The 57,671-nt window shown below is 64.5% G+C and carries 44 protein-coding genes and 1 tRNA gene (2 of these 45 only partly in view); 19 read left to right on the top strand and 26 right to left on the bottom strand.

Annotation, left to right across the window (positions count from 1 at the left end; translation table 11 throughout):
* Positions 1-406, top strand: the final stretch of a protein-coding gene (locus C8J36_RS15420; RefSeq protein WP_132536327.1) for a serine hydrolase. The gene continues 683 nt to the left of window position 1, outside the view; 406 of the gene's 1,089 nt are visible here — the last part of the coding sequence; its start codon lies off the left edge, out of view; its stop codon occupies positions 404-406.
* 65 nt (positions 407-471) lie between these two features.
* On the opposite strand, the gene C8J36_RS15415 is transcribed toward C8J36_RS15420, so the two are convergent.
* The 4 genes from C8J36_RS15415 to C8J36_RS15400 all read right to left on the bottom strand — a co-directional run bounded on the left by C8J36_RS15415 (position 472) and on the right by C8J36_RS15400 (position 5,004).
* Positions 472-1,830, bottom strand: a complete 1,359-nt coding sequence (locus tag C8J36_RS15415) for a TIGR02594 family protein (protein WP_132536130.1) — start codon at positions 1,828-1,830, stop codon at positions 472-474.
* 105 nt (positions 1,831-1,935) lie between these two features.
* Positions 1,936-2,925 (bottom strand): WD40 repeat domain-containing protein, encoded by a 990-nt coding sequence (locus tag C8J36_RS15410; RefSeq protein WP_132536128.1) that lies wholly within the window; start codon positions 2,923-2,925, stop codon positions 1,936-1,938.
* Positions 2,925-4,058 carry a GTP-binding protein gene (locus tag C8J36_RS15405; protein WP_132536126.1) on the bottom strand — a complete coding sequence of 378 codons (1,134 nt, stop codon included), beginning with the start codon at positions 4,056-4,058 and terminating at the stop codon, positions 2,925-2,927. The genes C8J36_RS15410 and C8J36_RS15405 overlap by 1 nt, the downstream gene beginning before the upstream one ends.
* Before the next feature lie 136 nt (positions 4,059-4,194).
* Positions 4,195-5,004, bottom strand: coding sequence for a creatininase family protein (locus tag C8J36_RS15400; RefSeq protein ID WP_132536124.1), 810 nt, complete (start codon positions 5,002-5,004; stop codon positions 4,195-4,197).
* A 122-nt stretch (positions 5,005-5,126) separates the two neighbouring features.
* Here C8J36_RS15400 and C8J36_RS15395 point away from each other — a divergent pair, with 122 nt between their 5' ends.
* The 3 genes from C8J36_RS15395 to C8J36_RS15385 all read left to right on the top strand — a co-directional run bounded on the left by C8J36_RS15395 (position 5,127) and on the right by C8J36_RS15385 (position 7,949).
* Positions 5,127-5,654, top strand: a complete 528-nt coding sequence (locus C8J36_RS15395) for a MarR family winged helix-turn-helix transcriptional regulator (protein ID WP_132536122.1) — start codon at positions 5,127-5,129, stop codon at positions 5,652-5,654.
* Between the two features lie 124 nt (positions 5,655-5,778).
* Positions 5,779-6,807 carry a LacI family DNA-binding transcriptional regulator gene (locus tag C8J36_RS15390; RefSeq protein ID WP_092930444.1) on the top strand — a complete coding sequence of 343 codons (1,029 nt, stop codon included), beginning with the start codon at positions 5,779-5,781 and terminating at the stop codon, positions 6,805-6,807.
* Positions 6,808-6,977: 170 nt separating this feature from the next.
* The gene (locus C8J36_RS15385) at positions 6,978-7,949 is read left to right on the top strand and encodes a 2-hydroxyacid dehydrogenase (RefSeq protein WP_132536120.1); all 972 of its coding nucleotides are present in this window, start codon (positions 6,978-6,980) and stop codon (positions 7,947-7,949) included.
* Here the strand turns inward: C8J36_RS15385 and C8J36_RS15380 are convergent.
* Positions 7,930-8,715, bottom strand: coding sequence for a gamma-glutamyl-gamma-aminobutyrate hydrolase family protein (locus tag C8J36_RS15380; protein WP_132536118.1), 786 nt, complete (start codon positions 8,713-8,715; stop codon positions 7,930-7,932). The two genes, C8J36_RS15385 and C8J36_RS15380, sit on opposite strands and share 20 nt — an antisense overlap.
* A 167-nt stretch (positions 8,716-8,882) precedes the next feature.
* Here C8J36_RS15380 and C8J36_RS15375 point away from each other — a divergent pair, with 167 nt between their 5' ends.
* From C8J36_RS15375 to C8J36_RS15360, 4 genes are all read left to right on the top strand, one after another.
* Positions 8,883-9,107, top strand: coding sequence for an aa3-type cytochrome c oxidase subunit IV (locus tag C8J36_RS15375; RefSeq protein ID WP_062596017.1), 225 nt, complete (start codon positions 8,883-8,885; stop codon positions 9,105-9,107).
* Positions 9,108-9,188: 81 nt separating this feature from the next.
* On the top strand, positions 9,189-11,144 hold the full coding sequence (gene glgX, locus C8J36_RS15370) for a glycogen debranching protein GlgX (RefSeq protein WP_132536116.1): 1,956 nt from the start codon (positions 9,189-9,191) through the stop codon (positions 11,142-11,144).
* A 32-nt stretch (positions 11,145-11,176) separates the two neighbouring features.
* Positions 11,177-11,692 (top strand): MaoC family dehydratase, encoded by a 516-nt coding sequence (locus C8J36_RS15365; RefSeq protein ID WP_132536323.1) that lies wholly within the window; start codon positions 11,177-11,179, stop codon positions 11,690-11,692.
* Positions 11,685-12,758, top strand: coding sequence for a DUF2332 family protein (locus C8J36_RS15360; protein WP_132536325.1), 1,074 nt, complete (start codon positions 11,685-11,687; stop codon positions 12,756-12,758). The genes C8J36_RS15365 and C8J36_RS15360 overlap by 8 nt, the downstream gene beginning before the upstream one ends.
* Positions 12,759-12,803: 45 nt before the next feature.
* Here C8J36_RS15360 and C8J36_RS15355 read toward each other — a convergent pair whose 3' ends face one another.
* From C8J36_RS15355 to C8J36_RS15340, 4 genes are all read right to left on the bottom strand, one after another.
* Positions 12,804-13,352 (bottom strand): sarcosine oxidase subunit gamma, encoded by a 549-nt coding sequence (locus C8J36_RS15355; RefSeq protein ID WP_132536114.1) that lies wholly within the window; start codon positions 13,350-13,352, stop codon positions 12,804-12,806.
* Complete coding sequence (locus tag C8J36_RS15350; protein ID WP_132536321.1) at positions 13,345-16,341, bottom strand: sarcosine oxidase subunit alpha; 2,997 nt, start codon at positions 16,339-16,341, stop codon at positions 13,345-13,347. The genes C8J36_RS15355 and C8J36_RS15350 overlap by 8 nt, the downstream gene beginning before the upstream one ends.
* 32 nt (positions 16,342-16,373) lie before the next feature.
* The gene (locus C8J36_RS15345) at positions 16,374-16,718 is read right to left on the bottom strand and encodes a sarcosine oxidase subunit delta (protein WP_132536112.1); all 345 of its coding nucleotides are present in this window, start codon (positions 16,716-16,718) and stop codon (positions 16,374-16,376) included.
* 61 nt (positions 16,719-16,779) lie between these two features.
* Positions 16,780-18,033, bottom strand: a complete 1,254-nt coding sequence (locus C8J36_RS15340; protein WP_062595881.1) for a sarcosine oxidase subunit beta family protein — start codon at positions 18,031-18,033, stop codon at positions 16,780-16,782.
* A 447-nt stretch (positions 18,034-18,480) separates the two neighbouring features.
* Here C8J36_RS15340 and rpsU point away from each other — a divergent pair, with 447 nt between their 5' ends.
* Together rpsU and C8J36_RS15330 are read left to right on the top strand one after the other, a co-directional pair.
* Positions 18,481-18,729, top strand: coding sequence for a 30S ribosomal protein S21 (gene rpsU, locus C8J36_RS15335; protein WP_132536110.1), 249 nt, complete (start codon positions 18,481-18,483; stop codon positions 18,727-18,729).
* A gap of 372 nt (positions 18,730-19,101) precedes the next feature.
* On the top strand, positions 19,102-19,911 hold the full coding sequence (locus C8J36_RS15330) for a tetratricopeptide repeat protein (protein ID WP_244481253.1): 810 nt from the start codon (positions 19,102-19,104) through the stop codon (positions 19,909-19,911).
* Positions 19,912-20,033: 122 nt separating this feature from the next.
* Here the strand turns inward: C8J36_RS15330 and C8J36_RS15325 are convergent, their stop codons facing one another.
* The 10 genes from C8J36_RS15325 to ilvD form a co-directional block, all read right to left on the bottom strand.
* Complete coding sequence (locus C8J36_RS15325) at positions 20,034-21,662, bottom strand: alpha-D-glucose phosphate-specific phosphoglucomutase (protein ID WP_132536108.1); 1,629 nt, start codon at positions 21,660-21,662, stop codon at positions 20,034-20,036.
* 3 nt (positions 21,663-21,665) lie between these two features.
* A complete protein-coding gene (gene glgA / locus C8J36_RS15320; protein ID WP_132536106.1) occupies positions 21,666-23,105 on the bottom strand; it encodes a glycogen synthase GlgA in 1,440 nt (479 codons plus the stop codon).
* 5 nt (positions 23,106-23,110) lie between these two features.
* Entirely contained in the window at positions 23,111-24,373 is a 1,263-nt protein-coding gene (gene glgC / locus C8J36_RS15315) for a glucose-1-phosphate adenylyltransferase (RefSeq protein ID WP_062595876.1), read from the bottom strand.
* A gap of 102 nt (positions 24,374-24,475) precedes the next feature.
* Positions 24,476-26,677 (bottom strand): 1,4-alpha-glucan branching protein GlgB, encoded by a 2,202-nt coding sequence (glgB, locus tag C8J36_RS15310; protein ID WP_132536104.1) that lies wholly within the window; start codon positions 26,675-26,677, stop codon positions 24,476-24,478.
* Positions 26,674-29,139, bottom strand: coding sequence for a glycogen/starch/alpha-glucan phosphorylase (locus C8J36_RS15305; RefSeq protein WP_062595874.1), 2,466 nt, complete (start codon positions 29,137-29,139; stop codon positions 26,674-26,676). Before C8J36_RS15305 ends, glgB begins: the two co-directional genes overlap by 4 nt.
* 272 nt (positions 29,140-29,411) lie before the next feature.
* Positions 29,412-30,680 (bottom strand): pilus assembly protein, encoded by a 1,269-nt coding sequence (locus C8J36_RS15300; RefSeq protein WP_245506580.1) that lies wholly within the window; start codon positions 30,678-30,680, stop codon positions 29,412-29,414.
* 195 nt (positions 30,681-30,875) lie between these two features.
* A complete protein-coding gene (locus tag C8J36_RS15295; protein ID WP_062595872.1) occupies positions 30,876-31,754 on the bottom strand; it encodes a transglutaminase family protein in 879 nt (292 codons plus the stop codon).
* Positions 31,755-31,889: 135 nt separating this feature from the next.
* Entirely contained in the window at positions 31,890-34,352 is a 2,463-nt protein-coding gene (locus C8J36_RS15290; RefSeq protein WP_132536102.1) for a circularly permuted type 2 ATP-grasp protein, read from the bottom strand.
* Positions 34,353-34,358: 6 nt separating this feature from the next.
* Positions 34,359-37,727, bottom strand: a complete 3,369-nt coding sequence (locus tag C8J36_RS15285; RefSeq protein WP_132536100.1) for a transglutaminase family protein — start codon at positions 37,725-37,727, stop codon at positions 34,359-34,361.
* A 250-nt stretch (positions 37,728-37,977) separates the two neighbouring features.
* Positions 37,978-39,816, bottom strand: a complete 1,839-nt coding sequence (gene ilvD / locus C8J36_RS15280; protein WP_062595870.1) for a dihydroxy-acid dehydratase — start codon at positions 39,814-39,816, stop codon at positions 37,978-37,980.
* Between the two features lie 346 nt (positions 39,817-40,162).
* On the opposite strand from ilvD, the gene treY reads away from it, so the two are divergent.
* Together treY and C8J36_RS15270 are read left to right on the top strand one after the other, a co-directional pair.
* Positions 40,163-42,796: a malto-oligosyltrehalose synthase gene (treY, locus tag C8J36_RS15275; RefSeq protein ID WP_132536098.1), complete on the top strand. Its 2,634-nt coding sequence runs from the start codon at positions 40,163-40,165 to the stop codon at positions 42,794-42,796.
* A gap of 99 nt (positions 42,797-42,895) precedes the next feature.
* Positions 42,896-44,410, top strand: coding sequence for a phospholipase D-like domain-containing protein (locus tag C8J36_RS15270; protein ID WP_132536096.1), 1,515 nt, complete (start codon positions 42,896-42,898; stop codon positions 44,408-44,410).
* Between the two features lie 85 nt (positions 44,411-44,495).
* Here the strand turns inward: C8J36_RS15270 and C8J36_RS15265 are convergent, their stop codons facing one another.
* Entirely contained in the window at positions 44,496-45,467 is a 972-nt protein-coding gene (locus C8J36_RS15265; RefSeq protein WP_132536094.1) for a lysylphosphatidylglycerol synthase domain-containing protein, read from the bottom strand.
* 242 nt (positions 45,468-45,709) lie between these two features.
* Between C8J36_RS15265 and C8J36_RS15260 the strand changes: the two genes are divergently transcribed.
* Together C8J36_RS15260 and C8J36_RS15255 are read left to right on the top strand one after the other, a co-directional pair.
* Positions 45,710-46,525 (top strand): endonuclease/exonuclease/phosphatase family protein, encoded by an 816-nt coding sequence (locus tag C8J36_RS15260; RefSeq protein WP_132536092.1) that lies wholly within the window; start codon positions 45,710-45,712, stop codon positions 46,523-46,525.
* Between the two features lie 23 nt (positions 46,526-46,548).
* The gene (locus C8J36_RS15255) at positions 46,549-46,734 is read left to right on the top strand and encodes a hypothetical protein (RefSeq protein WP_132536090.1); all 186 of its coding nucleotides are present in this window, start codon (positions 46,549-46,551) and stop codon (positions 46,732-46,734) included.
* Positions 46,735-46,807: 73 nt separating this feature from the next.
* Here C8J36_RS15255 and C8J36_RS15250 read toward each other — a convergent pair whose 3' ends face one another.
* Together C8J36_RS15250 and C8J36_RS15245 are read right to left on the bottom strand one after the other, a co-directional pair.
* Positions 46,808-47,035, bottom strand: a complete 228-nt coding sequence (locus C8J36_RS15250) for a ribbon-helix-helix domain-containing protein (RefSeq protein WP_132536088.1) — start codon at positions 47,033-47,035, stop codon at positions 46,808-46,810.
* 150 nt (positions 47,036-47,185) lie between these two features.
* Positions 47,186-47,623: a plastocyanin/azurin family copper-binding protein gene (locus tag C8J36_RS15245; RefSeq protein WP_132536086.1), complete on the bottom strand. Its 438-nt coding sequence runs from the start codon at positions 47,621-47,623 to the stop codon at positions 47,186-47,188.
* Positions 47,624-47,901: 278 nt separating this feature from the next.
* On the opposite strand from C8J36_RS15245, the gene C8J36_RS15240 reads away from it, so the two are divergent.
* Positions 47,902-48,732 carry a DUF1206 domain-containing protein gene (locus C8J36_RS15240; RefSeq protein ID WP_132536084.1) on the top strand — a complete coding sequence of 277 codons (831 nt, stop codon included), beginning with the start codon at positions 47,902-47,904 and terminating at the stop codon, positions 48,730-48,732.
* A gap of 63 nt (positions 48,733-48,795) precedes the next feature.
* Here the strand turns inward: C8J36_RS15240 and C8J36_RS15235 are convergent.
* Positions 48,796-48,870 (bottom strand) — tRNA-Val (locus C8J36_RS15235).
* A 106-nt stretch (positions 48,871-48,976) separates the two neighbouring features.
* Complete coding sequence (gene cpdR1 / locus C8J36_RS15230; protein ID WP_018327941.1) at positions 48,977-49,339, bottom strand: response regulator CpdR1; 363 nt, start codon at positions 49,337-49,339, stop codon at positions 48,977-48,979.
* Positions 49,340-49,556: 217 nt separating this feature from the next.
* Between cpdR1 and C8J36_RS15225 the strand changes: the two genes are divergently transcribed.
* Together C8J36_RS15225 and hisN are read left to right on the top strand one after the other, a co-directional pair.
* Positions 49,557-50,441, top strand: a complete 885-nt coding sequence (locus C8J36_RS15225; protein WP_062595863.1) for an N-formylglutamate amidohydrolase — start codon at positions 49,557-49,559, stop codon at positions 50,439-50,441.
* 413 nt (positions 50,442-50,854) lie between these two features.
* Entirely contained in the window at positions 50,855-51,628 is a 774-nt protein-coding gene (gene hisN, locus C8J36_RS15220) for a histidinol-phosphatase (RefSeq protein WP_132536082.1), read from the top strand.
* Positions 51,629-51,642: 14 nt separating this feature from the next.
* On the opposite strand, the gene C8J36_RS15215 is transcribed toward hisN, so the two are convergent.
* Positions 51,643-52,755 (bottom strand): alpha/beta hydrolase, encoded by a 1,113-nt coding sequence (locus tag C8J36_RS15215; RefSeq protein ID WP_082477305.1) that lies wholly within the window; start codon positions 52,753-52,755, stop codon positions 51,643-51,645.
* A 617-nt stretch (positions 52,756-53,372) separates the two neighbouring features.
* On the opposite strand from C8J36_RS15215, the gene C8J36_RS15210 reads away from it, so the two are divergent.
* Positions 53,373-53,849 carry an Hsp20 family protein gene (locus C8J36_RS15210; RefSeq protein WP_132536080.1) on the top strand — a complete coding sequence of 159 codons (477 nt, stop codon included), beginning with the start codon at positions 53,373-53,375 and terminating at the stop codon, positions 53,847-53,849.
* Between the two features lie 77 nt (positions 53,850-53,926).
* Here the strand turns inward: C8J36_RS15210 and C8J36_RS15205 are convergent, their stop codons facing one another.
* Positions 53,927-54,982, bottom strand: coding sequence for a low specificity L-threonine aldolase (locus tag C8J36_RS15205; RefSeq protein WP_132536078.1), 1,056 nt, complete (start codon positions 54,980-54,982; stop codon positions 53,927-53,929).
* Between the two features lie 587 nt (positions 54,983-55,569).
* Between C8J36_RS15205 and gltB the strand changes: the two genes are divergently transcribed.
* On the top strand, positions 55,570-57,671 hold the start of the coding sequence (gene gltB / locus C8J36_RS15200; RefSeq protein ID WP_245506579.1) for a glutamate synthase large subunit. It continues 2,650 nt past the right edge of the window; the window shows 2,102 of its 4,752 coding nt (coding positions 1-2,102); the start codon lies at positions 55,570-55,572; its stop codon lies off the right edge, out of view.

Raw genomic sequence — 57,671 nt, 5'->3', positions numbered from 1 at the left:
CATCGGCGCCTGGGAGCGCGATCCCCAGGGCATCTATCTCGGTGGAAACCAGATGGCGATGAGCGCCCGTTCGCTGCTGGCATTCGGCGAGCTGTATCGCAATGGCGGCCGAACGCCCGAGGGGCGACAGGTGGTGCCGGAGAATTGGGTTGCCCAATCCTGGGCGGAGCGCACGCAGTCGCGCTTCTCCGGCGACGGCTACGGGTATGGGTGGTTCATGCGCGAGATCGGCGAGCACGACGTGCATTTCGCCTGGGGCTTCGGCGGGCAGATGCTCTATATCGTGCCCGACCTGAAGCTGACCGTCGCCATGACCTCCGACGAAGGCGCTCCCTCCGCCCGCACCGGTTACCGCGACGACCTCCACGATCTCCTTGCCCGGATCATCTCCACGGCGGGCGCGTGATTGCCTCCAGCGCTGCCGATGCCGCCTCACGAAACATCGGATCGCGACTGTCGTGACCGGAAGCTTCAGGCGCGGCGGATCGAGAGCAGTTTATAGCGGAAGGGGCCTTTCTTGCCGTCTTTCGGATAGGTCGAGATGCTGACGCGATCGCCCTGGTTGCCACCCAGGCAGGTGACCTCGGTCTCCGTCATCGACTGGAAGAATGCGACGTGCCCGCCTTCTTCTTTCTTTCCGACCCGGCTGAAGACCACGATATCGCCGACCGCGGGTTGCGCGATGACGTCATGGCCCCAGTGTTCGTCATGCCAGGACCGCGCCCATTTGCTGTCCGTGCCCTGTATTCCGGCCTGCTCGACGCAGTAGTTGACGAAAGAGGAGCACCAGGCGGTTTCGTCGGATGTCTTTCCGCCCTTGGTGGTCGCATGATACATGACGATCCGGGGGTTATGCTGCGAGCCGGGAAGTTCCTTGACGCCCAGTGCGAGTTCCGCCTTGGCGACGTCGATCGGCTTGATGGCAGCCTTTTCCTGTAAGACTGCGGGCAGGCCGCCGATCGTCGCTTCGAGGTAGGACCGGTGCATGTAACCGTCGGAGGCGCCGTCGCCCTGAATATCGACCTGGGTCCAGTCGCCGATCTGCTGCACGCCGCGCACGAGCGTTCCCAAGGGGTATTTCTGGATGACCCCGAAGGTTTCGCCGGGGCCGGCCCGCAGATTGAGGCCGCCACGGGCGGTCACCGTAAACGTGGCGGATGCCCCGACGCTGCGCGGCGTCTCGACGGATCCTTCGACCGCAAACTGACCGAAATCGGCCTTTGCGGAATTGAAGACGTTGCCGTCATAGTCGAGACCGCCAAAGGGTAGATCCTGCTCCATGTCCTTCTGAAACAGGGTCCAGAGCCCATCCTGCAACGCGCTCCGCGTGCCCGACCATCCCAGCGAACCGGAGAGCCAGATCAGATCCACGAGGCCGGCCTCGTGAAGTTTGCGGGCAACCAGACCCGATCCGTAGACACCGAGGACATAGCGTCCGCCCAGCTCGGCCTTTGCCTTTTTGAAGTAGCTCGCAATCTGGGCAAGATCGTCCGGGGCGACGTAGTCGTGATCGACGGCGAAGTAGATGCCGGAGCCGGTCGGCTGACCAAGCTCAGCGGCCAATTCCAGGGCGCGTTTCGCATCACGGGTGCCCTTGGCATCGGAAAGATCGCTCAGTTTTCCGTTCGCACCACCGCCGGCCTGAAAGACGACGGCCACGCTGAGGCCGGCCTGATGCAGAGATGTGAGCTCCGCCTTCGTCAAGCACTTCGACGGCAGGGTCGTGCTGTTCTGGATGTTGTAATACCGGATCACGGAGACCACCCCGAGATCGACGAGCTTCTGCGCATACGGCCCGACATTGTGGGCGACGTCGATGATCTGTTGCATGTCGATCCTCCGGTTGCCGGAAGGTTAGACATGCGGAATATTTAATTCAACGAAAAATAGGATCTGTCAGAAAATACGTCCTGTGCGTGCGCTGGGTTGCAAGCTTCACGCTGTCAGGTCGATGACCCCAGCTTCGCCCGCCTCCGTGCCGAACGCCAGCTGCTGGCCGGATTTCGACCAGGCGAAGGCGGAGATGGCGCCCTTGCCGGGGCGGCGGAGCAGGACTTCCTTGCTGTCGGCAAAGCGGACGGCCAGCACCATGCCGTCGGAATAGCCGATGGCCGCGACCTCTTCGGCAGGGTGGCAGGCGACCTGCGAGACCATGACGTCGGCGCGCGTGCCGAGTTCGAGCGGGGCTTTGCCCATGGGGCCGTCCTTGGCTTGGAAAGGCCAGACGATGGCGGCCGGCGCGCCGGAAGAGGCAAGCCATTTCCCACGGGCCGACCACGACCAGGACTTGACCTTAGCCGGGTAACCGCTCATGCGCATGTGGCGCGCCTCTGCTCCGGGTTTCGTATCAAGCTTCCAGCCGTGCAGCGCATTTTCCTGCATCATGGTCACGACGAAACGTCCGTCGGGGGAGAAGGTCACGCCGGTATGCGCGCCCTTCCAGTCGAGATCGATAGCCGGGCTCGATGTTGCCACCCAGTGGAGGGAAACGCCGTTGTACCGCGCGAGAGCGATGCGCAGACCCTTGGGCGCAAAGGCGATGCCTTCGACGGTTCGCTCTTCGGTGAAGGCGCGCGTCGTGCCGTCCGCCAGACGCACGGTGGCCGTCTTGCCGGTGGTGAACGCGACCGCGCCTTGCGGGCCGGCCGCGATCTTGGAGATCCATTTGCGCGGCTGGTGGGCAAGCTCCGTCACGGCGCCGTCGCGCGTGATGCGCAGCACCCGACCGTCCTCGCCGCCGGTGAGCAGCGTGTCGGTGGCGTCGTCCCGGAGCGCCACGAGCAATCCGTCATGCGCCGGCGTCACGGCGTGGCCGCCGTTCAGGCGATGCACGAAACCGGCGGCATCGGCAAACACGGGGACGTCGCCCAGATAGGCGACGCCGACGACATGGGCTTCGAGATCGAGCGGAGCGACGGTTGGCATCAGTTGGGCTTTGCCGCGCAGGCCTGGAAGGTGCGTTCCAGCTTTTCGCGGTCGAGATCGCGACCAATGAAAACGAGGCGGCTTTCGCGCGGCTCGCCGTCCTTCCACGGGCGCTGGTGATCGCCCTCGATGATCATGTGCACGCCCTGCACCACATAACGATCGGCGTCGCCGGCAAAGGCGATGATGCCCTTGAGGCGCAGGATGTTCGGGCCGTCGGTCTGGGTGATCTTCTGGATCCAGGGGAAGAACCGGTCGGGGTTCATCTCGCCGCCGCGCAGCGACACCGACTGAACGGTCACGTCATGGATGGCGGACGGTGCGTGCGCGTGATCATGTCCGTGATCATGACCATGATCGTGGTGATGGTCGTGTCCGTGATGATGGTGATCATGGCCGCAGTCGGGGCCGCAGGCGTGATCATGGTCGTGGTGATGATCGTCCGCCTTCAGGAAGTCCGGCTCGTTTTCCAGGGCACGTTCCAGGTTGAAGGCGCCCTGATCGAGGACCTTGGCGAGATCGATTTCCGAGCGCTGGGTGCGATGGATGCGGGCCGAGGGGTTGATGACGCGGATCGTCGCTTCGACCTTCGCCAGTTCTTCCGGGGTCACGAGGTCGGTCTTGTTGAGGAGCACGACATCGGCAAAGGCGATCTGGTCTTCGGCCTCGCGGCTGTCCTTCAGGCGCAGTGGCAGATGCTTGGCATCGACCAGCGCGATGACGGCATCGAGTTCGGTCTTGGCGCGAACGTCGTCGTCCATGAAGAAGGTCTGTGCGACCGGGACGGGATCGGCCAGGCCGGTCGTTTCCACGATGATCGCATCGAAGCGGCCGGGACGCTTCATCAGGCCTTCGACCACGCGGATCAGGTCGCCGCGCACCGTGCAGCAGACGCAGCCATTGTTCATCTCGTAGATTTCTTCGTCGGATTCGACGATCAGGTCGTTGTCGATGCCGATCTCGCCGAACTCGTTGACGATGACGGCATATTTGCGACCGTGATTTTCCGAGAGAATGCGGTTCAGCAGCGTCGTCTTGCCAGCACCGAGATAGCCGGTGAGGACGGTCACGGGGATGGGCTTCTGGACGGACGTTTCGGAAACGGGGGCTTCGGACGCAGGGGCTTCGGACATGGGAACCTCGGGGGCTGAGGAGGGATGCCCACCGGCGCGCCGTTGGGCGGTCGATGCGCGGGATCGTCGCGGTGATATAGGAGATGGCGCACGGCAGTGCAAATGCTCTCGCGCAGATAATCCAATCTTTATAACATTACATCGTTTCGGTCGTCCCGGCGTCGAACTGCGCGAGGTCGAATGCATCCACGTCCGATAGGAGAGCGAGGAGCCCGGAGACGGCGTGCTCAAGCAATTGCTCGCCGCGCTCGGCTGTCGCGGCAGCGGCATTTCCGGCCGCGCCTTTCGGATTGAGGTCGCGCATACGCCAGCCGAAGGCATGGGGGCCATAGGCGCGCAGATGCGAAAATCGCGCCTGCCACTCGGTCTGCCGTGAGGCAAATGCCTCGGCCCGTGCCCGATCGACCTTGTCGGGATGAAGGGCGAGCATGACCGAGGTTTCGATGTCGCCGCCGTGGATGTCGATGGATTTTGCCACCGGGTCGATCCAGCCGGCGGGTTGTCCGAACCGGGTCCAGCTGGTGGCGACCGCCAGCATGTCGTAGCGCACACGCGCTTCGGTCGCGACGATGGTCATGAGCGGAGAATTGCCGCCATGGGCGTTGAGCATGACGAACTTGCGGATGCCCTGCGCGTGAAGCCTGGCGGCGATGCCGAGCCAGCGTTCGACGGCTTCCTCGTAGCTCAGTGTCCGCGTCCCCGCCACGTCCATATGTTCGATCGAGTATCCCACGGGCTCGGTCGGGAGAAAGGTCACAGGCAATTCGTCGCGGGCTGCGATCGCTCGATCCACCACGCCGTCTGCGATCAGCGTGTCGGTCTCGAACGGCAGATGCGGGCCGTGCTGCTCGTGCGCGCCGAGCGGCAGAACGGCGATCCAGTCGGCACGGGCGGATGGGGCAAGAGCCGGATCGTTGTCCGCAAATCGGGCAGCGGGTCTCGTCATGCGTTTCTTCCTGGGCTTCATCCCGACATCCGGCCGTGCGCAAGCCCTTGCGGCCCGATTGTCATATGAGTCATACAAGCTCGACAAGGCGGTGCAAGCCGTCGGCAGGCAGGGGAGCGAGCATGGGCAAGAAAGACAAGTCCGAGAAGAAAGCCAAGCAGAAAAAGCTCAAGATCGACAAGATCGTCGATCCCGCTGCCATTGACGGAGAGGGTGGTCTCGAGGCCGCCGCACCGTTGCTTGCACCCTTGCTGGCACAGGCGGCGCGCTCCATGCGAACCGTGCTGTCGCGCAATCTTCTGGAAAGCGGGCTTTACGCCGGCCAGGACGGCGTGATGCTGGCGCTGGCGGAGACCGACGGCATGACGGCCGGGTCGCTGGCCGGTCATCTCGGCGTCAAGGCACCGACAATGACCCGGACCATCGGCCGCATGGAGGCGCAGGGCTTTCTGGAGCGCAAGCCGGATGCAGCGGATGCCCGGCTGACCAAGGTCTACCTCACGGCAAACGGTCGCGAGCGGCTGCAGGCGATCGAGGCGGCTGCCGACCTGTCCGAGGCAACGGCGCTGACGGGCATGACCGACAAGCAGATCCGGACGCTTGCCAAGCTTCTGAAGCTGGTCGACGCCAATCTTCAGGCTGTCGAGTAGGCCTCGACACGCGGTCTCGCGCAGGGATTGCAGTCTCGATTTAAACAGTTTAAGAGGATTTAAGGGCGTTTTCAGGCACTGCCGAAGGCGTTGAGGGAGATGGCCGGGCAGACCGGGAGGGCACGTGGCGCAGAAGATCAAGCTGTCGACGATCGCGGAAACACTGGGTGTCTCCACCGCGACCGTTTCCCTCGCTTTGCGGGACAGTCCTCTCGTCGCGTCGGTCACGCGGGACAAGATCAAGGATCAGGCGCGGGCGCTCGGCTATATCTACAATCGTCGCGCCGCCAGCCTGCGAACCTCTCGCTCCGGCATCATCGGCGTCGTCGTGCACGACATCATGAACCCCTTCTATGGCGAGATTCTGAAGGCCATCGAGGCGGAACTCGATCGCGACCGCCAGACCTTCATTCTCTCCAATCACTACGACTCGGTCGAAAAGCAGCGCGTCTTCATCGAAACCCTGCTGCAGCTCGGCGGTGACGGGGTGATCATGTCGCCGGCCATCGGCACGCCGCCGGAGGATATCAAGCTGGCCGAGGACAACGGCATGCCGGCGATCCTCGTGGCGCGGTCGATCGAAGGCGTCGATGTGCCGATTTTCCGGGGTGACGACGCCTATGGCATCTCGCTCGCCACCAACCATCTGATCAGTCTCGGCCACCGCTGCATCGCCATGGTTGGGGGAACCGACCTGACCTCGACCGGCCGCGACCGCTATCTCGGCTATGTTCAGGCATTGCGCAAAGCGAATATCGATGTCGATCCGGACCTGCGCATTCCCGGGCCGCGCTCCATGCAGGGCGGTTTCGAGGCGGCCGTGCATCTCCTGTCGCTGCCGCAGAAGCCAACGGCTGTCGTGTGCTGGAACGACCTCGTTGCCATCGGCATGATGAACGGCATTGCGCGCGCGGGCCTTGTGCCCGGCCGGGATGTTTCGGTCACCGGCTACGACGATCTGGAGGAAGCGGCCATCGCCACGCCGGCACTGACGACGGTCTGGAACGGGCAGTCGGACGTGGGCCGGAGCGCCGCCCGCGCCCTGCTCGACCGCCTCAATGGCAGCCATGAGCCGGATGGCATCCATCTGATCAAGCCGGAAATGCGGATCCGACAGTCGACCGGTCCCTTGCGGTTGCAGCAGGGCGATTGAGCGATCGGTCTTGTAGAGCCTGCTTTATGACAAGGCGCGCAGGGCAAAGGTAAACCTCAGGTTCAATTGACGCCGCAGATCCTTGCGGTAGTTTCCGCAGCGCTCACCGCGCTGCGACGACCCTCGTTGCGGCCTTTTTCCTCTTCGCCGACGTCTGAAAGGACCACGCCATGTCGCAAGATCGCCCGATCATTCTCATCCCCGGCAAGATGCACCCGCGCGCTCTGGAGCGCATGACGGCCCTCTTCGATGTGAGACAGGTGGACGGCGCGGATGCAGGCCTGATCACGCCGGACCTTGCTGCCGGCGTTGCGGGCATCGCGACGTTCAACAATGTCCCGGCGTCGCTGATGGATGCGCTGAAGATGCTGGAGATCGTCTCGAACTTCGGCGTCGGTTACGACGGCGTCGATGCGGGGCACGCCGCGCGCTCCGGCATCGTGGTCACGCACACGCCCGACGTCCTGAACGACGAGGTCGCGGATACGGCGATCGGGCTTCTGATCAACACGCTGCGCCGCCTGCCTGCCGCGGAGCAATGGTTGCGCGACGGGCGCTGGGTCAAGGATGGGCCCTTTCCGCTCAGCCCGTTGTCCCTGAGCGGCCGCAAGATCGGCATCTACGGGCTCGGTCGCATCGGACAGGCGATCGCGCGCCGCCTGGAGGGTTTTGACCTCGAGATCGCCTATCACACCCGCTCGCGCCGCGACGACGTGCCCTATGCCTATCACGAGACACTGCTCGGGCTTGCGCAGGCCGTGGATACGCTGATCGTCATCGTGCCCGGCAGCGCGGAAACCAAGCACACGGTCAATGCGGACATCCTGCAGGCGCTCGGGTCCGACGGGGTCGTCATCAATGTCGGGCGCGGCATCACCGTGGATGAGACCGCGCTGACCGCAGCGCTGGAACAGGGTGTGATCGCCGGGGCGGGGCTCGATGTCTTCGAGCGCGAGCCGCACGTGCCCGCGGGGCTGCTGGCGCTGCCGCAGGTGTCGCTGCTGCCCCATGTCGCCTCGGCCTCCGTCGGCACCCGCAACAAGATGGCCGACCTCGTGGTCGACAATCTGGTGTCGTGGTTTCAAAACGGCAAGGCGCTGACGCCCGTGACCGAGACGCCGTTTACGCGGCGGGCGAAGTAGCCGGCCGGCTGGCTGGCCGCTGTGCCTCGCTGTAGTCGCGGACCGCCGCGCCGAAGGCTGCGAACAGGTCGTTGGAGGTCTTGTCGCGGCCGACCCAGTATTCCGGATGCCACTGCACCCCGACGGCAAAGGCCTTTGCGCCGATGACGGACACGGCTTCGACCGTACCGTCGTCGGCCACCGCTTCCACGGCGAGATTCGGTGCCAGGTCTGAGATGGCCTGCCGGTGCAGGGAATTGACCTGTACCGCGCCGGCGCCGACCACGCCGGCAAGGCAGCTTCCCGGTTCCACCATGACCGTCTGGCGAATGCCATAGGCGATGTCGAGTTCCTGGACGTCCGGCTTGCGATGGTCCTGCCGACCCGGAAGATCCTGGATTTCGGAGGCGAGGGTGCCGCCGAGCGCAACGTTCAGTTCCTGGATGCCGCGGCAGATGGCAAGCACCGGGATGCCGCGGGCGAGCGCGCGGCGGATCAGCGGCAGGCTGGTGGCGTCGCGACCGGGATCGAACGGGCCATCTGTGTCCAACGCCTCCCGCCCATAGAGCGTCGGGTGGACGTTGGAGCGGGAACCGCTGACCAGAAGCCCGTCCACGCGGTCGAGAATCGCATCCGGCTCGTTGCCGGCTTCGAGCGCCGGAACCAGCAGCGACATGACACCCGAGCCGTTCAATGCGGCGCGCACATATTGATGCGGGGACGCGTGCCAGACATTGCCCTCGATCTCACGGAAATCTGCGGGTATGGCGATGATCGGCTTCGGCATGAGACGCTCCGTTGGCGTGGGCTTGGCCCACCGACTTGCCGGGAACCGGCCGCGCCGTCAATGCCTCCCGTGCTCTACGGGCCTTGACGTCGCGGAACAGTGCGGGCATGTCTTGAAACCAAGAGGTGCCGCATCTTGCGGCGTGGAAACTTGCGGGGAGAATGACAGTGGCCGAACATCAGATGGGACCTTCCGAAACCGGTGCGCCGATGGATTATCCCGAGCACGAGAAGACCTATCTTCATTTCCTGAGCGCGGCGAAGTTCCTGACCATCTTCTGCGTGGCGCTGTTGATCGCCATGGCTGCGGCCTTCTTCACGAGCGCCGGCTGGTTTACGGGTTTCGTGCTGTTCGTGCTCTTGAATATCGCCGGCGTCGTCCTTCTGCGCTGAGCCTACGGCCACGAAAGTCGTTGTATCTTTGCGTGATTTGCTCTTAGCTGGCCCGGTTGCCATGCAGCGAGAGGGATCAGCATGACGGAAACGACACGGCCGCTCGGCGCCACGATCACCGGCCGGTGGACCCGCTTTGCCGTGCGCTCGCAGACGGCTGACCGAATCGATCTCTGCCTGTTCCACGGCGATGGCGAGACCGAGCTGCGCCGGTTGCAGATGGGCCGAGAGGAGGGCGACGTCTTCGCCCTGACCCTGCCCGATGCGCCGATGGGAACACGCTACGGCTTCCGCGCCCACGGCACCTACGACCCCGATCGCGGTCTCTGGTTCGATCCGGCAAAGCTTCTCGTCGATCCTTACGCGCTGGAGCTCGACCGGCCGTTTCGGCATGATACCCGCCTGACGCAGTTCGGCGCGGAAACAGCCGATCTGGTGCCGAAGGCGGTTGTGACCAAGGTGCCGAAGGCGCGGGTTGCCGCCCCCCTCTTTTCCAAAGACGGGCTGATCTACGAGGTCGCGGTCCGGCCGTTCACCATGCTGCATCCGGACGTGCCGGACGAGCTGAGGGGGACCGTGGCGGCCCTGGCACACCCGGCCGTCATCGCCCACCTCAAGCGCATCGGCGTTTCCGCCGTCGAACTCATGCCCATCACCGCCTGGATCGACGAGCGCCATCTGCCGCCTCTCGGCCTCACCAATGGCTGGGGCTACAATCCCGTCGCCTTCATGGCGCTCGATCCACGGCTGGTGCCAGGGGGGCTGACCGAGCTCAGGGATACGGTTGCAGCGCTGCATCGCGACGGCATCGGCGTCATTCTCGATCTCGTCTTCAACCATTCCGGCGAGAGCGATCGGGAGGGTGCGACCCTCTCCATGCGCGGTCTCGACAATGCCGTCTATTACCGGCATGCCCAGCCGGGCGTGCTCGTGAACGACACGGGTTGCGGCAACACCATCGCCTGCGACCATCCGACGGTCCGGTCTCTCATCCTCGACACGCTGCGGCACTTCGTCGAGGCGGCGGGGATCGACGGTTTCCGCTTCGATCTCGGCACCATCCTCGGCCGCGATGCCGGGGGGTTTCGCCGGGATGCGACGCTTTTGACCGAGATGCTGGCCGATCCGCTTCTCAAAGATCGCGTGCTGATCGCCGAGCCGTGGGATATCGGACCGGGCGGCTATCAGCTCGGCCATTTCCCGGCCCCTTTCCTCGAATGGAACGACCGCGCGCGCGACGACCTGCGGCGGTTCTGGAAGGGTGACGGCTGGATGACCGGCTCGCTCGCGGGGGCGCTTGCCGGTTCGTCGGATATCTTCTCGCAGCGTGGTGGCACGCAGAGCCGCAGCGTGACCTTCATTGCCGCGCATGATGGGTTCACGCTCAGGGATCTCGTTTCCCACGATCGCAAGCACAATGAGGCCAACGGCGAGGACAATCGCGACGGCCACAACGAGAACCACTCCTGGAACAACGGTTCCGAAGGCGAAACGGACGACGGCACGATCGTTGCCGCCCGCAAGCGGGATGTGAAGGCGCTGCTCGCGACGCTCTTTGCCTCGCGCGGCGCGATCATGATCACGGCCGGCGACGAGTTCGGTCGGACGCAGCGGGGCAACAACAATGCCTATTGCCAGGACAATCCGATCACCTGGCTCGACTGGGCGGCGGCCGACGCGGACCTGATCGCGCAGTGCGCCGCACTCGCCGAACTCCGTCATCGTTTTGATGTGTTTGCGGGCGACCAATTCTTCACCGGCGCGGGCGATGTCGCCTGGATCCGGCTCGACGGCCGGCCGATGGAAGTCGCGGACTGGCAGGGCGAGCGCACCGACGGGCTCGCGATGATCCTTTCGACCGGCGATGCGGTGACGGCCAAGACCTGCCGGCTGGCCGTGGTCTTCAACCGCGCGCATGCGGCGGCGGCTCTGACGCTTCCGGGCGACGGCTGGCAGTCGCTGCTGCCGGAGGCGGGGACGCCGACGGAGCTTTCGGCCCGCTCGGTCGGCTGGTACGTGGCGCCCGACGCCGCCTGAAGGCTGCAGATGATGCAACGGGAATGAGCGAGATGGATGCGAACGGTGAGAAGACGACCCGCGTCACGGAGATCGCGCTTGGCGAGGTCAAGGATCTCGTCGGGCGCGAACTCGGAATTTCCGACTGGATAACCGTGTCGCAGGACATGATCGACCGCTTTGCCGATGCGACGGACGATCACCAGTTCATCCACACCGACCCTGTCCGGGCCGCGGCCGAGACGCCCTATGGCGGCACGATCGCGCATGGCTTCCTGTCGCTCTCGCTGCTTTCGGCCATGAACTACAATTGCCTGCCGACGGTGCGCGAACAGACGATGGCGATCAATTACGGTTTCGACAAGGTCCGGTTTCTGGCGCCCGTGCGGTCCGGTGGGCGTGTCCGCGGTCACTTCACGCTCACGGAAGCGCGGTTCCGCGGCGCCGGCATGCTCGCCGTCACCTATGAGGTCTCCGTCGAGGTGGAACAGGAGAGCCGGCCGGCCTTGACCGCGACCTGGCTGACGATCATCCAGTTCGACCCGAAGGATCGGCCGGATGATGCTTGACGCGGCAACACGCGACGCCGCCGTCCGCGCGGCTTTCCGCTCGCAGGCGGCGAGCTGCCGTGCGCTGGGCTCACCCTTCGTCGCCACGCTCTGCGACCTTGCCGCCGAGCGCCTGACGGATACGCATCCGGTCGGACGCCGTGTTCTCGGCTGGACGGGAAATCCGGCCTCCTCTGCCGATTCGGTTCCGCTGCGGCTTGCCGGCGCGCTGCATGCACTGGTTCTCGGCGGTGCCGATCCGGATCTCGCAGCCGTCTATCCGCCGCGCGCAACGGAACCCGCAACGTTATGGGAGGCGGTCGAGCGCGCCTGTCGCGATCACGCCGAGACGATCCTCGCGCGCCTCGATTCGCCGCCGCAGACGAACGAGGTGCGACGCTCGTCCGCGCTCCTGCCGGGCTTCCTCACCATCGCCAGGCGTTTCGGCAAACCGCTCTGCCTCTCGGAGGTCGGCGCAAGTGCCGGGCTGAACCTTCACTGGGACCGCTTTGCCTATCGTCTCGGAGATGTCGCCTGGGGCGATCCGCAATCGCCGGTGAGGCTGACGCCTGACTGGACAGGCGGTACGCCGCCCGAGGCGGCCCTCCGGGTTCAGGACCGGGCCGGCTGCGATCTCCGGCCTCTCGATCCCGCACGGTCGGAGGACGCGGAACGTCTCCTGTCGTATCTGTGGGCGGATCAGGCCGATCGGATCGCGCGGACGCGCGCCGCGATCGGTCTTGCGGCGTCGTCCGAGCGAAAGGTCGAGGCTGTCGATGCGGTATCGTGGCTGCAGCGCCGTCTGGCGGTCCCGCGCCCCGGCTGCGTGCATGTCGTCTATCACACGATCGCCTGGCAATATCTGTCCGGAGAGGACCGCGAGCGGGGTGAGGCGCTGATCGCGGACGCCGGCCGCGGCGCAACCGAGGCGGCACCGCTCGCGCGTCTATCGCTCGAGAACGACGGAACGGAGCCGGGGGCTGCTTTGACGCTGCAAATGTGGCCGACCGGCGAGCGCCATGAGATCGGCCGCGCAGATTTCCACGGCCGCTGGGTCGATTGGCGCGGCTGGCCCGGCACGTCCTGACGGTCCCGACGCCGTGTTCAGTGTTCAGTGTTCAGTGTTCAGTGTTCAGTGGCCGGCGTCCTGCGCCCCGGCTGCCAGCAGTCCCGAGACGTATGGCGCGAAGGAGCGCCAGCATTCGACGCGAAACGCCGTTTCGCCGGTGCGGTAGAGCACGACTTCCGCCTTGCCGAACACGGTGCGCGAGCAGGCGCCGACAGGGAAGGCCTTCAGCGACAGGTCCTGCGGGCAGCCGGCATTGATGGCGGCGGGGGCACCCGGGCCTTCGACAAGGATGGCCGTGTTGCGGTGGGAGATGTCGGTCGCAGACTGCAGCACGCCGGCGGAGGCCGCGATGCCCACAAGGTCTGTTTCCGTTTCGTCGATGACGAGCCATTCGTCGGGGCCGAGCCAGAGCGCGTGGCGGGTGCCGCTCGTGGCCGAGGTCTTCGGGCGTGTCGGCAACGACAGCTGAAGCGCGATCGCAAGCGCACCGACGGCATCCGGCTTGGCGCGGAGCGACAGGCGGCTCGCGGGGGCGGCCGGCGTCAGGCGAACGGTGGCGGAACCGCCGTGGAAGCCGCGAAGCGGCAGGGTCCGTGTTGCGAGATCAGCCATGGATGCGGCCACCTTCCTTGTCAAAGAACACCATGTCGCTCACCTCGACGGCGATCGTCCGATCGGCCATCGGCACATAGAGGGTCTGGCCGAGCCGCGCCTTGCCACCGGCCACCACCGCCATGGCGATGGAACGTCCGCAGTTTTCCGACCAATAGGACGAGGTGACATGGCCGAGCATGGTCATGGGCTTCGGCTGGTTGGGGTCGGCGACGATCTGCGCGCCTTCCTCCAGCACCATGTTCGGATCCTTCGTCAAAAGGCCGACAAGCTGCTTGCGGCCCTCGCGCACGAGGTCCGGGCGCTTCATGCCGCGAATGCCGACGAAGTCGGTCTTCTTCTTGCCGACCGCCCAGGAGAGGCTGGCATCGTCCGGCGTCAGCGTGCCGTCGGTGTCCTGTCCGACGATGATATAGCCCTTTTCGGCGCGCAGGATGTGCATGGTTTCCGTACCGTAGGCGCAGCCATCGACGGCTTCGACCCGTTCGCGGATGGCGTTCCAGACATCCGGGCCGAAGTCGGCGGGGACGTTGACCTCGAAGCCGAGTTCGCCGGTGAACGACATGCGGAAGAGCCGCGTCGGCACACCGCAGATCCGGCCCTCGGCCACGCTCATATGCGGGAAGGCCTCGTTGGAAATGTCGATGCCGTCGACCAGCGGCGCGATGATCTCGCGGGCCTTCGGCCCCTGCAGGGCGATGACGGCCCATTGTTCGGTGGCCGAGGTCAGCCAGACGTTCAGATGCGGGAACTCCGTCTGGAGGTAATCTTCCATGTGATGCATGACGCGGGCGGCACCGCCCGTCGTCGTGGTCACGTGGAAGCGATCTTCCGACATGCGGCCGACGACGCCGTCGTCATAGATGAAGCCGTCTTCGCGCAGCATGATGCCGTAGCGGCAGCGGCCCGGCTTCAGCGTGTCCCAGCTGTTGGTATAGATCAGGTTGAGGAAGGCGGCCGCGTCCGGGCCGACGACCTCGATCTTGCCGAGCGTGGATGCGTCGAACATGCCGACCGTCTCGCGCACCGTGCGGCACTCGCGGTTAACGGCGGCATGCATGTCCTCTCCGGCGCGCGGATAGTACCAGGCGCGCTTCCATTGCCCCACATCCTCGAAGGCAGCGCCCATGGCCTCTTCGGCCTGGTGCATCGCCGTCTTGCGGGTGGGATCGAACAGGTCGCCGCGCGAATGGCCGATCAGCGTGCCGAAGGTCACGGGCGTGTAGGGCGCGCGAAACGTGGTGAGGCCGACTTCGGGGATGCCGCGGCCAAGGGTTTCCGCCGCGATGGCGAGACCATGGATGTTGGACAGCTTGCCCTGGTCGGTGGCCATGCCGTTGGTGGTGAAGCGCTTGATATGCTCGATCGAGTGCATGCCCTCGCGCACGGCCAGGCGGATGTCCTTGGCGCAGACGTCGTTCTGGAAGTCGATGAAGGCCTTGACGTCGTCCTCGGGGCCGGCGCCATAGGCCGCGCCCGCCATGCCGCCCGTCCAGGCGAAGGCCTGCGTGCCGGTCAGGGCCAGGCGCGTGCCGCCCGGGAAACCGGCTGCCTGTGCGGCGAGTTCGCCGGCGTCGGCGGCTTCGCCAAGGGTTGCGGCGATGTCGGTGGTGCCGTTGCAGGCGCCGACGGAGACGCAGTCCTGCGCATAGATGCCGGGCAGGAAGCGCTGCGTTTCCGCGTCGAAGGCCACCTTGCCGCGCGACTGCGAGAACATGTGCACCGACGGCGTCCAGCCGGACGAGGTGATGAGCGCGTCGACCGAAATCGAGCGGGCGCTGCTGCCGCCGCTGACGCGACGGACGGAGATGGAGGAGATGCGCAGCTTGCCTTTGGTGTCGGTCACCGCATGGCCGGTCAGCACCTCGATGCCGAGAGACTGCGCCTCGGCCAGCACCGCCGCACCCGGCTGCTCGCGGCTATCGACGATCGCCGGAATGGCGATGCCGGCGCGGTGCAGGTCGAAGGCGGCTTCATAGGCACTGTCATGCGCGGTGTAGACGCCGACCTTGCGGCCGATGGCGACGCCGAAATGGTTGAGATAGGTGCGGGCCGCCGAGGCCAGCATGATGCCGGGACGGTCGTTGTTGGCAAACACCATGTGCCGCTCAATGGCACCGGTGGCGATGACGACGCGCTTGGCGCGCACCTGCCACAGCCGCTCGCGCGGAGCGGTGCGGGCCGGGCGGGAGACGTGGTCCGTGACGCGTTCGGCGAGCGCCACGAAGTTCTGGGCGTAGTAGCCGAAGGCGGTCGTGCGGGTCAGGAGCGTGACATTGTCCATGGCGGCAAGCCGGCGGGCGGCGTTCTGCGCCCAGGCATAGCCGCTCTGGCCGTCGATCGTCACCCCGGTATCGTGGTGCAGCGCGCCGCCCACTTCGGGCTGCTCGTCGCAGAGGATGACGCGCGCGCCGGTGGCAGCGGCGGCGAGCGCCGCGGTCAGGCCGGCGACGCCCGCGCCCATGACCAGCACGTCGCAATGGGCGTAGCGGCTGGCGTACTCGTCGGTGTCCTCCTCGGTCGGGGATACGCCGAGGCCGGCTGCGGCGCGGATGCGGGGCTCGTAGATGTTCTTCCAGGCCTGCTTCGGCCACATGAAGGTCTTGTAGTAGAAGCCGGCGGCAAAGAAGGGCGCGAGGATGTTGTTGATGCCGCCGACGTCGAAGGTGAGCGATGGGTAACGGTTCTGGGAGGCGACGGTCATGCCGTCGAAGACTTCCTGAACGGTCGCGCGCACGTTTGGCTGACGGCGGGCATTGTCGCGCATCACGTCGATCAGCGCGTTCGGCTCTTCCGGGCCGGCCGAGACGATGCCGCGCGGGCGGTGATACTTGAACGAACGGCCGACGAGGTGGACACCGTTGGCGATCAGCGCCGAGGCGACGGTGTCGCCCTGCAGGCCCTGATAGGTGCGGCCGTCGAACGTGAAGCGCGCGGTTCTCGCGGGCGTCAGGCGGCCCTTGCCGGCAATGCGGTTCGCTCCACCCATGCTGTCGGCTTTTGCAGTCCGATTGGCGCCGCTCATTCCGCGCGTCCTTCCGTGGCTTCATAGGTTTCGACGACGGTCTCGTCGGTCATGGCGGCGATCGGCAGCGACGGCTTCGGCTCGCCCGCCTTGTACGTCTTCAGGAATCGGTCGCTGACCGTGTCGCGCGCCGCGTTGAAGAAGCGGCCGCAGCCGGAAATGTGGCGCCAACGTTCGAAGATCAGGCCCTTCGGGTTATCCCGCAGGAAGAAGTATTCCTCGAATTCCGCGTCGGAGATGGCGGCGATGTTCTCGGGCCGGGCGATGTGGGCGTCGCCGACCGCGCGAAACTCGAGTTCGGAGCGCTCTTCCTCGCAATAGGGGCAGTGGATCAAAAGCATGGACGTGTTCCTGATGCGGGGAAGGACAGGCTGCGGATAAAGCGGGCCGGGACAGCCATGGTCAGTGCGCCACGGCCGCGGCTGCCGCCTCGTCGATCAGGCGTCCGGTGCGGAAGCGATCGAGCGTCAGACCCGCCGCCAGCCGATGCGGCTCGCCCTTGGCGATCAGATGGGCGAACAGGTTCGCCGAACCCGGCGTCGCCTTGAAGCCGCCCGTGCCCCAGCCGCAATTGACGAACAGGTTCGGTACGGGCGTCACGCCCTGGATGGCCGAGCGGTCCGGCGTGTTGTCGGTGATGCCGCCCCACTGGCGCATCATCTTGACGCGGCGGAAGATCGGAAACAGTTCGCAGATCGCATCCAGCGTGTGGGTGATGATCTGCAGGCCGCCGGTCTGGGAATAGGAATTGTACTGGTCGGTGCCGGCGCCGATGACAAGTTCGCCCTTGTCGGACTGCGAGATATAGGCGTGTACCGTGTTCGACATGACGACGCAGGGGAAAATCGGCTTCAGCGGCTCGGACACCAGCGCCTGCAGGGGCACCGAATGCAGCGGCACGCGCACGCCAGCCATCGCCATGATAACGGAGTTGTGGCCCGAGGCCGAGACGCCGATTTTCTTCGCGCCGATGAAGCCGCGATTGGTGTCGACGCCGGTGACGGCGCCGTCCGGCCCGCGGCGGATACCGGTGACCTCGCAGTTCTGGATGATGTGGACACCGCGGTCGGATGCGGCACGCGCGTAGCCCCAGGCGACAGCATCATGGCGGGCAGTGCCGCCGCGGCGCTGCAGGGCGGCACCGTTGATGGGGAAGCGGGCGGCAGCCGAAATGTCGAGCGGGGGACAGAAGTCCTTCGCCTGCTCGGGAGACAGCCACTCATTGTCGATGCCGTAGAGGCGGTTCGCATGAATGTGGCGCTTGAACACCTGCTGGTCGTGAATGCCGTGCGACAGCATCATCACGCCGCGCGGCGAATACATGACGTTGTAGTTGAGATCCTGCGACAGGTTTTCCCAGAGCTTCAGCGAGTGCTCATAGATGTCCATGCTCTCGTCATAGAGATAGTTGGACCGGATGATGGTAGTGTTGCGGCCGGTATTGCCGCCGCCGAGCCAGCCTTTTTCAAGCACGGCGACATTGGTGATGCCGTGCTCCTTGGCAAGATAATAGGCTGCGCCCAGGCCGTGCCCGCCGCCGCCGATGATGATCGCGTCATAGGCGGCCCGCGGCTCCGGAGAGACCCACTGCGCTTCCCAGCCCTTGTGCGCCCGCATGGCTTCGCGTGCCACGGCAAAAACCGAATATTTGCGCATTCGCCTGATCTCCTGTCCGGGACGCCCCGTCTCTTCAACACATCGCAAATCGGAGCGCGTCGCAACGTCCATTTTGCGACGTGGCACGCCCTCACTTTCGACACTGCGAAAATGACGGCGATTCGGTCTGCGCCGCGCCCGGTTCCCCGGCCGCAAGCCGGCCGATAAATGATCCAGGCGCGATTAGGCGCGGGTCGTGGCACGACTGAGGCAGGGTACCCCTTGAGATGTCGATTGCGCGTGCCAGATAGGTTTCATCGGCGTCCGTTTCGGGCGCGGGTGGACTTTAGGGCATTCATCTGCTACTTGCCGCCCACCCTCGCGGGGTTTCGGCCCTTGCGATCAACGAACCGCGCCGTTCGGCTCTGCTTCTAGCACAGCCTGGAGATCGGCCCACAGACAATAGCCTGAGCATGTCTCGGCTCGATATCAAGGAATGGTAAGCACGTGCAGGTACTCGTTCGCGACAACAATGTTGACCAGGCGCTTCGTGCGCTGAAGAAGAAGCTGCAGCGCGAAGGCGTCTTCCGCGAGATGTGCGCCCGCGAAGCCTATGAAAAGCCGTCGCAGCGCCGTGCGCGCGAAAAGGCCGAAGGCATCAGCCGCGTCCGCAAGCTCGCCCGCAAGCAGGCGCAGCGCGAAGGCTTGCTGCCCATGCCCAAGTCCGCCGCCAAGTTTGCGGCCAAGGCACGCTGAACGGCGGCACGCTTTGAGGATTTGGTGACGGCGGAGGCGATGCATGCGCCGCCGCCGTTTCCCTATGGCCGGCATGCCGGCCTCACGATCGCCTGATGGCGACGTGTTTCGCTTCGGCAAAGCTAGACGGCCTGTCTGCGACATGTCATCAAGGTTGGTATCCGCCGGCCGATGGTGTATTCGCGACGGATGACGCACTTGCCTGAACGAACCGCTCGTTGCGGCGTTACAGTGGCAGCCGGGGCGCAAGACCGCGGACATATGACGTGCCTGAGGCATTCTTGATTTGAGGGATCAATCTTGACATCGACTGTGACGACAGAGGGTTTTGCCGGCCGGGATGCGTCCCGCGGCACACGGCGTTCCAGCCGACTGGGCATTCTCGCAGCGCTCGGCGCCGCAGTGCTGTTGTCGGCCTGCCAGACGGATCCTTCCAATGACAGCACGCTCCAGGTCGAGCGCGCGCAGGGCTCCGAGCAGAACATCGCGTCGCTTTCGGGCGTCATCAACAATGATCCGAGCAATCCCGAAGGCTACAACGTTCGCGGCTCCGCCTATGGGCGTGCCGGCGAGTTCCGCCGTGCCGTTGCCGATTTCAACAAGGCGATCGAGCTTAATCCCCGGTTCTATCAAGCCTATGCGAACCGCGCGCTGGTCGAGCGCAACATGGGCGATCTCGCCGAAGCGCTGGCCGACTACAACACGGCCCTGCAGCTCAATCCGCGCTACGACGTCGCCTATATCGGCCGCGGCAATCTCTACCGCCAGAGCGGCCGGCTTGATCAGGCCTTTGCCGACTTCAACAAAGCGATCGAGAACGACACGACCGATCCCCGCGCCTATCACAATCGCGGCCTGATTTATCAGGCGCGCAACCAGCATGGTCAGGCGATCGAGGATTTCTCGACGGCCATCTCGCTGTCGCCGAGTTCGCCGGAGCCGTATAACGGTCGCGGCATCTCCTATGTCGCGCAGAACGACGACGACAACGCCTTTGCCGATTTCAACACGGCCATCAATCTGAACGGCAAGATTGCCGAATCCTGGGCCAACCAGGCGCTTGTCTATGAGCGCCGCGGTGAAAAGGCCAAGGCCCAGCGTTCCTACAGCCATGCCCTGCAGCTCGATCCGAAATACGAGCCCGCCCGGGCCGGCCTCGCCCGCGTGAAGGCGGCTTCCTGAGGCGCATCCATCTCCCGACATGAACAAAAAACGCCGCTTCGAAGCGGCGTTTTTTGTTTCTGGATTGACGCTGAGGTGTCCCCGGGCCTCCGCTCTTTACGGGAGGGAAGCCCGGTGAGGGATCAGGTAATGACGGTCGGCTCGGTGCGGCCGGTCCGTTCCTTGATGCCGGCCAGCGTGTCCGCGGCTTCGATCAGGTCGGCAAGGGCCACCTGTGTATTGACATCGTGCTTGGCGGCGTCGGGCTCGAAGCGTTCGATATAGACGCGCAGCGTGGCGCCGGATGTGCCGGTGCCCGACAGGCGAAAGACCACGCGGGAGCCGCCGACGAACAGGATGCGGATGCCCTGATTGTTGCTGACCGACTGATCGACCGGATCGTGGTAGGAAAAATCGTCCGCCGTCTCGATCACGAGATCGCCCAGCTTGCGGCCGGGAAGCGTGCCGAGCTGCGCGCGCAGCGCATCCATCAGGCCGTTCGCGGCCGCCGAATCCACCTCTTCATAGTCATGGCGCGAATAGTAGTTGCGGCCATAGGTGGTCCAGTGCTCGCGGGCGATATCGATGACGCTTTCCTTGCGGACGGCCAGGATGTTCAGCCAGAGTAGGACCGCCCAGAGACCGTCCTTTTCGCGCACGTGGCTGGAGCCGGTGCCGGCGCTCTCCTCGCCGCAGATCGTCGCAAGTCCGGCATCGAGCAGGTTGCCGAAGAATTTCCAGCCGGTCGGCGTCTCGTAGATGCCGATGCCGAGCTTTTCGGCCACGCGGTCGGCAGCACCCGAGGTGGGCATCGAGCGGGCGATGCCGGCGAGGCCCTTGGCATAGCCGGGCGCGAGCGTCGCGTTTGCGGCGAGCATGGCGAGGCTGTCGGACGGTGTGACGAAGATGCCCTTGCCGATGATCAGGTTGCGATCGCCGTCGCCGTCCGAGGCGGCACCGAAATCGGGCGCGTCGTCGCCCATCATTTCCTCGTAGAGCGCACGGGCGTGGACGAGGTTCGGATCCGGGTGATGGCCGCCGAAATCGGGCAGGGGCACGAAGTTGAGCACGGAACCCTTGGCGGCGCCGAGCCGGTTTTCGAGGATTTCCTTGGCATAGGGGCCGGTAACGGCGCTCATCGCGTCGAAGACGATGCGGAAGCCGCCAGCGAGGTGCGCGCGGATGGCCGGGAAGTCGAACAGGGTTTCCATCAGTTCGGCGTAGTCGGAAACCGGGTTGATGACCTGCACGGTCATGCCCGCGACGTCCTGCTCGCCTTCCGCATCGAGATTGACGTCCGCGACATCGGCGATCTTGTAGGTCGCGATGGTCTTGGTATGGGCGTAGATGGCATCGGTCACCTTTTCGGGTGCCGGGCCGCCATTGCCGATATTGTACTTGATGCCGAAATCTTCCGTCGGGCCACCGGGATTGTGGCTCGCCGAGAGCACGATGCCGCCGAAGGCTTCGTATTTGCGGATGACGTGGGAGGCGGCAGGTGTCGACAGGATGCCGCCGCGGCCGACGAGAACGCGGCCGAAGCCGTTGGCCGCTGCCATCTTGATGGCGATCTGGATGACTTCGCGGTTATAGAACCGGCCGTCGCCGCCGATGACCAGCGTCTTGCCCGCAAAGCCTTCGAGACTGTCGAAGATCGACTGGATGAAGTTCTCGGCATAGTTCTGCTGCTGGAACACCGGAACCTTCTTGCGAAGCCCGGAGGTTCCGGGCTTCTGGTCGGTATAGGGCGTCGTATTCACGGTTTTGGTCATGGTTCAACCTTTCGAAAGAAGACCGGCGTAGAGCGCGGCATATCGCGTTGCACTCATATCCCAGGAGACATCGGATTTCATGCCGCGTATCTGCAGGCGCGCCCATAGTTTCGGCTGGCGCCACAGCGAAAAGACACGGCGCAGCGCGAGCCGCAGGCTTTCCTCGGACACGGGGGAAAACAGGAAGCCGGTCGCGACATTGGCCGCCACGGCCGCCTCGTTGGCATCGATGATCGTATCGGCAAGGCCGCCCGTGCGCGCCACGACGGGCACGCAGCCATAGCGCAGGCCATAGAGCTGCGTCAGGCCGCAGGGCTCGAAACGTGACGGCACGAGAATGGCGTCGGCGCCGGCCTGCATCAGATGCGACAGCGGCTCATCATAGCCGGTGACGAGACCGACGCGGCCGGGGTGCACGGCGGCGGCGGTCCGGAACGCGGCCTCAAGCGCCGGATCGCCGGAGCCGAGGACGGCGAGCGTGCCGTCATTCTCGACGATCATGTCGATCACGCCGGCAAGCACGTCCATGCCCTTTTGGTCCGTCAGGCGGCTGACGACGCAGAAGAGCGGGCCATCCGTCGCCACGAGGCCGAAGCGTTCGCGCAGGGCATCCCGGTTTGTAGCCCGTTTCTTCAGGGTACCGGCGGCATAGAGAGAGGCGATGTGCGGATCGGCCTCGGGGTTCCACACGTCGGTGTCGATGCCGTTGACGATGCCGTGGAGATCGGCGATGCGGGTGGCGAGAACGCCCTGCAGCCCCATTCCGAATTCGGGGGTGAGGATTTCCTGGGCATAGGACGGGCTGACGGTGGTGATGGCGGTGGCCGTCATCAGCCCGCCCTTGAGGAAGGACACGTCGCCGTAATACTCGACGCCCTGAACCGAGAAGGCGTTCCAGGGCAAGGCGAGTTCCGGAAAGGTGCTGGCTGGAAACTGGCCGCGAAAGGCGATGTTGTGGATCGTCAGCACGGTCGGCACATGGGCGGCACCGCCATGCTTCATGTAGACCGGCGCCAGCGCCGCCTGCCAGTCATGGCAGTGGACGAGGTCCGGCGTCCAGTCGGGAAGGAGCCCCTGCGCGATTTCGGCGGCGGCCAGCGACAGGGCTGCAAAACGCCGGAAATTGTCGGGATGGTCGATCCCTTGCGGATCGAGATAGGGTCCGCCCGGGCGGTCGAAGAGGGCAGGGGCATCCAGGACCAGAAGATCCAGGCCGTCATGATCGGCGGCCAGGATCGCTGCGGGATGGCCGAACAGCGTGTCGAAACCGCCGATCCGCTTGGTCTGCCCGATCTTCGTCATCACGGCGGGATAGCCGGGCAGCAGCGTGCGCATGCGGATGCCGTGCGGCTTCAATGCCGCGGGCAAAGCGCCCGCGACATCGGCAAGGCCGCCTGTCTTGATCAGCGGAAAGACCTCGGAGGCGACCGAAAGGACGTTCATCGCCCTCACAGTCCCAGCTTGTCGATCATCGGCTGGGTGATCAGGCAGATGCCGTTTTCCGAGCGGCGGAACCGCTTCGCGTCGAGTTCGGGATCCTCGCCCACCACGAGGCCTTCGGGGATCACGACGCGGCTGTCGATGACGACGTTCTTGAGCTGCGCATGACGCCCGATCTTGACGCTCGGCAGGATCACGGCACCGTCGAGGCGGGAGAAGGAATTCACGCGGACGCCGGTGAACAGCATACTGCGATTGAGCGAGGCACCGGAGATGATGCAATCGCCCGACACCAGCGAGGAGGTCGCCGATCCGCGCCGGTTCTCGTCGTCGTGGACGAACTTCGCCGGCGGCTTGATCTCGGCGAAGGTCCAGATCGGCCAGGTGCTGTCGTAGATGTCGAGTTCGGGCGTCACATGGGTCAGGTCGATATTGGCCTGCCAGTAGGCGTCGATCGTGCCGACATCGCGCCAGTAGGCCTCGCGCTCGAAGTCCGAGCGGACGCAGGACTCGTTGAAACGGTGGGCGATCGCCTTCCCGTGGCTCACGATGTAGGGGATGATGTCCTTGCCGAAATCGCGGCTGGAGGTTGGGTCGGCCGCATCGCGGCGCAGGATGTCCATGAGGAATTTCGTGTGGAACACGTAGATGCCCATGGAGGCCAGCGCCATTTCCGGGTTGCCGGGAATGCCCGGCGGGTCGGCGGGCTTCTCGACGAAGGCGATGATGCGGTCCTTTTCATCGACATGCATGACGCCGAAACCGGTCGCTTCCATGCGCGGGACTTCGAGGCAGCCGATGGTGACGTCGGCGCCGCTGTCCACGTGCTGCTGAAGCATCAGCTCGTAGTCCATTTTATAGATATGGTCGCCCGCCAGGATGACCATGTATTCGACGCCGTGGTCCTCGATGATGTCGATATTCTGGTAGACGGCATCCGCCGTGCCTTCGTACCACTGCGTTTCCGACACGCGCTGGGAGGCCGGCAGGATGTCGAAGCTTTCGTTTCGTTCGGGCCGGAAGAAGTTCCAGCCGTTCTGAAGGTGGCGGATCAGCGAATGGGCCTTGTACTGCGTTGCGACGCCGATGCGGCGGATACCGGAGTTCATGGCGTTCGATAGGGCGAAATCGATGATGCGCGCCTTGCCGCCGAAATAGACGGCAGGCTTGGCGCGTCGGTCCGTCAGTTCCTTCAGTCGGCTTCCGCGGCCACCGGCCAGAACGTAGGCCATGGCGTCGCGGGCCAGCGGCTGTATGCGTTTTTCCATTATATCCTCCCGATTTTGCGGTCTCTTGGCCGGTCTGCCCGCCCTCTCAAACGGGCCGACCGGCTTTATGCTTTCCTCCCGGCCGGGTGTCCGGCCCGGTCGGTTTCAGTCCTGCTCCAGCATCAGCGTGGCCAGTGGCGGCAGTGTCAGGTCCGCGCGGATCTCGCCGGACGCGGTGCGCACGGCGTGAACGACGCCGCCATTGCCCTTGCCGCTGCCGCCATAGATCTCGGCATCGGTATTGACGATTTCGCGCCAGCGCCCCTCGGTCGGCAAGGGGATCGAGTAGACCTCGCGGTAGACCGGCGTGAAGTTCGAGATGACGGCCACGGCCTTCTGGCCCGGCGCCTTGCGCAGCCACGCAAAGACCGAATTGTCGCTGTCATCGGCGATCAGCCACTCGAAGCCCTCGCCCTCGCAGTCGCGCGCATGCAGGGCCTGCTTGTTGCGATAGGTGCCGTTGAGATCGCGGATCAGGCGGCGCATGCCCTGATGCAGCGGATATTCGAGCAGGTTCCAGTCCAGTCCGCGCTCCTCCGACCATTCCGCCCACTGGGCGAATTCCTGCCCCATGAACAGCAGCTTCTTGCCGGGATAGCCCCACATGAAGCCGTAATAGGCCCGCAGATTGGCGAACTTCTGCCAGTCGTCGCCCGGCATCTTGGCGACCAGCGAACCCTTGCCGTGCACCACTTCGTCATGGGACAGCGGCAGCACGAAATTCTCGCTGAAGGCGTAGATCAGGCCGAAGGTCAGGTCGTTGTGGTGATGCTTGCGATGGACCGCGTCACGGGCCAGATATTGCAGCGTGTCATGCATGAAGCCCATGTTCCACTTGAAGCCGAAGCCGAGGCCTCCGACATGGACCGGCGCCGAGACGCCCGGCCAGGAGGTGCTCTCCTCCGCGATCGTCAGGATGCCGGGATGGCTGCCGTAGACTTCCTTGTTCATCGTCTGCAGGAAGCGCACGGCATCGAGATTCTCGTTGCCGCCATATTCGTTCGGAACCCATTCGCCGTGCTTGCGCGAATAGTCGAGGTAGAGCATGGAGGCCACCGCATCGACGCGCAGCCCGTCGAGATGGAACTTCTCCGCCCAGTAGAGGGCATTGTTGACGAGATAGGCGAACACCTCGGCGCGGCCGAAATTGTAGATCGCCGTGTTCCAGTCGGGGTGGAAACCCTGGCGAGGGTCCTCATGTTCGTAGAGGGCGGTTCCATCGAAGGTGCGCAGGCCGTGGGCGTCGGTCGGAAAGTGCGCCGGAACCCAGTCGAGGATGACGCCGAGGCCGACCTTGTGGGCGCCGTTGACGAAGCGGGCAAACCCTTCCGGCTCGCCGAACCGGGCGGTCGGTGCGTAGAGACCCGTGGTCTGGTAACCCCAGGAGGGATCGTAGGGGAACTCGCTGACCGGCAGGAATTCGATATGGGTGAAGCCCATGTCGACGCAATAGGGAATGAGCCGGCTGGCCATCTCGTCCCAGCTGAGGAAGGCACCATTGTCCCCACGTTGCCAGGACCCTGCATGCACCTCGTAGATGGAAATCGGCTGGCGGCGGGCGTCGGCAGACGCCCAATGCGCACGGTGCGCCTCGTCTTCCCAGACCTGCGCGATTTCCGGCGTGGTGACCGAGGCCGTTTCCGGCCGCAGTTCGGAGCGGCGCGCAAACGGGTCGGCCTTCAACGGCTGCAATTGCCCGTCCGGCCCGACGATTTCGAACTTATAGGGCACGCCGGCATGAACGTCGGGAATGAAGATTTCCCAGATGCCCGTATCGAGGCGCAGCCGCATGACATGGCGACGCCCGTCCCAGGCATTGAAGGCACCGACGACCGAGACGCGCCGCGCGTTCGGAGCCCAGACGGCGAAGTGAAAGCCATCGACGCCCTCGTGGCGGACCGGATGGGCGCCCAGCTTGTCGAACAGGCGAAGATGGGAGCCCTCGCGGATATAGTAGTCGTCCATCGGCCCGAGAACGGGACCGAAACTGTAAGGGTCGGTGACGGTCCAGCGTCCGCCGGCATTTTCGGCCTTGTAGCGCAGCGGCTGTGCCTTGCGCAGGCTGACGATGCCCTCGAAGAACCCGGCATCATGGCGAAGCGCCAGAGTGCCGAGGTCCTTGCCGGCCAGCGTTTCGACCGAAACCTGGGTGGCGCCCGGCAGGAAGCAGCGGACCACGACATCCTTGCCGACCGCGTGCGGGCCGAGGCTCGCGAACGGATTGGTATGCGTTCCCTCGATGAATGCTGCTACCTCGTCATCCGACAGATGCGCCGGCGACGAGGCCTCTTTCAGCTCGGAGGTCATCCGGCTCTCCAAATCTCATTGGCATACTGCCGAATCGTCCTGTCGGAAGAGAACCAGCCCATCCGTGCGGTGTTGCGGATGGTTTTGCCGTACCACTGGCTGGTGTCGGTCCAGATCGCGTCGACCTCGCGCTGCGCCTTGGCATAGGCATCGAAGTCGGCGGCGACCATGAACCAGTCGTGGGAGTAGATGCCGTCGATCAGGCCGGCGAAGCGGCTGCGGTCGTCGGGCGAGAAGACGCCGGACGCGATCGCCTGGAGCGCCTGCGACAGCTCGCGCGACGCCTCGATGACGGCCCGGGGTTCGTGGCCGTCGCGACGCAGATTGGAAACCTCTTCAGCGGTCATCCCGAAAATCTTGATGTTCTCCTCGCCGACGCAATCGCGCATCTCAACATTGGCGCCATCCAGCGTGCCGATGGTCAGCGCACCATTCAACGCGAACTTCATGTTCCCGGTTCCGGAGGCTTCCATGCCGGCGGTCGAAATCTGTTCGGACAGATCGGCGGCCGGCACCATGATTTCGGCCAGCGAGACATTGTAGTTCGGAATGAAGACGACCTTCAGCAGGCCGCGCACGGCAGGGTCGTTGTTGATCACCCGGGCGACGTCGTTCGCCAGCTTGATGATCAGCTTGGCATTGTGATAGCTCGGCGCCGCCTTGCCAGCGAAAAGCTTGACGCGCGGCACCCAGTCCAGTTCGGGATGCGAGCGGATCTGGTCGTAGAGCGAGATCGCCTCGATGATGTTCAGCAGCTGGCGCTTGTACTCATGAATCCGCTTGATCTGGATGTCGAACATCGCCGACGGATCGATGCGGATGCCCATCCGGCTCTGGACGAGCTGGGCGAGACGCACCTTGTTGTCGCGCTTGATCGAAGAAAAGCGCTCCTGAAATACCGCGTTGTCAGCATGAGCGTCCAAGGCCTTCAGGGCTTCGGCATCGTCCATGAAATCGTCGCCGATCGTCTCGCGGATCAGCGAGAACAGCTCGGGATTACACTGCATCAGCCAGCGACGCGGCGTGATGCCGTTGGTCTTGTTGTTGATGCGCTTGGGGTAAAGCTTGTGCAGGTCGGCAAACACCGTGATCTTCATCAGATCCGTGTGAAGCGCCGAAACGCCGTTGATCGAGTGCGAGCCGACAAAGGCGAGGTTGCCCATGCGCACGCGGCGGTCGCCGCTTTCGTCGATCAGCGAGATGTTGCGCACCTGCTGGTCGCTGTAATCCGTCAGTTTGCGCGCCTCGAGCAGGATCTTCGCGTTGATCGCGTAGATGATCTGCATGTGCCGCGGCAGCAGGCGCTCGAACAGCGGTACCGGCCAGGTTTCCAGCGCTTCCGGCAGCAGCGTGTGGTTGGTGTAGGAGAAGGTGCGGCGGGCGAGATCCCAGGCCGTTTCGAAATCGACGCCGTGGACGTCCGTCAGCAGGCGAACCAGCTCGGCGACGGAGACCGCGGGATGCGTGTCGTTCAGCTGGATGGCGACCTTGTCCGGCAGGGAGGTGAAGTCGGGATATTGCTGGAGATGGCGGCGCAGGATGTCCTGCAGCGAGGCGGAGGAGAAGAAGAATTCCTGGCGCAGGCGCAGTTCCTGGCCGGCCGGCGTCGCGTCTGCCGGATAGAGAACGCGGGCGAGCGCCTCGGCCTTGTTGCTTTCGCGCAGCGCGCCGATGTGGTCGCCGGCATTGAAGGCATCGAGCAGGATCGGGTCGATCGGATGGGCGCTCCAGAGGCGCAACGTATTGGTGCGCTTGCCGCGCCAGCCGACGACCGGCGTGTCGCAGGCCGTGGCGATCACGCGCTCGGCCGGCTTCCAGACATAGCGGGTGAGTTCTTCATCGATGTTGACCGTCTCGACCGAGCCGCCGAAACCGATTTCGTACGAGCTTTCGCGGCGTTCGAACTCCCAGGGGTTGCCGTGCGCCAGCCAGGTTTCCGGCAGCTCGACCTGCCAGCCATCCGCCATCTGCTGGCGGAAAAGGCCGTGAACGTAGCGGATGCCGTAGCCGTAGGCGGGGATATCGACGCTCGCCATGCTTTCCATGAAACAGGCGGCAAGCCGGCCGAGGCCGCCATTGCCGAGTGCGGCATCCGGTTCCAGTTCGGCGATCACGTCGATATCGACACCGAAGGAGGCCAGAGCTTCCTTCAGCTCGTCCATCAGGCCGATATTGGTCACGGCATCGCGCATCAGGCGACCGATCAGGAACTCGAGCGACAGGTAATAGACGCGCTTGGAGTTGTCGGTATAGGCCTTGCGGGTGGATTCCATCCAGTTGTCGGTGATGCGGTCGCGCACGACCAGGATCGCGGCCGTCAGCCAGTCATGCGGCTTGGCAACCTTGGGGTCCTTGCCGATGCGGTAGGTCAGGCGCTCGATGATCTCCTGCGCCAGAATTTCGGCGCTCGACTCGCGGCGTGCGGCGTTCGGAATTTTCTCATTGGAGATACGGCTGACCATGGATTCGGGCTACCCTCTTGAACGTTGTTCCGACACCACCGATGGCGCATGCCGACGGAGAATTTCCGCAATGTATGCACCGATACGAAGCGCTTGCAATAAGTGTTTTCAAGAGGATGTAAAATGAACCCGGGCGGGCGGAGCAGGCATGCCGACCGCCGTCGGGCGCTCCCGGCCGAGATCGCCATGTGGTTTACCGGTAAGCCGCGACATGCGAAAACCCGCGCGAACGGATCGCGCGGGCTCTGGCCTGTCGATTGGCGGAACTCGGGCTACTGCGTCAGCCGGACCACAAGGCTGCTGGCCTTGTCACCGATGGCCTTGAAGGCTGCGACGAGATCTTCGCTCTTTTCGGCCTGGAAGTAGTAGCTGGCATCCGTCGCGCATCCCTGCAGCAACGTCTGGCCGCGTTTGGGAGCCTTGAAGGCGACGGTGAAGACCTTGATGCCGTCATCGCGGGCCTTGTCGCAATAGAACTTCGTCGAGTCGTCGGATCGCGCCGCCTGTGCGTCGCCGGTCTTGTTCTGGAAATAGTTGTTCTCGCCATCCGTCATGAACACGATGTATTTGGTCGGCACGGCCCCGCTTTTCTGGGCATGGGCCTGTGTCTCGCTGTTCTTGGACAGATCGCGATAGGCCGAGGTGAAGGCGTCGCTCGAGTCGGTGCCGCCCGTGGCGACGAGAGCATTCACATAGGTTTCCGTGCTTGCGGTTCCCCAGGCAAGCGTGCCGGCCGCATCCTGCGCATTGTTATAGGAGACGGCGGAGGTTCTTACATAGTCCCCGTTCGGATCGGCGGTCTTCAATTGCGTGAGGAGGCTTTTGACGGCCTTTTTCAGCGTGTCGATCTTGGAGACGTAGCAGGGCACGTTCCACTTGGCTTTCGGCCAGTAGGACTCTTCGTAGATGTAGCAGCCGCCGGTCGAGGGATCGGTCGTGTCGGTCTTCCAGGCCATCGAACCGGAGCGATCGAGCACCAGCACCATCGACAGAGCATTCTTGGTTTCCGAGACGCCCTCCGACTTGCCGGTGGCGGCGAGGTTGACGACGCCGCCTTCGAAGAGGTGCGTCAGGGCATTGAGTTCGACGGCAAGCGTGGCCCCGACGCTGATGTCGTAGGCCTTGGCGCCGCTTTGGAGCGTTTTGGGATTGATCGAGATCAGCGTGTTGTCGATCAGCGCCTGATCCGCCTTGGCCTGCTTTGCGCTCGCCTCCGCCGCACGGGCCGCACCGGCCGCACTGGTGGCGCCATCCGGAACGGCGCTCGAGGTGGAGGTCCGCATCGCCAGGACCAGATAGTCGCGCGCGGTCTTCTTGGCGTCGTCGATGCTCATATGCTTGTTGGCAAGCCCGGACGCGGCGGCAAGCGCGCCGCTGTCCACAGCGGCCTGCAGCCGGTTCTTCTGGAGGACGATATTGGTCGTGTCGATCGCGACCCCGGCACCGAAGAGAACGACGGGAAAGATCATGGCCGCCATCAGCGCGATGTTGCCGCCCCTGTCGTGCAGGCTGCGCTCGAACATGCCGAAAATGCCCGTCATCTCACTTCTCCCGCGCTCACGGTCCGTCTGACGATGGGCTCCATGTCCACCGTCGCACAGGCATACCAGCGCTTTGTTGGCAGTGACTTACGAGAGAAATTAAACTTTTACGGGCATCGAGAAAATTGGCCGCCAACCTGTCCCGGATTGCGGACAGTTGGCGCGGAACGGCACAGCCGGGAGGTCAGGACGCTGTCAGTGCACCGGGATAACGTCGACCGCCTGATCCGTCTTGTGGCTGCCATAGCTCTTCAGAACGCCGATGACCGGTGCGACATCGGAATAGTCGCGTCCATGACCGACGACGATGTGATCGGTGCCGGCAGGCACGTTGTTGGTCGGGTCGAGCTCCACCCAGCCCAGCATCTTCCCGCACCAGACGCGCACCCAGGCATGCATGGCGTCGGCGCCTTCCAGGCGCTCCTTGCCCGGAGGCGGCAGCGTGCGCAGGAAGCCGCTGACATAGCCTGCGGGAATGCCGAGGGAGCGCAGCGCGACGATCATGATATGCGCGAAGTCCTGGCAGACGCCTTTCTTCAACCGGAAGGCCTCGATCGGGGTGCTGTCGACGGAGGTCGCCTTGGGATCGTATTTGAAGTCCTTGTAGATCCGCTCGCACAGGAGCCCGGCGATCTGCCGGACCGTCATACCGGGCTTGACGATCCCGCGGGCATAGGCTGCGATCGTCGGGTCCTCGGCAAGCCGGGGGCTTGGTGCGAGGAAATGGTGCGGCGAGCCGGGTTCGAGCGACCAGACGGCGCCGATTTCGGCAGGAAAGGCGGCAAGGTCCGGCGAGAAGTCGGCGGTGGGCATTGCCGTTTCCAGCTGCACCCGCGCCTTCATGTGGATGACCAGCTCGTCATGCAGTTTTCGAAACAGAATGGATGTTGCCGGATTCTGGAAGAAGTCGAACATATCGGTTCGCTCCTCGGGCACGGGGGAGCAGGTGACGGTGCCTGCCACCAGCCGCTGGCGCGCGGGCAGGGAGAGCGGCAGGACGCGCACGATATGGCGACCGCCGGACACCGGGATCTCGTAGCTGTAGGTGATCTTGAGGCTGATATCGTAGAACATGGATCCGCCGCGCCTGTCGTCCCGCTCTTGCCGTGTGGCAGGGCCGTTCACCCACCTCTATGCCCTGTTTGGCCCCCCGGCGCATTAGAAAAGCAGCGACATGGCAGAAGCGTGCGAAGCGGGTGGGCGTGCCGGTCAGCTCAGATAGGTCTGGGCGAGAATGTCGGAGAAACGCTCCATTTCCTTCTCGAGATGGTCGTAGACCTCGCCGGTCATGCCCTCCGGCGTCATCACTGCCAGACCCGAGTGCAGCCGCACCGCCTCGCGGTAGAAAGGCGACATCTGGCCGTTCGGATAGGCGTTCGGCAGTTGCTCGACTTCGGCGCGGATCTCGTTCAGCTGGTAGAGGATCGAGCGCGGATTGAGCGGATCGAGCGCCAGGAGGTCGGTGACCGTCAAGGGCGCCGTATTGACGTTGTAGCGGCGCCGGTGGGTCATGACGCTGTCGCCGATTTCCAGCAGCATGTCGAGCGCGCCATCCGGCGCGTCCCGGCCGGACATGTGGCCGAGCAGGCGGGTCATGTGCATGCCGCGCTCCAGATAGCGCCCGATCGACAGGAAGCGCCAGCCGGTGAAGCGGTACATGTTTTCGTGCACGAGACCGGCAAAACCTGCGAGCTTGCGTAGGAGAATGGTCATGGCATGCGTCGCGTCGTCGCCGGCCTCCACCGTCGCGCGGAACTTGCGCACCGTCTTCGACAGGTCGTTAAGGGCCAGCCAGCCATCGGCGGAGAAGCGGTCGCGGATGTTGCTTGCGGAATAAAGCGCGCTGTCGATGTTGGCGACGAGGCTGTCGGGCACCGGCTGCGCACTGTCGATGTCGAGAACCTTCAGATATTCGGACACGTTCTTCAGCAGCGGCATTTCACTGTTGGCGTTTTCGGCGAAGCGTCCGTGCCAGGCGCGCAGAATGCGCAGGGCGCCTTCCGAGCGCTCGATATAGCGGCCGAGCCAGAAGAGATTGTCCGCCGCCCGGCTCGGCAGGCTGCCGGGCATGGTTCGGATGAAGGTCTCGTCGGAGGTCAGCAGCGTGGTGCGCTCGACCGGGCGGTCGCTGACGATCCAGACGTCGGCTGCGGAACCGCCGGCCTGCATGGCGATGGCCGCGGCATCCGCGCCGCTCGAAATCCGGGCAAAGCCGCCGGGCATGACCTGCCAGCCATTTCGCGTGCGGGCGAGATAGACGCGCAGGCTCATCGGACGCGGTGTGAGCTTGCCATCCACCCAGGCGGGCGTGGTCGAGAGGGTCACGACCTCCTGGCCGACCAGTTTCTGGCCGTCGTTCTCCAGCCAGTCGCGGATCGACAGCTTGGCGTTCTCGCGCATCGAGGAGCCGAGCACCGACAGGCCGTTGTCGTCGAAGAAGGGGCGCGTGGAATAGGCCGGGCCGATGACCATCTTCTCGATGTGGCGGGCCACCTGCTCGCGCTCCGGCTTCTGCCCGCACCACCAGGTGGCGATGCTCGGGAGCAGCAGGTCCTCGCCGAGCATATGATGACAGATGGTCGGCATGAAGGCGAGGAGGGCGCGTGTTTCGAGGATGCCCGAGCCGAGCGCATTGACGATTGACACGGTGCCGGCGCGCAGTGCCGCCAGCAGGCCGGGCGTGCCGATATGGGAGCGCTGGTTGAGTTCCAGCGGGTCGGCGAAAGACGAGTCCAGACGGCGCCAGAGAATCCCTATCGGTTTCAGGCCGGCGACGGTGCGCACCATCACGCGCCCGTCCACCACGGTCAGGTCCTCGCCTTCGAGCAGCATGAAGCCGAGATAGCGGGCGATATAGGCGTGTTCGAAATAGGTCTCGTTGGCAAGACCCGGCGTCAGAACGGCGATGCGGTCGTCCGGCGAACGCTTGCGCATCTGCAGGGCGTCGCGGAAGGCGACGAAGAAGCGGGCGAGACGATGGACGTGGGTCTCGGCATAGATGTCGGAAAAGGCGCGTGTCGTCGCCACCCGGTTTTCCAGCGCGAAGCCGGCGCCGGACGGGGCTTCCGTCCGATCGGCGAGCACCCACCAGTTTCCGTCCGGACCACGGCCGATCTCGAAGGACACGAAGTGCAGGAAATTGCCGTCTGCCGGCTGCACGCCGACCATGGGGCGCAGGAACTCGGAATTGCCGGCGACCAGCGCCGGCGGCAGAAAACCTTCGTTGACGAGGGTGTTCGGCCCGTAGATGTCAGCCGCGATCCGTTCCAGGAGATCGGCCCGCTGGATGAGGCCGCGCGACAGCTCTTCCCATTCGCGCTCGGCAATCAGCACCGGGATATGCGACAGGGGCCAGCTTCGCTCGGAATTCTCCTTCGTGCCATAGGCGCGATAGAAGACGCCGGCATCGCGCAGATAGCGATCGGCGCGGGCGAAACGGTTGGCAAGCTCCGCTGCATCCATCCGGCCGATGGCGGAGACGAGATTCTGCCAGACGGGACGCACCTTGCCGTCGGCATCCACCATCTCGTCGGCGATGCCGGGCAAAGCGCGATAATCCGCGACCGGGTTGCCGGCCCGCTTCGGGTTCCCTGCGCCCGGGCCGGCGCCCGAGCTGCCGCTTGCGCCACCCTCTCTCGCCTTGATGGCCTCTGCCGTCGGCTTCTGTGTCATGTCGCTTTACAGTCCCGCAGGCCGGCGCAGGTCCAGGGTGAAGGGGAATTCCGGCGACGGTGTTTCCGGCGTCAGCGCATAGCCGCCGGCCGTGTGGCCCCAGGGCTCGAACCGCGCCAGGCGCCGCGCCTCCGCCTCGTTGCCGTTGACCGGGAACGTGTCGTAGTTGCGGCCGCCGGGATGGGCGACGTGGTAGATGCAGCCGCCGATCGAGCGCCGCGACCAGGTATCGTAGACGTCGAAGGTCAGCGGCGTATTGACCGGCAGGACCGGGTGCAGCCCCGCGGCCGGTTGCCACGCCTTGTAGCGCACGCCGGCCACCGAGACGCCGTTGACGCCTGTCGGGTTGAGCGGCACGGGGCGTCCGTTGCAGGCGACCGTATAGCGGCCGGGATTTGCGGTTTCGAAGCGGACCTGCAGACGTTCGACCGAGCTGTCGACATAGCGCACGGTGCCGCCGATCGCGCCCTGTTCGCCCATGACGTTCCACGGTTCCAGCGCCTGCCGCAGTTCGAGCTTGGCACCCTCATAGGTCACCTCGCCGCAGAAGGGGAAGCGGAACTCCAGCTGTGCCTCGAACCATTCCGGGCGGAAATCGAAGCCGTTGGCGCGCAGATCTGCGAGCACGTCGAGGAAGTCGGCCCAGACATGGTGCGGCAGCATGAAGCGGTCGTGCAGGGTCGTGCCCCAGCGGACCAGCCGGCCATCGGCCGGGTTCTGCCAGAAGCGGGCAATGAGCGCGCGCACCAGAAGCTGCTGGGCAAGCGACATGCGGGCATTCGGCGGCATTTCGAAGCCGCGGAACTCGACGAGGCCGAGGCGACCGGTCGGGCCGTCCGGGGAGAAGAGCTTGTCGATGCAGATTTCAGAGCGGTGCGTGTTGCCGGTCACGTCCGTCAGAAGGTTGCGGAACAGGCGGTCGGTCAGCCACGGAAGTGGCGGTACACCCTGACTGGGCAGCGGCACCTGCGCCATGGCGGTCTCGAGCTCATAGAGGCTGTCGTGACGGGCCTCGTCGATGCGCGGCGCCTGGCTGGTCGGGCCGATGAACATGCCCGAGAACAGGTAGGAGAGCGACGGGTGGCGCTGCCAGTGGAGCACGAGGCTCTTCAAAAGGTCCGGGCGGCGCAGGAAGGGGCTGTCGTTGGGATTGCGCCCGCCGACCACCACATGGTTGCCGCCGCCGGTGCCGGTGTGGCGACCGTCGATCATGAACTTGTCGGCCCCCAGCCGCGACTGGCGCGCTTCCTCGTAGATCACCGAGGTGATGTCGACGCATTCCTGCCAGCTCGCCGCCGGGTGCACGTTGACCTCGATGACGCCGGGGTCGGGCGCCACGCGCATGACGTTGATGCGCTCGTCATGCGGCGGCGCATAGCCTTCGATATGGACGGCAAGGCCGAGGTCGCTGGCGGCGGTTTCGGCCGCGGCGATCAGGTCGAGATAGTCCTCGACCCGCTCGACCGGGGGCATGAAGATGCAGAGGCGACCGTTCTGGGGCTCGACCGTGATCGCGGTGCGCACGGCGCCACCGATTTCGGCGAGCACCTGCTCGTTGCGGTCCTGCTGGGCTTCGGCGGCCTGGAAAGAGGCCTCCGCCATCGCCCGGTCCGGTTTTTTGGCATCGGCAGCACGATCCGGGCCGACGGGAAAGTCCGGCAGAGGGGTGCGCGGGATCGAGGGGTCGGCCTCGTGGATGTAGGGAAACTGCGACGGCGGGATGTAGGGCAGGGCGCCGAGCGGGATGCGGTAGCCGACGGGGCTGTCGCCGGGCACGAGGAAGATCTTGCCGCGCCGCGTGCGCCAGCGCTCGCTCATCCAGCGGCGACCGGCCGCCTGCCCGCCGGAGGCCTGCGCGTTCCAGGCCTGCACGGGCAGGACGAAGCCGGTGGGCACCGTCAGGCCGCGCTCGAAGACGCGGGCGATGCGGCTGCGTTCCTCGGCATCCTTCAGCTTGGAATTGGACGGATCGACGTTCTCGGGCAGGCTGCCTTCCTTGATGATCCATTCCGCCGGATCCTCGTAGGCCGGCAGGACCATGTCGGGCTCGATGCCGAGCGCCACGGCGATGCCCGTCAGGAGCTTTTCGGCCTCGTCCGGTCCGGCCTTGGTATCGACGTCCTCGCGCGCGACGAGATCCGGATTGCGCCAGATCGGCACGCCGTCGCGGCGCCAGTAGAGCGAGAAGGTCCAGCGCGGCAGGCTTTCGCCCGGATACCATTTGCCCTGGCCGTAATGGAGGAAGCCACCGGGCGCGAAGCGCTCGCGCAGCCGCCGGATCAGGTCGTCGGCCTTGGCGCGCTTCGTGGGGCCGACGGCATCCGTATTCCATTCGCCGGATTCGAAGTCGTCGATGGATACGAACGTCGGCTCTCCACCCATGGTCAGGCGGACGTCGCTTTCGGTCAGCGCGGCATCGACCTCATGGCCGAGCGCATTCAGCGCATCCCAGCTTTCGTCGGAAAACGGCTTGGTGATGCGCGGATGTTCGGCGACGCGATCGACCCGCATCTCGAAGGCGAATTCGGTCTTCGTGTCGGGATCGCCGGAAAAACCGCCGGCGATCGGCGCGGCATTGCGATAGTGCGGCGTGGCCGACAGCGGGATATGGCTCTCGCCGGTCAGGAGCCCCGAGGTCGGATCGAGGCCGACCCAGCCGGCGCCGGGCAAATAGACCTCGCACCAGGCATGCAGGTCGGTGAAATCGACGTCTGTGCCGGAGGGGCCGTCGAGCGCCTTGAGGTCGGGCGCCAGCTGGATGAGATAGCCGGATACGAAGCGCGCGGCGAGACCGAGATGGCGCATGATCTGGACGAGAAGCCAGCTGGAGTCGCGACAGGAGCCGAGCGCCTGCGTCAGCGTTTCCTCGGGCGTCTGCACGCCGGGCTCCATGCGGATGACGTAGTTGACGGCCTGCTGCAGGCGCATGTTGATGCCGACGACGAAGTCCACCGTGTTCATCGGCGTGCGGTCGAGACCGTCGAGATAGGCCTGAAGTGCGGGGCCGGCCGGCTCGGGCTGGCTGTAGATGGCCAGGTCTTCGCGAATGTCCTCGGGATAGTCGAACGGCCAGGTCTCCGCGCTTTCCTCCACGAAGAAGTCGAACGGGTTGTAGACGGTCATGTCCGCGACGAGATCGACCTCGATCTTGAACTCGGTTACCGGATCGGGAAAGACGTAACGCGCGAGATAGCTGCCATAGGGGTCCTGCTGCAGCGTCACGAAATGATTGGCGGGCGTCACCTTCAGCGCGTGGCTCAGCACCTTCGTCTTGGAATGCGGGGCCGGCTTCAGGCGAATGACCTGCGGGCCGAGGCGGACCGGTCGGTCGTAGGTATAATGCGTCAGATGGTAGATGCTGGCTTTGATCGACATGCGGTCCCCTCGATGACGGATGGTGGCCATCATGCCCGGACTGTGTGCAATGCAACGAAATAAAGCAAGGCTGAAAAATCGGCAGGACATCCGCAGGGACGCGACCGGGACCATGCGCGGTCTCACCTGCCGCGGCGAGCCGTCGGGTCAGATGTAAGTCATAGATTTCGCAATCGCTCGCCACCGATGGCGGCCGGCGCGGGATGTCGGGTGCGGGGCCTGCGGTCGGCTGCAGGCCCGGCCGCGTCCGTTACTCGGGCAGGATGCGGACGGCGCCGCGGTCGGCCGAGGTTGCGAAGGCGGCGTAGGCCTTCAGCGCTGTCGTTACCTTACGCTTCCGTTCTTCCGTCGGCTTCCAGCCATTGGCGTCCTGCTCCGTGCGGCGCAGCGCCAGCTCGTCCTCGGAAACGCGCAGCGAGATCGTGCGGTTGGGAATGTCGATGTCGATCATGTCGCCTTCGCGCACGAGGCCGATCAGGCCGCCATTGGCCGCTTCCGGCGAGACGTGGCCGATGGAGAGGCCGGACGTGCCGCCTGAAAACCGCCCGTCGGTGACGAGCGCGCAGGCCTTGCCCAGGCCCTTCGACTTCAGGTAGCTCGTGGGGTAGAGCATCTCCTGCATGCCCGGGCCGCCCTTCGGGCCTTCGTAGCGGATGACGACGACATCGCCGGCGACGATCTGGTTGGAGAGGATCGCCTTGACGGAGGCATCCTGGCTTTCGAAAACGCGGGCGGGCCCGGAGAATTTCAGGATCGACTCGTCCACGCCGGCCGTCTTCACGATGCAGCCGTCGAGCGCGATATTGCCCTTCAGCACGGCGAGGCCGCCATCCTTGGAGAAGGGGTGCTGCGCGTCGCGGATGACGCCCTTTTCGCGGTCGAAATCGAGCTCCTTCCAGCGGGCGCTCTGGCTGAAGGCGACCTGCGTCGGCACGCCGCCGGGGGCTGCGGAAAAGAGTTCGAGCGCGGCGGGATTGTCGGTGACGGCGATATCCCACTGCGACAGCGCATCGCCGAGCGTCTTTGCATGCACGGTCGGCAGGTCGGCATTGATGAGGCCGGCGCGGTTCAGCTCGCCGAGGATCGCCATGATGCCGCCGGCGCGGTGCACGTCTTCCATGTGGACGTCGGCCTTGGCCGGGGCGACCTTGGAAAGGCAGGGCACCTTGCGCGACAGCCGGTCGATGTCGTCGAGGTCGAAGTCGATCTCGCCTTCGTAAGCGGCGGCCAGAATGTGCAGGACGGTGTTGGTCGAACCGCCCATGGCGATGTCGAGCGCCATGGCGTTCTCGAAGGCACCCTTGGAAGCGATCGTGCGCGGCAGCGCGGTTTCATCGTCCTGTTCGTAGTAGCGCTTGGTCAGGCCGACGATGCTGCGGCCGGCTTCCAGAAACAGTTTTTCGCGATCCGAATGCGTGGCGAGCGTCGAGCCGTTGCCGGGCAGGGACAGGCCGAGTGCTTCCGTCAGACAGTTCATCGAGTTTGCCGTGAACATGCCGGAGCAGGAGCCGCAGGTCGGGCAGGCCGACCGCTCGATGGTCTGCACGTCCTCGTCCGACATCTTGTCGTCGGCCGCAGCCACCATCGCGTCCACGAGGTCGAGCGCATGGATCTTGCCGTCGGACAGCAGCACCTTGCCGGCCTCCATCGGCCCGCCGGACACGAAGATGGTGGGGATGTTGAGGCGCAACGAGGCCATCAGCATGCCGGGGGTGATCTTGTCGCAGTTGGAAATGCAGACCATCGCGTCGGCGCAATGGGCGTTCACCATGTACTCGACGCTGTCGGCGATGATCTCGCGCGAGGGCAGCGAGTAGAGCATGCCGTCATGGCCCATGGCGATGCCGTCATCGACCGCGATCGTGTTGAATTCCTTGGCGACGCCGCCAGAGGCCTCGATCTCGCGGGCGACCAGCTGGCCGAGGTCCTTGAGGTGCACGTGGCCCGGCACGAACTGGGTGAAGGAATTGACCACGGCGATGATCGGCTTGCCGAAGTCGCTGTCCTTCATGCCGGTGGCGCGCCACAGGCCGCGGGCGCCGGCCATGTTGCGGCCGTGGGTGGTGGTTCTGGAGCGATAGGCTGGCATGGCGTTTCCTCGAGGCGTTTTGTGAGGATCGGGCGGGGCCTGATATTCGCTTGGGCGCGACGTCCGACGACAGTTTCGGGGCGTCCTAGCGCAAAACCGCCGTCTCGTCACGGTCTACATGCGGCAATCCGGTTCGCCGGCATCAAGTTTTCGCGCAATATTTTCTTCGCACCTGCAAAAGAGTTTGCTCACGCAGCGCGAATGGCGGGAACCAATGGGCGGGGATGCCTGTTGATGCAGCGCCCGCACGAGGCTCCGTCACCTTGGCGCCCGCTTTGGCGCCCACCTTGGCGTCAGGGTCTTTGTGCATTCCGTCCGCATCGCTCCAGAAGGCAGGTCCTCCACGATGACAGTTCCGATCGCCACCTATCGGCTCCAGTTCCGCAACGGCATGACCTTCGACAAGGCCATCACGCTGATCGACCACTGGAAGGCGCTCGGCATCAGCCACCTCTATGCCTCGCCGATCTTTTCCGCGACGGATGGGTCGACGCATGGCTACGACGTCACCGACCCCAACGCGTTCGACGCAGCCTTGGGTGGACGCGAGGGCTTCGATCGGCTGGCGGCGGCCCTGAAGGCGGCCGGCATCGGCCTGATCCTCGACATCGTGCCGAACCATATGGCGGCCTCGCTTGAAAACCGCTGGTGGCGGAGTGTGGTCGAGTGGGGCGAGCAGAGTCCCTATGCGCATTATTACGACATCGACTGGTCCCGGCCTTTGACGATCGCCGAGCTGGGCAAGAGCTTCGACGAGGCGCTTGACGATGCCGAGATCGAGATCCGGCTGGACGAGGCCGCCGGCAATCTCGCGCTCGGCTATTACGAGAGCAACATCCCGCTCCAGCCTTCAAGCTACAGTGCGGTGCTGGACGGAGCTCCGGGAACGCTCGGGGCGAAGATCGTCGCCCTTGCCGCGTCCGCCTCCGCACAGGAGGACGATGCCTTTCACCACACGATGCACACATTGATCGCCGGCAGCTCGGAGGCTGACCGGAAGGCGCTGGCATCCTTCCTCGCCGGCCTGCCGGTCGAACGGGTCAAGGCGGCGCATGAGGCGCAGGCCTTTCGGCTCGTGCACTGGAAGACGGCGGCGAGCGATCTCAGCTATCGCCGCTTCTTCGAGGTCGCGGGCCTTGCCGGTCTCCGCGTCGAGGCGCCGGATGTCTTCGAGGCGGCACATCGGCTGGTGCTCGACCTCGTCCGCGACGGCACGGTCGATGGGTTGCGCATCGACCATGTCGATGGTCTTGCCGATCCGGAAGGCTATCTGAAGACCCTGCGCGACGCGGTCGGTCCCGATGTCTATCTCGTGGTCGAAAAGATCATCGAGGAGGACGAGCGCGTGCCGGCAAGCTGGCCCATCGCAGGAACGACCGGCTACGAGTTCATCGCGGCTCTGGCGCATCTCTTCGTGGATTCGTCGCTGGCAAAAGCCTTGGACGCGGCCTATGCGGATTTTGCCGGGGGTCGGGACTACGCGTCGATCCTGAGGGACGCCAAACAGCTGATGCTCGACCGCAATTTCGAAGGCGAGATCAAGCGGCTCGCGGCGCTGGCGCGGTCTTCCGTCGGCAAGGCATATGAGGCCGAGACGCTGGAAAAGGCGCTGAAAGCGCTCATCACGGCGTTTCCGGTCTATAGAACCTATGGCACGCGGGAGGCTCTGGGCGCCGACGATCGCAAGATCCTCGACGGTGCGGCGGCGGAGGCGGCGGGCACGCTGTCCGGCGACAGCCGCAAGGCGCTCGATGCGATCGTCGCCGTGCTTTCCGGCGCGGCGGAAGGCGATGCGTTCGAGTTCCGCAGCCGGTTCCAGCAGGTGACCGGGCCGATCATGGCAAAGGCCATGGAGGATACGGCGTTCTACCGCTACCACCGGCTGCTCGCGCTCAACGAGGTTGGCGGCAATCCGGCCGAAGAGGAGATGTCGGTGGCGCGCTTCCATGCCGCCATGCAGCGCCGGGCAGCCGAGCAGCCGCAGGCGATAACCACCACCTCGACCCATGATACCAAGCGCGGCGAAGATGCGCGCGCCCGGCTTTATGCCCTCAGCGAGGCGCCCGGTGTCTGGGCGCAAGCCGTGTCGCGCTGGCACGGCTTGAATGCCGGCCTGATCACGACGCTCGACGATGGCCCGGCACCGGAGCCTGCGGTCGAATGGGCTCTCTACCAGGCGCTGGCCGGTGCCTTTGAAGAGACATCCGCGACACCTGACGCCGGAGCGATCGAGGCTCTCAAGGAGCGCTTTTCCGCCTATGTGGAGAAGATGCTGCGCGAGGCGAAGATGCGCAGCGACTGGTCCGACGTCAACGAGGACTATGAAGGTGCCGTGCAGGCCTTCGCCGCAGGACTTCTTTCGCCGGATAACAAGGCATTTCTGGATGATTTCGTTCAGACCCTGCAACCCTTCGCGCGCGCTGGCTTCGTCAACGGGCTGACCCAGACTCTGGTGAAGATGACGGCCCCCGGCGTGCCGGATGTCTATCAGGGATCGGAACGTGCCGATTTCAGCTTGGTCGATCCGGACAATCGTCGCATGCCGGATTATCCGGCAATGGCGGCACGTCTGGAACAAACGGGTGGCTTTCCGTTCGATGCCGAGGCGCGCGCGTCCGGTCAGGCGAAGATCGCCCTCACCGCCCGACTGATTTCGGCGCGCCGCGCTGCGCCGGGTCTGTTCGAGGATGGCGATTATCAGCCGCTGGAGATTTCCGGCGAAGCGTCCGGCAGCGTGGTGGCCTATGCGCGCCGCTCGGGCGATGCCGCCGCCATCATCGTTGCGCCGTGCAAAGTGCTCGGGATCCTGGAGAAGGGTGACATCGATCACGCGTTCGATGCGATCCAGGTGTCGTTGCCGGAGGATCTGGCGGGCCGTTCTTACCGCAATGTTCTGCAGGGCGGGGCGATCGACGTGGGACGAACACTGGATCTGCGGGACGTACAGGGTGCGCCGTATGTGCTCCTGATCACGGAATAGTTGTCGGGCTTGACGACGCCTTCTGGAACTTTTCGGCATTCGTGGCGTTTGGAAGCGCCACGAAGTTTGGCCTTGAAGAACCGGTCGGGGGATTTGCACGTGTATCATGTCGGCCAGGAGAATGACGGCGATCCTCGTAACGAGCATTCTTCCGGCGTCAGCGAGACGGCGATCATCCGGATCGGCGAGAATGCCTGGCGTCGTGAGATCGCCGACAAGATCGCCTTCATGATCGACGGCAAAGCCTATTTCCAGACGCTGGAACAGGCTTTGCGGCTCGCCTCCCGGCGGATCTGGATCATCGGCTGGGATTTCAGCCCCGACATTCGCCTGACGCCGGAAGATCCGGAGAGCCCGACGCTCGGCAATCTGCTTGTCTCCCTGGTCGAGGCGAAGCCGGAGCTTGAGATCCACATCCTCGTCTGGGCCATGGGGCCGATCTATTCCGGCAAGTCGCTGAAGCTCTTTCGCAAGAAGGGCTGGGCGAGCCATCCGCGCATTCATCTCAATTTCGACACCCATCATCCGCTGCGCGGCTCGCACCATCAGAAGATCGTCTGCATCGACGACACGATGGGCTTCATCGGCGGGATCGACCTCACAGCGCGGCGCTGGGACGATAGCGATCACAGGCCCGGCAACCCGCTGCGCGTGACGCCGGACGGCGAAGCCTATGAGCCGGTGCACGACATGCAGGCTGCCGTTTCCGGACCCGCCGCCCGCATGCTGGGCGATGTCTGCCGCGAGCGCTGGTTCTATGCGATGGACGAAACGATCGCGCCTGTCGAAGGGATGGCGACGGCCTGGCCGGAAGCGCTTGCGCCGGCTCTAACCGAGTGCCCGGTCGCGATTGCCCGGACGACACCGGCAACGATCGGCAACGAGGGCATTCACGAATCCATCCACATGCTGACCGATGCGCTGAAATCGGCGCAGCGGGTCGTCTATATCGAAGCACAATATCTTGCCGCCTTCGGCATTGCCGATATCCTGATCGAACGGCTGTCGCGGCCCGACGGGCCCGAAGTCCTGATCGTCGTGACGAGGATCTCGCATGGCTTCATCGAGAAGGTGATGATGGGCACCAATCGCGACCGCCTGATCCGCCGGCTGAAGCGCAACGACCCGCATGACCGGCTGCGCGTGATGTATGCCGTGGTGCCGAGCGACGATGAGGACGGGCAGCAGGAGGTTCTGGTTCACTCCAAGCTTGTCATCATCGACGATCGCTTTCTTCGGCTCGGTTCGTCGAACCTCAACAATCGCTCCGAAGGCATGGACACCGAAGCCGACATGGCGATCGAGGCCGTCAACGACGAGCAGCGTGCTGCTATCGCCGATGTTCGTTACCGACTGCTCGCCGAGCATCTCGACAGCACGCCGGATGCGGTGCGGGAGGCGATCCAGCGACTGAACTCGCTGCATGACGGGGTGGAGTCGCTGAACACCGCCCGACGGGGCCTCAGGCATTTCGATATCGATCTGGCGGAGGGCGAGGAAGATCCGCTGCCCGGCACCGATATCGTCGATCCCTCCGGGCCGATCCATCCGATCGATACGCTGCGCCGCGGTGCCAGCGCGATTGCCAGCCGCATTTTCGGCAGCACGACCTGATCGTCTTTTTCGCAGACCGATCTTTAAGGCACCGCACGTCTCGTGCGATGCGCCTTCATCAGCATCCTATGCAATGGAGACGTCGTCAGGCAGGCGAACCTGCGTGACGGCCGTCCAATTCGTCGCTCTCGTCCGCCGCGGCACGGGCGGACTTTTTCTTCGTCACGAGTTCGCTGATCAGCAGGGTCGGCAGTCCGATGGCGAGGGGGATGAAGTAGTAGATCACCCGAAAGGCGATGACGGCCGCAACGGATTCCGCGCCCGGCAGGATATGCGCGACCGTCGCTTCGAGAACGCCGATGCCGCCGGGGACATGGCTGATGATGGCGGCGACGTTTGCGATGATCGAGACGGAGGCGACCTTGAGGTAACCGGCCTCGGCGAAGGCCGAGAGCATCTGGTGAAGGCTGGCGGCCACGAAGGCGAAGTTGAGCGTGCCCACCACGACCTGCGCGGCAGCGATCGGCAGCTTCGGCAGGTCGAAGCTCCAGCTCCTGATCGTCAGCGGCTTGCGGACAAAGGCCGACAGCACGAGATAGACGACAGGTGCGATCAGCGAAGCGATGCCGATGGCGAAGACGGCGCTGCGGCTCAGCCCGGTCATGTCGGCCGCATCCTGCGGGCGCAGCAACAGGCTGGCGCCGCCGAGCGTCATGAGGCCGAGCGCGACCGTCACACCGCAGAAGAGCACGATCTTTGCAACATCCTCGGCGGTCAGGCCCCAGCGGGCGTAGTAACGATATCGGACCGCGCCGCTGCTGAGCGCGGCGACGCCGACATTATGGCCGATCGACAGGCTGACGAAGGAGGCCAAGGCCGTCTTGTAAAAGGGCAGGCGCTTGCCCGTGTAGCGCACGCCGAGCGCATCGAAGCAGGAGAGACAGGCATAGGACGCTGCGGCAAACGCGAGACCGAGCAGAAGATGCGAGATCGGAATGGCCCGCAATGCCGTCAGGATCTCATCCAGCGTGTACTGACGCAGCGTCTGGAACAGCAGATAGAAGGCGAAGAGAACGGCCGCGACGGCGACCACGCGGAAGATAAGGCGAAGGCTCATTCGATGGTCGCTCTCTCAAGAACTGCTGGCTGACGCTTGAACGGCAGGCATCGTGATGCTCCTGCACGTTCAACATCAGGACGCCGTCGCGACGACCGCGACGGCACTGTCGCACGGAACGAATTGGCCCCCCATCGGGTTCCCTCGCCATGTCCGAACATCCCGTCCCGTCTTCCACCCTCCCTTTCATTCCCAAGACCTCCCCCGGCGCCTACCCGTCAGGACGAGGTGACGAATCCCTCATGCAGCCGCCGAGCGTGCTGTCGATCCTGACCTATAATGTTCACAGCTGCATCGGCACGGACCGGCGGATGGATCCGGAACGCATCGCCGAGGTCATCGCGGCGGCGCGGCCGGACGTGATCGCGCTGCAGGAGCTCGATGTCGGCCGCGCCCGCACCGGCGGTATCGATCAAGCGGCGCGGATTGCCGACCTTTTGAAGGTGACGTCGCATTTCCACCCGGCGCTGCATGTGCGCGAAGAGCAGTATGGCGACGCCATCCTGACAGCACTGCCGTCGCGGCTGGTCAAGGCCGGTGCGATCCCGTCCGTGGGCGAGACGCGCGGTGCGCTCTGGGTGGAAGTGGAGGTGGACGGACGCCCCGTGCAGATCTTCAACACGCATTTCGGTCTGAGACGTGGCGAGCGCCGCCGCCAGGCCGAGGCCCTTCTGGGCGACGCGTGGATCGGCAACGACGCGTGCCGCGACCAGCCGGTCATCCTCACCGGAGATTTCAACGCCATCCCGTCCTCCGTGGCCTACGGGCTTCTGAAGCGTCGGCTTCCGCCTGTCCGGGTGCGTGACGATCAAGGGACATCGTCAGGGCAAAACACGCGGATCGGGCCGACCTTTCCCTCGCGCTTCCCGCTTCTGCGGCTCGACCATATCTTCGTCTCGCAGGGTATCGAGACCCTGTCAGTGGCGGCCGTGCGCACGCCGCTCTCCCGGATCGCCTCCGACCACCTGCCGCTGCAGGCAAGCCTGCGGATCGGCGGCTCCCGAAACTTCGAAACCACCCGTCGGAACCATCGCCAAGCCGGGCCGTTAATCTCGTGAACGCAATTGGAAAGGATGAGATCATGCCAAATCGTGACCCGCTTCCGACGCCCGAACCCGATACGCCGCGCGGACCGACCTCGACCCCCGGACTTCCGGATCGCGGTCAGGACAGCTCTCCGGTGCCGCCCGTGATCGCACCCGGCGACACGAAGAACCCGAACGATCCCGCCTTGTTGCCTATCGGGGACCCCGCCGGGATCGCGTGAGGCTCCAAGAGTATTCATAAGGGCCGTTCCAGAGATGGAGCGGCCCTATTTTTGTGTTGCGTGCCAGACCCTTTCAGAGGCTGCCATCGCCTTTGAAATAGCCGGGATACTGTACGAATTCCGGATCCGGCTTGCCGGGAGCGGGAGACGGCGGCGTTTCGTCCTCATCCGTCTCCGCGAGAAACCCATGGGTTCGCATCCACTCGCGAACGATGCGCCGGATGGCCTCGTCTCGGGAAATGTTCTGCTGTCGCGCGTGGGCCGAAAGAGCGGCTTCGAGATCATCGGGAAAATTTGTCATGGCGCACGCCTCGCTGGTCGGGTCGATGGCAAACAACGTCCGCCCGGTGCAAAACGTTCCGGCGGCGGATGGGTCGAACCCCGGAGGCGTGCGCACCGTCGAGGCAGCCTGTCCGGTGATCGTCGCCACCGGACAGGCTCGCGTCGGGCGTTACGGCGTGACCGTCAGCTTGGCCTGCATGCCGGCTTCGTAGTGACCCTTGATATTGCAGAACACCAGGTAGGTGCCGGCCTTCAGGCTCGTCTTCAGCTGGCCATCAGAACCCGGTTTCAGGTCTTCCACCTCGCCGAGGCTCTTCAGCTTGGCCTCGTCGACGCGGTGCTTGGCCGTGTTCAGTGGGATTTTCTGGTCGGGCGACTTCAGCCGCACGACGATCATTTCGTGCTCCTCGACGGCGGCCGCATTGTGCACGCTGAACACGGCAGTCCCTGCCGTGACGGTCGCAGGCTCCAGGCTCAGCCCCATCTCGCCGCCGCCTTCGCCGCTTTCCACGACTTTGATCGTGTTGGCGGCAAAGGCTGTCGTGCTGAGAAGGGCAAATCCGGCGGCTGTAACGAAAGAAAGCGCCGAGCGGGAATAAGAGGTCATGGAAGTATCCTTTATGACAAATCTCGCGCCGTGCGGGAACGAACATCGGCAGGAGGGCCGCGAAAGGCGATGTTGGCCGACAGAGCCTGTCGATCACCCGTCCGGGCGAGGCGAGGCTCCGGGCGGCCGTCCACACTTTGCACCGTCCCCGACTTTGCACAGTCATTGAAAATTCGCCCGGCCGGTCAATCTTCCCTGCGAAGAACAGACTGATCGCACGGCTGGGGGTTTTGCATCCTGCTGAACCGACAAGCGTGCGGCTCGGGATCGAGGCGACGATGACCAACAAGTTCGAATTTCTCGCCCGGTGGGGATATGCAGCCCGCGGCGTCGTTTACATCACGCTCGGTCTGATCGCCCTTATCGGGTCGTCTTCGGGAGAGGAGGCGAGCACGCACGGCGCGCTCTCCAATCTGCTCGGGCAGCCTTTCGGGCGCTTTCTCCTGGCAACCGTCGCCATCGGGCTGGTCGGGCATGTTCTCTGGCGCCTGGCGCAGGCGCTTCTCAATGCCGACAGTCAGGAGAACAGCCCGAAAGGCTATCTGGCGCGCGCTGGCAATCTCGCAAGCGGCGTCATCAACGCCACGTTGGCTCTGGCGGCCGCGCGGCTGGTCCTCGCGTCAGGAGACGCATCGGGTGGCGGAGGCAGCCCTGCGACCTGGCTGATGCAGCAGCCGTTCGGCCGGTTTCTCGTCGGCGCTCTTGGGCTCATCATCCTTGCGGCCGGCGCCGTTCAGGCCTGGCGCGGCATTTCGGGAAAATATCGCGAGCGTCTCTCGCTGCCGTCCGGCAAGAGCGATCTCCTTGGCGGCATCTCCGTCTTCGGCCTTGCCGCGCGCGGGCTCGTGCTGTCCATCACCGGCGGGTTTTTCGTGTTCGCAGCGATCATGGTCGATTCGGAACAGGCCGGCAGCGTGCCCGAGGCATTGGACTGGGTCCGCAACCTGCCATCGGGCACCGCGCTCTATGCTCTGGCGGCCGCCGGTCTGGTGGCGTTCGGCCTCTACAGCTTCATCGAGGCCCGGTATCGCCGCATCGATGCCCCGGAACAGGGCGACGTCAAGCGCGGCGTCGCCAAAGCCGCCTCCGCCGTCGACCGGCTGTCCTAAAGCGCCTCGCGACCAAACCCAAAAACGCAAAAAGCCCTGTCGAAACAGGGCTTTTGAAAAGGATGGTGGGCGTGACAGGGATTGAACCTGTGACCCCTACGATGTCAACGTAGTGCTCTCCCGCTGAGCTACACGCCCATCCGTGCCGCGCATAGACCACAAACCTTTTTGAGCGTCAACAGGCATCGTGATGCTTTTTTGACAAAAGGGAAGGGCCGGTGCGGGGCCTGACGCCGGCGCCTTGTCAGGCGGCCAGCATCTTGTTCACTTCGTCGACCAGGTCGCGAAGGTGGAAGGGCTTGGAGAGGACCTTGGCGTCCTTCGGGGCCTTGCTGTCGGGGTTCAGCGCCACGGCGGCGAAGCCGGTGATGAACATGACCTTGAGGTCGGGATCGAGTTCGGTCGCGCGACGCGCAAGTTCGATCCCGTCCATTTCCGGCATGACGATGTCGGTGAGGAGGAGCGAAAAGGGCTCTTCCCGCAGACGGTCATAGGCACTGGCGCCGTTGTCGAAGGAAAGGACCTTGTAACCGGCTTTTTCCAGCGCCTTCACCAGGAAACGGCGCATGTCGTTGTCGTCTTCTGCGAGGAGAATTTTGGGACTCATGGATTTCCAGCCGTTGCTGTCTAGGTCTTATTCTATGACGGGAAGGTGCGGTCGCCTCATGAAACCGCAATGGGGTAAATATCCCGTGAAGACCGGACGTCAAGACCGATCGACGCGCGTGCCCGCAACCGTCGTGAGGGGCGACTATGGACACAGATGCGGCCAACTGGCAACATGAACGAAGCGGCAAGATGATGACATGGTAAAAAGGATCGCGATGGAGGAGACGGTTCGGGAGCACGATCTGTTTTGCGTTCGCGAGCCGGACCATCAGAAAATCCCCTTTGTTTTCAACTCCCCGCATAGCGGCAGGCTCTATAGCGACGCGTTTCTCGCGCAGTCGCGGCTCGATGCGCGCGCCATCCGCCGCTCCGAGGATCATTATGTGGACGAGCTTTTCGGCCGTGCGGTCGGGCTCGGCGCACCGATGCTGGTGGCGCATTTCCCGCGGGCCTTTCTCGACGTCAATCGCGAACCCTATGAGCTCGATCCGCGCATGTTCGACGGCGCGCTGCCGCCGCATGCCAATATCAGTTCCATGCGGGTTGCCGGCGGGCTGGGCACCATCCCGCGCCTGGTGGCCGAGAATATGGAAATCTACCGCACCCGCATGCCGGTCGAGCATGCGCTGGAACGGGTCGAAACGATTTACAAGCCCTATCATGCGACGCTCCGGCGGCTGATCGCGCGCACGCATGTGCTGTTCGGGCGGGCGATCCTGATCGATTGCCATTCCATGCCCGGCAACGTTCGGGTGGCCGGCAGCGGCGTGCGGCCGGATATCATCATCGGCGATCGCTACGGCACCAGTGCCTCGGCCGATCTTTCCCGGATGGCGGTGACTCTGCTCGAAGATCTCGGCTTTACGGTGACGCGCAACAAGCCCTATGCCGGCGGCTTCATCACCGAACATTACGGCCGCCCGACCCGTGGCCTGCATGCCCTGCAGATCGAGATCAACCGTGCGCTCTACGTGGACGAGACGACGCTGGTGAAGAAGCCGGAATTCGATTGGCTGGCGCACCTGCTCGGCACGTTCTTCGCGGAGTTTGCAGCCCATGTCGAGGGCTCGACCGAGAGCCTGCCGCTCGCCGCGGAATAGATTTTCCCTGAGCGACGCCCGACCTGCCGATCCCTTGATCCGCGATGGCAACCGGCCAAAAAAAACCGCGCTCTTGGCGCGGTTAAGTCTAGGGAGGAAACACCCAAGGAGGGTATTTACAGCCACGAATGACTGTCAGAAGAGTTTGATATTGCGACGCACCATTGTCAAGGCCACATCCGATCCCATGACGAATCGGTGACATGCTAACAGTCGGCATTTGTTTGATAATTTTTGAAATTGCCCAATAATCGTGCGAAAAATCGGGTGAAGCATCGCCGTCTGCATATGGCGTGTGCGGCGCATGGCGAAACTGCTGAAAACTTGTTCTGCATTTTCTTTTGAAAATAAATTCGTCTAAGCATGCGCAACGTCATGTCGGGCCCCGTGCGGGTCGTTTCCAGGAGAGTGCCATGCTGCCGGACCGTCCGTTCTTCGATCGCCTGGCCGATGCAGCCAAGGCCGAGACCCTGCCGCGGTTTCGCACGGGTGTCGGCGTTGCCAACAAACTCGAGACCGGTTTCGATCCGGTGACGGAGGGCGACCAGGCGGCGGAGCGGGCCATTCGTGTGCTGATCGAGGAGACGTTTCCCGACCACGGTATTCTCGGCGAGGAATATGGCACGGTGGGTGCCGACCGCGATTACGTCTGGGTCATCGATCCGATCGACGGCACGCGCGCCTTCATTTCCGGCCTGCCGGTCTGGGGCACGCTGATCGGCCTCTACCACAAGGGCCGCGCCGTGATGGGTCTGATGGACCAGCCGTTCACCGGCGAGCGCTTCTTTGCGGCCGATGGCGTCACGCATTATCGGGGGCCCGAGGGCGCGCGGACGCTTTCCACGCGCGACTGCGGGGCGCTGTCCGAGGCGACGATGTTCACGACGTCGCCCTATCTCTATCACGGCGACATCAAGACGAAATTCGAGGCGGTGCAGGATAAAGTGCGGCTCGCCCGCTACGGCTGCGATTGCTACGCCTTCGCGCTGCTGGCGGCCGGGCATATCGACCTCGTCATCGAAGCCGGTCTGAAGCCTTATGACGTCGGTGGCCTCATTCCGCTGATCGAGCAGGCGGGCGGCATCGTGACCGACTGGAACGGGGGCCGGGCGGAAATGGGCGGCGAGGTGATCGCGGCCGGCAGTGCGGCGCTTCATGCCGAGGCTCTGGCCATCCTGCGGGGCTGACGCGCTTTCGGCGTTCAGAGCACCAGCATATCGTCGCCGCTCAGGCTTTCCGTGACGTCCGGGCCGGTGCTGCCGGGGATAAAGGCATCGATGGCGGCCATGGCCTGTGCGCGGTAGCGGTCGTCCTCCTGGAAAACCTCATGCCGGGCGCCGTCGATGGGGATGAGGGTGGCGGCGCGAAAGTTGCGGGCCAGGGACTCGATGGCCGCATAGGGCACCAGCCGGTCGCGGGTCGGGGCGAGCAGCAGCGTCGGCACGGTGATGCGCGTCAGGTGCTCGCGGCGCGTGACGCGGCGGATGGCGCGAAAGGTTTCGTGCAGCCAGCGTGCGCTGGGGGCTCCCAGCGCCAGTTCCGGATGGGCCTGCGCGATCGCGGCGTTGCGGGCGTAGCGCACGGGGTCCGTGGAAACGAGATTCTGCGGGAAGAGCATGGGCTGCTCCTTCGACAAGGCCAGAGCGCCGAGGCCGAAGAGGCTGACCACGGCCGAGAGCAGGCCGATCTTGCCATGGCTCATGCGCTGGTTGCCGAGCGCCACGAAGGGCGCATTCAGCACCATGCGGTCGATGCGCGTTGCCAGCCGCGGTGCCTGGGCCAGCGCCACGAGGGCACCCATGGAATGGGCGATCAGGAAAAACGGCAGGCGCGTATCCGGCAGCACGATCTTTTCGAGAAAGATCGACAGATCCTGCTCATAGTCGGAGAAGCGGCGCACATGGCCGCGGCGCAATTGCTTCAGCAGACGCTCCGATCCGGCCTGCCCACGCCAGTCGAAGGTCGCAACCCAGAGGCCGCGGGCCAGGAGGTCGCCGATCATCTCGAAATATTTCTCGATCGATTCGTTGCGCCCGTGAAGGAGGACGACCGTGCCCTTGGCGGCGGTGTCGCCGCTGCGGAACACGGCGTAGCGCAGGCGCCGCCCGCCGGTGCCGGTGAAGAAGCCGACGGTATGGCGTCGCGGATCTGCGGCGGCGGGCGGTATCGGATTGTCCGGCGTCGGAAACAGCCGCGGCGTCAACTGCGTCGTATCGTCGGCACGCGGACCGTCGGCCGGTCGCGTTGCGGTCGCGGCGACGGCACCGGTCGGCGTGGCGGGGTCAGGTCGTTGCGTCGCGGAGGTTTTCTGCATCAGGGGTCCGATCGGCGGTCTCGGCATGCGGCGGCAACGTCATCCTAGACGGTCGTCCTTTCACGCAGGTGAACGATGGACGATGCGGCGAGTGGTCGCGTCCGGGACGTCAGAAATATTCCAGGGACGACCGCCGGTCAAAGAGCGAGGCCATCTGGACGGACTGGTCTTGCCCGATGTTCCAAAAGAAAAAGGGGCCGGAGCGGCGGGGAGCCGCGTCCGGCCCGGAAGGGCGAAACAGAAGCGCAACGGGGACTGCAACCTTTCAGGGACGATCCGGCTGCGTGTCTTGCTCCTGTTCCGATGAATGCTGTTCTAGCCGAGCGCAGGTGAACCGAAACGGAACCGGCCGTTCATCCCCCGTTTATGTCACGCGAGACTGTCTCCCTTGGTCATCCCAATGCATAAAATCAAGGGTTTGCCAGCAGGGGAGGCGATGCGAAAAAATGTGACGATGCCGATAATTTTGTCGTTCAGACGCCTCTTGACGGCCGAAAAGGTCGTTCCCATCTCAGGATCACGGGCGCCGAAGAGGGCCCGGCCACCGGTCTTGCCATCGCCGCTTACGGGATGACGGGCCAGACATCGCAACTCGTTGCTCGTTTAGTGAGGACACCATGCGTCACGTTGATTTTTCTCCCCTCTACCGCTCCACCGTCGGCTTCGACCGGCTGTTCACCATGCTCGACAGTCTCGGCCAGCCCGACCAGTCGCAGAGCTATCCGCCCTACAATATCGAGCGGACCGGCGAAAACACCTACCGGATCACCATGGCGGTTGCCGGTTTCGATGAAAGCGAGCTTTCGATCGAAGCCAAGGAACATACGCTGACGGTCAAGGGCGAAAAGAGCGAGGAAGAAACGGCCGAAAACCAGTTCCTGTATCGCGGCATTGCCAAGCGCGCCTTCGAGCGCCGCTTCCAGCTGGCCGAATATGTGGAAATCCGCTCCGCTTCCCTGAAGAACGGCCTGCTGCACATCGATCTCCTGCGCGAGATCCCTGAAGCTGCCAAGCCGCGCCGCATCGAGATCTCGGCCGCCCAGAGCGCACCGAAGCAGATCGAAGCCAATCAGGTCGAAGCCAGCGTCAACTGATCGACGGCCTATCACTCTGAGTGGAAGAGACGGCGTCCCGTGAGGGGCGCCGTTTTTCGTTGCCGGGTCTCGACGTCTCAGGCGCTACGGCAACCTTCGAGGAAGGCGTCGACATCGCCCGGCTCCGTGGCGAAGCTGGTGACCAGGCGATAGAGCCCCTCGTCGGCGGCGAGCGTGCCCGCCAGCGCGTGCGGCACGGGCCAGGGATAGAACAGCGCGCCCTTCTCCTTCAGCGCCTCGGCATTCGACGTTTTCAGAATCACGAACAGCTCGTTGGCATTCGACGGCCAGGCGAGGCGGGCGCTGTTGCTGTCGGCGATGCCGTCGGCCATGCGCTTGGCCATGGCGTTTGCGTGCCGCGCGAGGTCGAGCCAGAGATCCTTGTCGAGATAGGCCTCGAGCTGGGCGGAAACGAAGCGGGTCTTGGAAAAGAGCTGAGCCGAGCGCTTGCGCAGATACGGCATATCGCCGGTCTTCGAGGGGTCGAACAGGATCAGCGCCTCCGCACACCAGCAACCGTTCTTGGTGCCGCCGAAGGAGAGAATGTCGACGCCGCGTTTCCAGGTCATTTCGGCCGGCGTCGCATCGAGCGCGACCAGCGCATTGGCAAAGCGCGCGCCGTCCATGTGCAGCGGCAGGCTGTAGCGCTGCGCGATCTCGGAAATCGCGGAAATCTCATCCAGCGTGTAGACCGTGCCGGCTTCGGTCGCCTGCGTCAGCGTCACGGCCATCGGCTGTCCGGCATGGACGAAGCCCGGGGGAAACCGCTTGATCTCCGCTTCGAGTCGCTCCGGGTCCATCTTGCCGAACGCGCCATCGACCGGCGCCATGCGTGCGCCGAGCGAGAAGAACTCCGGTGCACCGCATTCGTCCGAATTCACATGCGCCTCGCGGTGGCAGAACACGTGCCCGCCGGGCCGCGTGACGCTGGCAAAGGCGAGCGAATTTGCCGCCGTGCCCGTTCCGACGATGAAAACGGCGACCTCCCGTTCGAACACCTCGGCCAGCATCGCCTCGACCCTTCGGTCGAGCGGGCTCGTGCCATAGGCGGGGGCAAAGCCCGGAGCCGCCTTGACCAGGCTTTCCGCGATGAGGGGATGGGCGCCGGCCCAGTTGTCGGAGGAGAAGATCATGCAAGCTTCCGATGGTCGAGAGAAAAGGGCGGGCCCAAAGGCGCACGCGCCGAACCCTCGCGAGACCATAATCCGCCGGAGCCGGCAATCAATCCCGGCCGTCCCGATCAGGACAATTGCAGACCAGTTTGAAACCAAAGGAAAGTCTGCGCGCCGGTCACGCAACATTCTTTCGTCAATCTCGCGATGTCCGACATTTTTGGATCGATGACGCCGATTATTTGAAGGCGATCTCTTGCAGTGACCGGAGCTTTCTGGCATAGAGCCTGTGAAATAGGACAGGCTTGCTGTCCTATTTCGGTCTGAAGACCGAATGGCCCGAAGCGCACATCCAAGCGGCGCGGGGCCGGTGCAGGGAAACACTCTTCGCGCGGCGAGCCATCCGGCTTTTCTCTGCGCGTCCGGCGCGACGCCGGTGCTCCCTGTCAAATGGTCGCGGATCTTCTGACCCGACACCGCCAAGCTTCGTTTGCGAGCGGCACAGGATCATGCAACGATAGACCGGGCGTCACCGCGTGTTTGAAGCCGCGCGTGCGCCCCGACGACGGCAGGCCCGAGAGACGAGGGCCGCAACTGGAGGGAAGACGATGACGCAGATCACGCCATCACATGACGCCGCATCCCATCGCGTAGAGGCTGACGCCACCGCGACGACGACGGCCGTTTTCCCGAAAGCTTTCCCTGCGAATACCTACAAGGGTGGCCTGCCGGCCAAGCAGGGTCTCTACGATCCGCGCAACGAGCACGATGCCTGCGGCGTCGGGTTCGTCGCGCATATGAAGGGCGTCAAGTCGCACCAGATCGTGCGCGACGGCCTGTTCATCCTCGAAAACCTGACGCATCGCGGTGCCGTCGGTGCCGATCCGCTGATGGGCGATGGCGCCGGCATTCTGGTGCAGATTCCGGACCGTTTCTTCCGTGAGGAAATGGCCGCGCAGGGCGTGACGTTGCCGCGCGCCGGCGATTATGCCGTCGGCTACCTGTTCATGCCGCAGGACGAGGCGCAGATCGCGCATTTCAAGCAGGTCATCGCCGATGTCGTTGCCGAAGAGGGGCAGTCGCTGCTCGGCTTCCGCGACGTCCCGGTCGATAACGCCTCGCTGTCGAAGGCGCCGCATATCGCCGCCACCGAGCCGCGTCACGTGCAGGTGTTCATCGGCGCCGGCCGCGATGCCGCGACCAATGCCGAGTTCGAGCGGCGTCTGTTCACGCTGCGCAAGGTCATCTCCAACCGGATCTACGATGCCTATAAGGGTGCGGAAACCGGTTTCTATCCCGTGTCGCTGTCGTCGAAGACGATCATCTACAAGGGCATGTTCCTCGCCTATCAGGTCGCGGCCTATTTCAAGGATCTGGAAGACCCGCGGTTCGAGAGCGCGGTCGCGCTCGTGCACCAGCGCTTCTCCACCAACACCTTCCCGTCCTGGAAGCTCGCGCATCCCTATCGCATGGTCGCCCATAACGGCGAGATCAACACGCTGCGCTCCAACGTCAACTGGATGGCGGCGCGCCAGGCTTCCGTGTCCTCGCCGCTCTTCGGCGACGACATCTCCAAGCTCTGGCCGATCTCCTACGAGGGGCAGTCGGACACCGCCTGCTTCGACAACGCGCTCGAATTCCTCGTGCAGGGCGGCTATTCGCTGTCGCATGCGGTGATGATGCTGATCCCCGAAGCCTGGGCCGGCAACCAGCTGATGGGGGCCGAGCGCAAGGCCTTTTACGAGTACCATGCCGCCCTGATGGAGCCGTGGGACGGTCCGGCTGCGGTCTGTTTCACCGATGGCCGCCAGATCGGCGCGACGCTCGACCGCAACGGCCTGCGTCCGGCCCGCTACCTCGTCACCGACGACGACCGCGTCATCCTAGCATCCGAAGCCGGCACGCTGCCTGTGCCGGAGGAAAGCATCGTCAAGAAGTGGCGCCTCCAGCCGGGCAAGATGCTGCTGATCGACATGGAAGAGGGCCGCATCATTTCCGACGAGGAAGTGAAGTCCTCGCTCGCCGCCCAGCATCCCTATCGCAAGTGGCTCGACAACACGCAGTTGATCCTCGAAGAACTGAAGCCGGTGGAGCCGCGTGCGCTGCGCCGCGACGTGTCGCTGCTCGATCGCCAGCAGGCCTTCGGCTACACGCTCGAAGACACGAAGATCCTGATGTCGCCGATGGCGACGACCGGCCAGGAAGCGATCGGCTCGATGGGGACGGATACGCCGATCTCGGCCATGTCGTCGAAGTCGAAGCTGCTCTACACCTATTTCAAGCAGAACTTCGCGCAGGTCACCAACCCGCCCATCGATCCGATCCGCGAAGAGCTGGTGATGAGCCTCGTCTCCTTCATCGGGCCGCGGCCGAACATTCTCGACCATGTCGGGGCATCGCATGCCAAGCGGCTGGAAGTGCGCCAGCCGATCCTGACCAATGGCGATCTCGAAAAGATCCGCTCCATCGGCCACACGGAAGACCGTTTCGACACCAAGACGCTCGACTTCACCTATGACGTCGCGCGCGGCGCCGAAGGCATGCCGGAAATTCTCGACCGGCTCTGCGAACGGGCGGAAGCGGCGGTGAAGGGCGGCTACAACATCATCGTGCTGTCCGATCGCCAGGTCGGCCCGGATCGCATCGCCATTCCGGCGCTGCTCGCAACCGCGGCCGTCCACCATCACCTGATCCGCAAGGGACTTCGCAC

Source organism: Rhizobium sp. PP-F2F-G48 (assembly GCF_004342335.1).
Classification (GTDB): Bacteria; Pseudomonadota; Alphaproteobacteria; order Rhizobiales; family Rhizobiaceae; genus Ferranicluibacter.
Note: the sequence above shows the minus strand (reverse complement) of the source record. Positions and strands in the feature narration are given on the sequence as shown.

Excerpts from the sequence above, each read along its gene's own strand:
- C8J36_RS15415 (WP_132536130.1), bottom strand. The coding sequence starts at position 1,830 with ATGCAACAGATCATCGACGTCGCCCACAATGTCGGGCCGTATGCGCAG.
- C8J36_RS15410 (WP_132536128.1), bottom strand. The coding sequence starts at position 2,925 with ATGCCAACCGTCGCTCCGCTCGATCTCGAAGCCCATGTCGTCGGCGTC.
- C8J36_RS15405 (WP_132536126.1), bottom strand. The coding sequence starts at position 4,058 with ATGTCCGAAGCCCCTGCGTCCGAAGCCCCCGTTTCCGAAACGTCCGTC.
- C8J36_RS15400 (WP_132536124.1), bottom strand. The coding sequence starts at position 5,004 with ATGACGAGACCCGCTGCCCGATTTGCGGACAACGATCCGGCTCTTGCC.
- C8J36_RS15395 (WP_132536122.1), top strand. The coding sequence starts at position 5,127 with ATGGGCAAGAAAGACAAGTCCGAGAAGAAAGCCAAGCAGAAAAAGCTC.
- C8J36_RS15385 (WP_132536120.1), top strand. The coding sequence starts at position 6,978 with ATGTCGCAAGATCGCCCGATCATTCTCATCCCCGGCAAGATGCACCCG.
- C8J36_RS15380 (WP_132536118.1), bottom strand. The coding sequence starts at position 8,715 with ATGCCGAAGCCGATCATCGCCATACCCGCAGATTTCCGTGAGATCGAG.
- glgX (WP_132536116.1), top strand. The coding sequence starts at position 9,189 with ATGACGGAAACGACACGGCCGCTCGGCGCCACGATCACCGGCCGGTGG.
- C8J36_RS15365 (WP_132536323.1), top strand. The coding sequence starts at position 11,177 with ATGGATGCGAACGGTGAGAAGACGACCCGCGTCACGGAGATCGCGCTT.
- C8J36_RS15360 (WP_132536325.1), top strand. The coding sequence starts at position 11,685 with ATGCTTGACGCGGCAACACGCGACGCCGCCGTCCGCGCGGCTTTCCGC.
- C8J36_RS15355 (WP_132536114.1), bottom strand. The coding sequence starts at position 13,352 with ATGGCTGATCTCGCAACACGGACCCTGCCGCTTCGCGGCTTCCACGGC.
- C8J36_RS15350 (WP_132536321.1), bottom strand. The coding sequence starts at position 16,341 with ATGGGTGGAGCGAACCGCATTGCCGGCAAGGGCCGCCTGACGCCCGCG.
- C8J36_RS15345 (WP_132536112.1), bottom strand. The coding sequence starts at position 16,718 with ATGCTTTTGATCCACTGCCCCTATTGCGAGGAAGAGCGCTCCGAACTC.
- C8J36_RS15340 (WP_062595881.1), bottom strand. The coding sequence starts at position 18,033 with ATGCGCAAATATTCGGTTTTTGCCGTGGCACGCGAAGCCATGCGGGCG.
- C8J36_RS15325 (WP_132536108.1), bottom strand. The coding sequence starts at position 21,662 with ATGACCAAAACCGTGAATACGACGCCCTATACCGACCAGAAGCCCGGA.
- glgA (WP_132536106.1), bottom strand. The coding sequence starts at position 23,105 with ATGAACGTCCTTTCGGTCGCCTCCGAGGTCTTTCCGCTGATCAAGACA.
- glgB (WP_132536104.1), bottom strand. The coding sequence starts at position 26,677 with ATGACCTCCGAGCTGAAAGAGGCCTCGTCGCCGGCGCATCTGTCGGAT.
- C8J36_RS15305 (WP_062595874.1), bottom strand. The coding sequence starts at position 29,139 with ATGGTCAGCCGTATCTCCAATGAGAAAATTCCGAACGCCGCACGCCGC.
- C8J36_RS15300 (WP_245506580.1), bottom strand. The coding sequence starts at position 30,680 with ATGACGGGCATTTTCGGCATGTTCGAGCGCAGCCTGCACGACAGGGGC.
- C8J36_RS15295 (WP_062595872.1), bottom strand. The coding sequence starts at position 31,754 with ATGTTCTACGATATCAGCCTCAAGATCACCTACAGCTACGAGATCCCG.
- C8J36_RS15290 (WP_132536102.1), bottom strand. The coding sequence starts at position 34,352 with ATGACACAGAAGCCGACGGCAGAGGCCATCAAGGCGAGAGAGGGTGGC.
- C8J36_RS15285 (WP_132536100.1), bottom strand. The coding sequence starts at position 37,727 with ATGTCGATCAAAGCCAGCATCTACCATCTGACGCATTATACCTACGAC.
- ilvD (WP_062595870.1), bottom strand. The coding sequence starts at position 39,816 with ATGCCAGCCTATCGCTCCAGAACCACCACCCACGGCCGCAACATGGCC.
- treY (WP_132536098.1), top strand. The coding sequence starts at position 40,163 with ATGACAGTTCCGATCGCCACCTATCGGCTCCAGTTCCGCAACGGCATG.
- C8J36_RS15265 (WP_132536094.1), bottom strand. The coding sequence starts at position 45,467 with ATGAGCCTTCGCCTTATCTTCCGCGTGGTCGCCGTCGCGGCCGTTCTC.
- C8J36_RS15260 (WP_132536092.1), top strand. The coding sequence starts at position 45,710 with ATGCAGCCGCCGAGCGTGCTGTCGATCCTGACCTATAATGTTCACAGC.
- C8J36_RS15255 (WP_132536090.1), top strand. The coding sequence starts at position 46,549 with ATGCCAAATCGTGACCCGCTTCCGACGCCCGAACCCGATACGCCGCGC.
- C8J36_RS15250 (WP_132536088.1), bottom strand. The coding sequence starts at position 47,035 with ATGACAAATTTTCCCGATGATCTCGAAGCCGCTCTTTCGGCCCACGCG.
- C8J36_RS15245 (WP_132536086.1), bottom strand. The coding sequence starts at position 47,623 with ATGACCTCTTATTCCCGCTCGGCGCTTTCTTTCGTTACAGCCGCCGGA.
- C8J36_RS15240 (WP_132536084.1), top strand. The coding sequence starts at position 47,902 with ATGACCAACAAGTTCGAATTTCTCGCCCGGTGGGGATATGCAGCCCGC.
- cpdR1 (WP_018327941.1), bottom strand. The coding sequence starts at position 49,339 with ATGAGTCCCAAAATTCTCCTCGCAGAAGACGACAACGACATGCGCCGT.
- C8J36_RS15225 (WP_062595863.1), top strand. The coding sequence starts at position 49,557 with ATGGAGGAGACGGTTCGGGAGCACGATCTGTTTTGCGTTCGCGAGCCG.
- hisN (WP_132536082.1), top strand. The coding sequence starts at position 50,855 with ATGCTGCCGGACCGTCCGTTCTTCGATCGCCTGGCCGATGCAGCCAAG.
- C8J36_RS15215 (WP_082477305.1), bottom strand. The coding sequence starts at position 52,755 with ATGCAGAAAACCTCCGCGACGCAACGACCTGACCCCGCCACGCCGACC.
- C8J36_RS15210 (WP_132536080.1), top strand. The coding sequence starts at position 53,373 with ATGCGTCACGTTGATTTTTCTCCCCTCTACCGCTCCACCGTCGGCTTC.
- C8J36_RS15205 (WP_132536078.1), bottom strand. The coding sequence starts at position 54,982 with ATGATCTTCTCCTCCGACAACTGGGCCGGCGCCCATCCCCTCATCGCG.